This is a genomic window from Streptomyces sp. NPDC020996 (genome assembly GCF_040641355.1).
Classification (GTDB): Bacteria; Actinomycetota; Actinomycetes; order Streptomycetales; family Streptomycetaceae; genus Streptomyces.
Genome location: NZ_JBFADM010000029.1, coordinates 21,711 through 78,871, shown reverse-complemented (window position 1 = coordinate 78,871; position 57,161 = coordinate 21,711). Strand labels below are relative to the sequence as shown.

General features: G+C 71.8%; 52 protein-coding genes (1 of these 52 only partly in view). 36 read left to right on the top strand and 16 right to left on the bottom strand.

Going from position 1 to position 57,161, the window contains the following annotated elements:
- Positions 1 to 315: the 5' end (the start) of an aldo/keto reductase gene (locus AB0G63_RS20800; RefSeq protein WP_360752173.1), read on the bottom strand. 669 nt of this gene lie to the left of the window's left edge; the window shows 315 of its 984 coding nt (coding positions 1-315); it begins with the start codon at positions 313 to 315; its stop codon lies off the left edge, out of view.
- 196 nt (positions 316 to 511) lie between these two features.
- Between AB0G63_RS20800 and AB0G63_RS20795 the strand changes: the two genes are divergently transcribed.
- Both AB0G63_RS20795 and AB0G63_RS20790 read left to right on the top strand, forming a co-directional pair.
- Positions 512 to 1,567 carry an LLM class F420-dependent oxidoreductase gene (locus AB0G63_RS20795; RefSeq protein WP_360752170.1) on the top strand — a complete coding sequence of 352 codons (1,056 nt, stop codon included), beginning with the start codon at positions 512 to 514 and terminating at the stop codon, positions 1,565 to 1,567.
- Positions 1,568 to 1,902: 335 nt separating this feature from the next.
- Positions 1,903 to 2,691: a ferritin-like domain-containing protein gene (locus tag AB0G63_RS20790; protein ID WP_360752167.1), complete on the top strand. Its 789-nt coding sequence runs from the start codon at positions 1,903 to 1,905 to the stop codon at positions 2,689 to 2,691.
- Between the two features lie 43 nt (positions 2,692 to 2,734).
- Here the strand turns inward: AB0G63_RS20790 and corA are convergent, their stop codons facing one another.
- Positions 2,735 to 3,730, bottom strand: coding sequence for a magnesium/cobalt transporter CorA (corA, locus tag AB0G63_RS20785; protein WP_360752164.1), 996 nt, complete (start codon positions 3,728 to 3,730; stop codon positions 2,735 to 2,737).
- 62 nt (positions 3,731 to 3,792) lie between these two features.
- On the opposite strand from corA, the gene AB0G63_RS20780 reads away from it, so the two are divergent.
- From AB0G63_RS20780 to AB0G63_RS20760, 5 genes are all read left to right on the top strand, one after another.
- Positions 3,793 to 4,479 carry a histidine phosphatase family protein gene (locus tag AB0G63_RS20780; RefSeq protein ID WP_360752161.1) on the top strand — a complete coding sequence of 229 codons (687 nt, stop codon included), beginning with the start codon at positions 3,793 to 3,795 and terminating at the stop codon, positions 4,477 to 4,479.
- A gap of 110 nt (positions 4,480 to 4,589) precedes the next feature.
- The gene (locus AB0G63_RS20775; RefSeq protein ID WP_360752158.1) at positions 4,590 to 5,180 is read left to right on the top strand and encodes a DUF3090 domain-containing protein; all 591 of its coding nucleotides are present in this window, start codon (positions 4,590 to 4,592) and stop codon (positions 5,178 to 5,180) included.
- On the top strand, positions 5,144 to 5,962 hold the full coding sequence (locus AB0G63_RS20770; protein ID WP_360752155.1) for an SCO1664 family protein: 819 nt from the start codon (positions 5,144 to 5,146) through the stop codon (positions 5,960 to 5,962). Before AB0G63_RS20775 ends, AB0G63_RS20770 begins: the two co-directional genes overlap by 37 nt.
- Positions 5,963 to 6,056: 94 nt before the next feature.
- On the top strand, positions 6,057 to 7,286 hold the full coding sequence (gene mshC, locus AB0G63_RS20765) for a cysteine--1-D-myo-inosityl 2-amino-2-deoxy-alpha-D-glucopyranoside ligase (protein ID WP_360752152.1): 1,230 nt from the start codon (positions 6,057 to 6,059) through the stop codon (positions 7,284 to 7,286).
- Between the two features lie 218 nt (positions 7,287 to 7,504).
- On the top strand, positions 7,505 to 8,458 hold the full coding sequence (locus tag AB0G63_RS20760) for a superoxide dismutase (RefSeq protein WP_360752150.1): 954 nt from the start codon (positions 7,505 to 7,507) through the stop codon (positions 8,456 to 8,458).
- A gap of 91 nt (positions 8,459 to 8,549) precedes the next feature.
- Here the strand turns inward: AB0G63_RS20760 and AB0G63_RS20755 are convergent, their stop codons facing one another.
- From AB0G63_RS20755 to AB0G63_RS20730, 6 genes are all read right to left on the bottom strand, one after another.
- Positions 8,550 to 9,551 (bottom strand): PAC2 family protein, encoded by a 1,002-nt coding sequence (locus tag AB0G63_RS20755; protein WP_360752147.1) that lies wholly within the window; start codon positions 9,549 to 9,551, stop codon positions 8,550 to 8,552.
- Positions 9,552 to 9,693: 142 nt separating this feature from the next.
- On the bottom strand, positions 9,694 to 10,365 hold the full coding sequence (locus tag AB0G63_RS20750) for a FadR/GntR family transcriptional regulator (RefSeq protein WP_360752144.1): 672 nt from the start codon (positions 10,363 to 10,365) through the stop codon (positions 9,694 to 9,696).
- A 191-nt stretch (positions 10,366 to 10,556) separates the two neighbouring features.
- Positions 10,557 to 12,173, bottom strand: coding sequence for a glycerol-3-phosphate dehydrogenase/oxidase (locus AB0G63_RS20745; protein ID WP_360752141.1), 1,617 nt, complete (start codon positions 12,171 to 12,173; stop codon positions 10,557 to 10,559).
- Positions 12,174 to 12,182: 9 nt separating this feature from the next.
- Complete coding sequence (gene glpK, locus AB0G63_RS20740; RefSeq protein ID WP_360752139.1) at positions 12,183 to 13,742, bottom strand: glycerol kinase GlpK; 1,560 nt, start codon at positions 13,740 to 13,742, stop codon at positions 12,183 to 12,185.
- A gap of 67 nt (positions 13,743 to 13,809) precedes the next feature.
- Positions 13,810 to 14,604: an MIP/aquaporin family protein gene (locus AB0G63_RS20735; RefSeq protein WP_360752137.1), complete on the bottom strand. Its 795-nt coding sequence runs from the start codon at positions 14,602 to 14,604 to the stop codon at positions 13,810 to 13,812.
- 369 nt (positions 14,605 to 14,973) lie between these two features.
- Positions 14,974 to 15,738: an IclR family transcriptional regulator gene (locus tag AB0G63_RS20730; RefSeq protein ID WP_360752134.1), complete on the bottom strand. Its 765-nt coding sequence runs from the start codon at positions 15,736 to 15,738 to the stop codon at positions 14,974 to 14,976.
- 167 nt (positions 15,739 to 15,905) lie between these two features.
- On the opposite strand from AB0G63_RS20730, the gene AB0G63_RS20725 reads away from it, so the two are divergent.
- The 4 genes from AB0G63_RS20725 (at position 15,906) to AB0G63_RS20710 (ending at position 22,748) form a co-directional block, all read left to right on the top strand.
- Positions 15,906 to 16,220, top strand: coding sequence for a hypothetical protein (locus AB0G63_RS20725; RefSeq protein ID WP_360752132.1), 315 nt, complete (start codon positions 15,906 to 15,908; stop codon positions 16,218 to 16,220).
- 76 nt (positions 16,221 to 16,296) lie between these two features.
- Positions 16,297 to 19,809 (top strand): methionine synthase, encoded by a 3,513-nt coding sequence (gene metH, locus AB0G63_RS20720; protein ID WP_360752130.1) that lies wholly within the window; start codon positions 16,297 to 16,299, stop codon positions 19,807 to 19,809.
- Between the two features lie 196 nt (positions 19,810 to 20,005).
- Entirely contained in the window at positions 20,006 to 20,749 is a 744-nt protein-coding gene (locus AB0G63_RS20715; RefSeq protein WP_360752127.1) for an HAD family phosphatase, read from the top strand.
- Between the two features lie 394 nt (positions 20,750 to 21,143).
- Positions 21,144 to 22,748, top strand: a complete 1,605-nt coding sequence (locus AB0G63_RS20710; protein WP_360752124.1) for an ABC transporter substrate-binding protein — start codon at positions 21,144 to 21,146, stop codon at positions 22,746 to 22,748.
- 104 nt (positions 22,749 to 22,852) lie between these two features.
- Here AB0G63_RS20710 and AB0G63_RS20705 read toward each other — a convergent pair whose 3' ends face one another.
- Both AB0G63_RS20705 and AB0G63_RS20700 read right to left on the bottom strand, forming a co-directional pair.
- Positions 22,853 to 23,524, bottom strand: coding sequence for a response regulator transcription factor (locus AB0G63_RS20705; RefSeq protein ID WP_020141342.1), 672 nt, complete (start codon positions 23,522 to 23,524; stop codon positions 22,853 to 22,855).
- A 45-nt stretch (positions 23,525 to 23,569) separates the two neighbouring features.
- Complete coding sequence (locus AB0G63_RS20700) at positions 23,570 to 24,553, bottom strand: RecB family exonuclease (RefSeq protein ID WP_360752122.1); 984 nt, start codon at positions 24,551 to 24,553, stop codon at positions 23,570 to 23,572.
- A gap of 175 nt (positions 24,554 to 24,728) precedes the next feature.
- On the opposite strand from AB0G63_RS20700, the gene AB0G63_RS20695 reads away from it, so the two are divergent.
- The 3 genes from AB0G63_RS20695 to AB0G63_RS20685 all read left to right on the top strand — a co-directional run bounded on the left by AB0G63_RS20695 (position 24,729) and on the right by AB0G63_RS20685 (position 28,269).
- A complete protein-coding gene (locus tag AB0G63_RS20695; protein ID WP_360752119.1) occupies positions 24,729 to 26,462 on the top strand; it encodes a site-2 protease family protein in 1,734 nt (577 codons plus the stop codon).
- Between the two features lie 110 nt (positions 26,463 to 26,572).
- Positions 26,573 to 27,475, top strand: coding sequence for a tRNA (adenine-N1)-methyltransferase (locus AB0G63_RS20690; protein ID WP_061921269.1), 903 nt, complete (start codon positions 26,573 to 26,575; stop codon positions 27,473 to 27,475).
- Between the two features lie 218 nt (positions 27,476 to 27,693).
- Positions 27,694 to 28,269 carry a hypothetical protein gene (locus tag AB0G63_RS20685; protein ID WP_360752117.1) on the top strand — a complete coding sequence of 192 codons (576 nt, stop codon included), beginning with the start codon at positions 27,694 to 27,696 and terminating at the stop codon, positions 28,267 to 28,269.
- Between the two features lie 58 nt (positions 28,270 to 28,327).
- Here AB0G63_RS20685 and AB0G63_RS20680 read toward each other — a convergent pair whose 3' ends face one another.
- Positions 28,328 to 28,648: a ferredoxin gene (locus tag AB0G63_RS20680; RefSeq protein ID WP_360752114.1), complete on the bottom strand. Its 321-nt coding sequence runs from the start codon at positions 28,646 to 28,648 to the stop codon at positions 28,328 to 28,330.
- 244 nt (positions 28,649 to 28,892) lie between these two features.
- Here AB0G63_RS20680 and arc point away from each other — a divergent pair, with 244 nt between their 5' ends.
- The 6 genes from arc (at position 28,893) to prcA (ending at position 35,070) form a co-directional block, all read left to right on the top strand.
- Positions 28,893 to 30,659, top strand: coding sequence for a proteasome ATPase (gene arc, locus AB0G63_RS20675; protein ID WP_360752112.1), 1,767 nt, complete (start codon positions 28,893 to 28,895; stop codon positions 30,657 to 30,659).
- A gap of 241 nt (positions 30,660 to 30,900) precedes the next feature.
- Positions 30,901 to 32,412: a depupylase/deamidase Dop gene (gene dop / locus AB0G63_RS20670; RefSeq protein ID WP_360752109.1), complete on the top strand. Its 1,512-nt coding sequence runs from the start codon at positions 30,901 to 30,903 to the stop codon at positions 32,410 to 32,412.
- Positions 32,413 to 32,575: 163 nt separating this feature from the next.
- Positions 32,576 to 32,794: a ubiquitin-like protein Pup gene (locus AB0G63_RS20665; protein WP_121888496.1), complete on the top strand. Its 219-nt coding sequence runs from the start codon at positions 32,576 to 32,578 to the stop codon at positions 32,792 to 32,794.
- Positions 32,795 to 32,843: 49 nt separating this feature from the next.
- A complete protein-coding gene (locus tag AB0G63_RS20660) occupies positions 32,844 to 33,449 on the top strand; it encodes an endonuclease VII domain-containing protein (protein WP_360752106.1) in 606 nt (201 codons plus the stop codon).
- A complete protein-coding gene (gene prcB, locus AB0G63_RS20655) occupies positions 33,401 to 34,246 on the top strand; it encodes a proteasome subunit beta (protein ID WP_360752103.1) in 846 nt (281 codons plus the stop codon). The genes AB0G63_RS20660 and prcB overlap by 49 nt, the downstream gene beginning before the upstream one ends.
- Positions 34,247 to 34,308: 62 nt before the next feature.
- Positions 34,309 to 35,070: a proteasome subunit alpha gene (prcA, locus tag AB0G63_RS20650; protein ID WP_360752101.1), complete on the top strand. Its 762-nt coding sequence runs from the start codon at positions 34,309 to 34,311 to the stop codon at positions 35,068 to 35,070.
- 74 nt (positions 35,071 to 35,144) lie between these two features.
- Here prcA and AB0G63_RS20645 read toward each other — a convergent pair whose 3' ends face one another.
- Complete coding sequence (locus AB0G63_RS20645; RefSeq protein ID WP_360752098.1) at positions 35,145 to 36,173, bottom strand: LacI family DNA-binding transcriptional regulator; 1,029 nt, start codon at positions 36,171 to 36,173, stop codon at positions 35,145 to 35,147.
- 154 nt (positions 36,174 to 36,327) lie between these two features.
- Here AB0G63_RS20645 and AB0G63_RS20640 point away from each other — a divergent pair, with 154 nt between their 5' ends.
- From AB0G63_RS20640 to AB0G63_RS20585, 12 genes are all read left to right on the top strand, one after another.
- Positions 36,328 to 37,587 (top strand): MFS transporter, encoded by a 1,260-nt coding sequence (locus AB0G63_RS20640; protein WP_360752095.1) that lies wholly within the window; start codon positions 36,328 to 36,330, stop codon positions 37,585 to 37,587.
- Between the two features lie 9 nt (positions 37,588 to 37,596).
- Positions 37,597 to 38,958 (top strand): Pup--protein ligase, encoded by a 1,362-nt coding sequence (pafA, locus tag AB0G63_RS20635; protein WP_360752092.1) that lies wholly within the window; start codon positions 37,597 to 37,599, stop codon positions 38,956 to 38,958.
- Positions 38,959 to 39,084: 126 nt separating this feature from the next.
- Positions 39,085 to 40,089 carry an FKBP-type peptidyl-prolyl cis-trans isomerase gene (locus AB0G63_RS20630; protein ID WP_360752090.1) on the top strand — a complete coding sequence of 335 codons (1,005 nt, stop codon included), beginning with the start codon at positions 39,085 to 39,087 and terminating at the stop codon, positions 40,087 to 40,089.
- Positions 40,090 to 40,148: 59 nt separating this feature from the next.
- Entirely contained in the window at positions 40,149 to 40,520 is a 372-nt protein-coding gene (locus AB0G63_RS20625) for an FKBP-type peptidyl-prolyl cis-trans isomerase (RefSeq protein ID WP_324788739.1), read from the top strand.
- Positions 40,521 to 40,650: 130 nt separating this feature from the next.
- Positions 40,651 to 41,604: a WYL domain-containing protein gene (locus AB0G63_RS20620; RefSeq protein WP_360752088.1), complete on the top strand. Its 954-nt coding sequence runs from the start codon at positions 40,651 to 40,653 to the stop codon at positions 41,602 to 41,604.
- Between the two features lie 19 nt (positions 41,605 to 41,623).
- Positions 41,624 to 42,715, top strand: coding sequence for a WYL domain-containing protein (locus AB0G63_RS20615; RefSeq protein ID WP_360752086.1), 1,092 nt, complete (start codon positions 41,624 to 41,626; stop codon positions 42,713 to 42,715).
- Positions 42,712 to 43,005, top strand: a complete 294-nt coding sequence (locus tag AB0G63_RS20610) for a hypothetical protein (RefSeq protein WP_360752083.1) — start codon at positions 42,712 to 42,714, stop codon at positions 43,003 to 43,005. The genes AB0G63_RS20615 and AB0G63_RS20610 overlap by 4 nt, the downstream gene beginning before the upstream one ends.
- 18 nt (positions 43,006 to 43,023) lie before the next feature.
- Positions 43,024 to 43,218 carry a hypothetical protein gene (locus tag AB0G63_RS20605; protein WP_360752081.1) on the top strand — a complete coding sequence of 65 codons (195 nt, stop codon included), beginning with the start codon at positions 43,024 to 43,026 and terminating at the stop codon, positions 43,216 to 43,218.
- Positions 43,219 to 43,480: 262 nt separating this feature from the next.
- Positions 43,481 to 43,768, top strand: coding sequence for a Sec-independent protein translocase subunit TatA (tatA, locus tag AB0G63_RS20600; protein WP_360752079.1), 288 nt, complete (start codon positions 43,481 to 43,483; stop codon positions 43,766 to 43,768).
- Positions 43,769 to 43,818: 50 nt separating this feature from the next.
- Positions 43,819 to 44,769 carry a twin-arginine translocase subunit TatC gene (gene tatC / locus AB0G63_RS20595; protein ID WP_360752077.1) on the top strand — a complete coding sequence of 317 codons (951 nt, stop codon included), beginning with the start codon at positions 43,819 to 43,821 and terminating at the stop codon, positions 44,767 to 44,769.
- 31 nt (positions 44,770 to 44,800) lie between these two features.
- Entirely contained in the window at positions 44,801 to 45,691 is an 891-nt protein-coding gene (locus AB0G63_RS20590) for a diacylglycerol kinase (RefSeq protein WP_360752075.1), read from the top strand.
- An 85-nt stretch (positions 45,692 to 45,776) separates the two neighbouring features.
- Positions 45,777 to 48,587: a DEAD/DEAH box helicase gene (locus AB0G63_RS20585; RefSeq protein ID WP_360752072.1), complete on the top strand. Its 2,811-nt coding sequence runs from the start codon at positions 45,777 to 45,779 to the stop codon at positions 48,585 to 48,587.
- A gap of 319 nt (positions 48,588 to 48,906) precedes the next feature.
- Here AB0G63_RS20585 and AB0G63_RS20580 read toward each other — a convergent pair whose 3' ends face one another.
- A complete protein-coding gene (locus tag AB0G63_RS20580) occupies positions 48,907 to 49,857 on the bottom strand; it encodes an RluA family pseudouridine synthase (protein WP_360752070.1) in 951 nt (316 codons plus the stop codon).
- A 67-nt stretch (positions 49,858 to 49,924) separates the two neighbouring features.
- Here AB0G63_RS20580 and AB0G63_RS20575 point away from each other — a divergent pair, with 67 nt between their 5' ends.
- A complete protein-coding gene (locus AB0G63_RS20575) occupies positions 49,925 to 50,506 on the top strand; it encodes a GNAT family N-acetyltransferase (RefSeq protein ID WP_360752067.1) in 582 nt (193 codons plus the stop codon).
- A gap of 608 nt (positions 50,507 to 51,114) precedes the next feature.
- On the opposite strand, the gene AB0G63_RS20570 is transcribed toward AB0G63_RS20575, so the two are convergent.
- Complete coding sequence (locus AB0G63_RS20570; RefSeq protein ID WP_360752065.1) at positions 51,115 to 51,957, bottom strand: siderophore-interacting protein; 843 nt, start codon at positions 51,955 to 51,957, stop codon at positions 51,115 to 51,117.
- A 101-nt stretch (positions 51,958 to 52,058) separates the two neighbouring features.
- Positions 52,059 to 53,003: a 5'-3' exonuclease gene (locus AB0G63_RS20565; protein WP_360752062.1), complete on the bottom strand. Its 945-nt coding sequence runs from the start codon at positions 53,001 to 53,003 to the stop codon at positions 52,059 to 52,061.
- A gap of 527 nt (positions 53,004 to 53,530) precedes the next feature.
- Here AB0G63_RS20565 and AB0G63_RS20560 point away from each other — a divergent pair.
- Together AB0G63_RS20560 and AB0G63_RS20555 are read left to right on the top strand one after the other, a co-directional pair.
- Positions 53,531 to 54,112 (top strand): XRE family transcriptional regulator, encoded by a 582-nt coding sequence (locus tag AB0G63_RS20560; protein ID WP_324788726.1) that lies wholly within the window; start codon positions 53,531 to 53,533, stop codon positions 54,110 to 54,112.
- Positions 54,112 to 54,831, top strand: coding sequence for a helical backbone metal receptor (locus AB0G63_RS20555; protein ID WP_360752222.1), 720 nt, complete (start codon positions 54,112 to 54,114; stop codon positions 54,829 to 54,831). Before AB0G63_RS20560 ends, AB0G63_RS20555 begins: the two co-directional genes overlap by 1 nt.
- Here the strand turns inward: AB0G63_RS20555 and AB0G63_RS20550 are convergent.
- Positions 54,743 to 55,894 (bottom strand): TDT family transporter, encoded by a 1,152-nt coding sequence (locus AB0G63_RS20550; protein ID WP_360752059.1) that lies wholly within the window; start codon positions 55,892 to 55,894, stop codon positions 54,743 to 54,745. The two genes, AB0G63_RS20555 and AB0G63_RS20550, sit on opposite strands and share 89 nt — an antisense overlap.
- Positions 55,895 to 55,964: 70 nt before the next feature.
- Between AB0G63_RS20550 and AB0G63_RS20545 the strand changes: the two genes are divergently transcribed.
- Entirely contained in the window at positions 55,965 to 56,900 is a 936-nt protein-coding gene (locus AB0G63_RS20545; protein WP_360752057.1) for a LysR family transcriptional regulator, read from the top strand.
- The last annotated feature ends 261 nt before the right edge of the window (positions 56,901 to 57,161 follow it).

The following is a 57,161-nucleotide window of genomic DNA, read 5'->3' as shown; positions in this document are numbered from 1 at the left end:
CGAGGCGTCCAGCGCGGCCAGCAGGTGCCCGCGCGAGCCGTCGAAGCGGCGGTCGGGGTCCGGGACGCTGCCCGCCTTGGTCGAGATGACCAGGTCCCGCCGCGGCACGAAGCCTTCCATGAGGCGTCCGAGGAGGTACTCGGCCTCTCCGTCGCCGTACACGTCCGCGGTGTCGACGAGGTTCCCGCCCGCCTCCCAGAACGTTTTCAAGAGGTCCGCGGCGTCGTGCTCGTCGGTGTCCCTGCCCCAGGTGAGGGTGCCGAGTCCGATGCGGGACACGCGAAGGCCGGTGCGGCCGAGATGCCTCTGCTCCATGAACGCCGAGATTACTGGCCGGAACCTGTCGCGTGGGGGCCTGTGGACAACCAGTTTTCCCAGCCGTCACCCGCGCCGCCGCCAGGTCCGTAACGGCTGGTCGCGCGGCGTGTGCGCGACATGACTGCCCACTGCGGCGCCGCCCGCGCTAGGGTCTGCCGCACAGGGACGTTACTGATCGGTAAGGGGATCGGCCATGAAGCTCGGGATCAACCTCGGCTACTGGGGCGCCGGAATGGACGCGGACAACCTGGCGGTCGCCCAGGAGGCCGACCGGCTCGGGTACGCGGTGTGCTGGGCCGCGGAGGCCTACGGGTCGGACGCCGCCACCGTGCTCACCTGGGTCGCCGCCCAGACCGAGCGGATCGATGTCGGCTCGGCCATCTTCCAGATCCCGGCCCGCCAGCCGGCCATGACCGCGATGACCGCGGCCACCCTCGACTCGCTCTCCGGCGGCCGTTTCCGCCTCGGCCTCGGCGTCTCCGGGCCGCAGGTCTCCGAGGGCTGGTACGGGGTGAAGTTCGACAAGCCGCTGGCCCGCACGCGTGAGTACGTGGAGATCGTGCGCAAGGCGATGTCGCGCGAGCGGCTGACGTACGACGGCGAGCACTGGACGCTGCCGCTGCCCGGCGGCCCGGGCAAGCCCATCAAGCTGACAGTGCACCCGCAGCGCGAGCACATCCCGCTGTACATCGCCGCGATCGGCCCGAAGAACCTCGAGCAGACCGGCGAGATCGCGGACGGCGTGCTGCTGATCTTCCCCGCCGCGGAGCACCTGGAGGAGACCGCGATCCGGCACCTGCGGGCCGGCCGGGAGAAGGCGGGCAAGACGCTCGAGGGCTTCGACGTCTGCCCCACGCTCCCGCTCGCCGTCGGCGACGACAAGGACGTCACCGCGCTCGCCGACACCTTCCGCCCCTACACGGCGCTGTACGTCGGCGGCATGGGCAGCCGCAAGCAGAACTTCTACAACCAGCTCGCCTGCCGCATGGGGTACGAGAAGGAGGCCGCCGAGATCCAGGACAAGTACCTCGCCGGCGACAAGCAGGGCGCCGCGGCCGCGATCCCGCACGACCTGATCGACAAGACGACGCTGCTCGGCTCCGTGGACCGCATCGCGGACCGGATGCGGCAGTACGCGGAGGCGGGGGTCACCACCCTGACGCTCGCCCCGGCCGGCTTCACCCTCGACGAGCGGCTCGCCTCGCTCCGCGCCGGCACCGAGGCCCTGGAGCGCGCCGGACTGGCGTGACACGGGCCGCGCGAGGCGCGCGTGACGCAAGGCCATGAGGCGCGTGTGGCACGGGGCGCCGAGGGGTGCGTGGCACGGCGCGCCCAGGCGTGCGTGGCACAGGGCGCGCGCCCCGCAGGCCGGTCTTCCGCGGCCGTGGTGGGGGCTCGGGGGTCTTCCCCGCCACGGCCGTCACGGGGAACAACGCGTCACGGTCCGCGCGGTTACGGCGCCGGGACACGCCGAGCGTCAGTCTTTCGGCGCAGTCGTCCACCACAGCTGTTGCGGCACGCATCCCCCCGCACTTGACTCGGTCTGTGCGGGGGTCCTGCGGAGTCCTGCAGAGAGGTGGTCAGATGCTTTCCGCCAAGAGCCTGTTCCAGGAGATCCTCGACAACGACGAGTCCTTCGCCCTGTTCTGCTCCATCGCCGCCAGCGGCGAGGCCCAGGGCGGCTGGGAGAACGCCCGCATCGCCGCGCTCGTCCCGCGGAGCGAACGCGACCTCGCCCCCAAGATCACCCGGCACGGCGCCGACGAGGACAAGCACGGTCGTATCTTCACCGCGCTGATGAGGAAGCGCGGCCTGACCCCCGTCCCCGTCCCGCCCGAGACCGACTACACGATGCTCCTGGAGAAGCACGGCATCGGCCTCGCCCACGCCAAGCTCACCCAGGACCAGCCGCTCACCGTGCGGGACATCGTCACCTACCTCGCCCACAGCCGGGTCACCGAGCAGCGCGCCTCCGAGCAGATGGAGCTGCTGCGCAAGCACTTCGCCGACCACCCCGGCATCGGCCGCGCGGTCCGGATGATCTCGGACGACGAGGACAACCACCTCGCCTACTGCCACGAGGAACTGCTCCGCCTCGCCTACGCCGGCCACGGCCGCGACATCCAGCGGACGCTGCGGGAGTGCGCGCTCGCCGAGATCCGCATCTACCGGGACGTCAGCCTCGCGGTGATGAACCACATGGGCCGCATCCTCGGCTGGCCGAAGGCGAAGTCCGCGGTGCTCGCCGCCGGCATCCACGCCGTCTACGCGTACGAACGGCTGGTGGGCTGGCACCGGATGGTGACCCTGCGGAAGCCCGAGCGGCGCGACGCGCTCGGCGGCCCCGCGACGACCGCCCCCGAGTTCGCCTGACCGGCCGGGACCCGCGCGGCCCGACCGGCCGGGCCCGCGCCCCCTAAAGCCAGCCCCGGTGCTTGAAGAGGCGGTAGAGCCCCACCTCCAGGGCCGCCATCACCAGGATCACGGCCGGATACGACCACACCCAGCGCAGCTCCGGCATGTGGTCGAAGTTCATGCCGTAGATCCCCGCGATCATCGTCGGGACCGCGGCCATGGCCGCCCACGCGGAGATCTTGCGCATGTCGTCGTTCTGCCGCACGCTCATCTGCGCCAGGTGCGCCGAAAGGATGTCCGACACCAGCCGGTCCAGGCCCTCCACCGACTCGTTCACGCGGGTGAGGTGGTCGCTCACGTCCCGGAAGAAGGGCCGTGCCTGCTCGTCGACGTAGGGCACCGTCGTGCCGAACGGTCCGGAGCCCGCCAGCCGGTTCAGCGGCAGCGCCAGCGGGCCGGTCGCCCGCCGGAACTCCAGGATCTGCCGCTTGAAGTCGTAGATGCGGGAGGCCGTGTGGCGCGATCCGCCGCCGTCCGGGGAGAAGACCTCCGCCTCCAGCTCCTCCAGATCGGTCTGCAGCTCCGTCGCCACGTCCAGGTAGTGGTCGACGACGGCGTCCGCGATCGCGTACAGCACCGCCGTCGGGCCCCGGCCCAGCATCTCCGGCTCGCGCTCCAGCCGGCGCCGTACGGCACCCAGCGGGGAGCCCTCGCCGTGACGGACGGTCACCACGAAGTGCTCGCCGAGGAAGACCATGACCTCACCGGTGGAGACCCGGTCGCTCTCGGCCTCGTAGACGACCGGCTTGAGCACCGCGAACAGGGAGTCGTCATACATCTCCAGCTTGGGCCGCTGATGGGCCTTCAGGGCGTCCTCGACCGCCAGCGGGTGCAGCGCGAACTCCTCGGTGACCAGGGAGAACTCCCTCTCCGACGGTTCGTGCAGCCCGATCCAGACGAACCCGCCCGCGGTACGCGCCTCCTCCAGGGCGTCGGAGAAGTCCTCGGGGCCCTCCTTGCGGTGCCCGTCGCGGTAGATGGCGCAGTCGACGATCACAGAGTGTCTTCTCCCGTCTCCCCGGGCCCGCCCCGGGCGGGCCTGCGCCTACCCTGGGCCGCATGCCCACGCTGATCCTGGTCCGGCACGGACGTTCCACCGCCAACACCGAGGGACTGCTCGCCGGCTGGACGCCCGGCGTCGCCCTCGACGAACGCGGCGCCGCGCAGGCCGCCGCGCTGCCCGGACGGCTCGCCGAGCTGCCCCTGACCGAAGCGGTGAGCAGCCCGCTGCAGCGCTGCCGGGAAACCCTCCGGCCGCTGCTTCAGGCCCGTCCCGAGCTCACCGTCCACACCGACGAGCGGATCGGCGAGTGCCACTACGGCGACTGGTCCGGCCGCAAACTCGCCGAGCTCAAGGACGAGCCGCTGATGGAGGTCGTGCAGGCGCACCCGAGCGCCGCCGCGTTCCCCGGCGGCGAGTCCATGCGCGCGATGCAGACGCGCGCCGCCGAAGCGGTGCGCGAATGGAACGCGCGCGTGGAACGCGACCACGGACCCGACGCCGTCTACGTCATGTGCTCGCACGGCGACATCATCAAGTCGCTCGTCGCGGACGCGCTCGGACTTCATCTCGACCTCTTCCAGAGGATTTCCGTTGAACCGTGTTCCATCACCGCGATCCGTTACACCCGTCTGAGGCCGTTCCTCGTCCGCCTCGGCGACACCGGCGACTTCACGTCCCTGGTGCCGCGCGAGGAGCCGCCGGCCGACGACGCTCCGGTCGGGGGCGGTGCGGGCGCACCGTGATCGTCGGGCGCAGTAGGGTGAAGCGGTCGTGACAGCGCCGCACCCGCCCGCAGCCGTGCGGCTCGTGCCGCGACCGGTCCCCAAGCCGATCCAGATCCAGGAGACAGGACGTGTCCCGTCAGGTGTTCCTCTACGACCCGCCGGACCGTTTCGTGGCCGGTACGGTCGGACTGCCCGGGCGCCGTACGTTCTTCCTCCAGGCCACCGCCGGCCCCCGGACGACCAGCGTGGCCCTGGAGAAGACCCAGGTGGCCGCCCTCGCGGAGCGGATGGACGAACTGCTCGACGAAGTCGTGCGCCGCAGCGGCGGCAGCGCCGCGGTCCCGGCCGTGGCGCCCGCCGAGGTGGCCGACACCGGCCCCCTCGACACGCCGATCGAGGAGGAGTTCCGGGTCGGCACCATGGCCCTCGCCTGGGACGGCGAGGAACAGCGCATGATCGTCGAGGCGCAGGCCCTCGTGGAACTCGACGCGGAGTCCGAGGAGGACCTCGCCGAGGCCGAGGAGCGGCTGCTGCAGGACGAGGAGAACGGGCCCCCGATGCTGCGGGTCCGGCTGACCGGCGCGCAGGCCAGGGCCTTCGCCAAACGCGCCCTCGACGTCGTCAACGCCGGGCGGCCGCCGTGCCCGCTGTGCAGCCTCCCGCTCGACCCGGAAGGACACGTATGTCCGCGCCAGAACGGATACCGCCGCGGAGCGTGACCGCGGCCGAGCTGCTCAGCCGCGGTGAGCTGACGGTGCGCGGGCAGATCCGGGACGCATCCAACGCCGTGCTGTACTGCTCCGTCACCCACGAGGGCCAGGAGGCCTTCTGCGTGTACAAGCCGGTCCGCGGGGAGCGCCCGCTGTGGGACTTCCCCGACGGCACCCTGGCCCAGCGCGAGGTGGCCGCGTACGAGGTGTCCGAGGCCACCGGATGGGGCCTGGTGCCGACCACCGTGCTGCGCGACGGCCCCTTCGGCGAGGGCATGTGCCAGTTGTGGATCGAGGGCGAGCCCGGGGACGGGCTGCTGGCCCTGGTGGACGGCGAGGAGCCGGAGGACGGCTGGAAGGCCATCGGCTTCGCGGAGGCCGAGGACGGCAGGACCGCCCTGCTCGTGCACGCCGACGACGAGCGCCTGCGGCGGCTGGCCGTCCTCGACGCGGTCATCAACAACGCCGACCGCAAGGGCGGCCACCTGCTGCCCGCCGCCGGGGGCCGCCTCTACGGCATCGACCACGGGGTGACCTTCAACACCGAGAACAAGCTGCGCACGCTGCTGTGGGGCTGGGCGGGCGAGCCGCTGACCCCCGAGGCGCTCGACGTCCTGGCGAACCTGCGAAAGGCCCTGGACGGCGCCGGGACGCTGGCGCGGAAGCTGGCCGGGCTGATCACCCCCGCCGAGCTGGACGCCACACGCGCGCGAGTGGACGCCCTCCTGGAGTCGGGCCGGCACCCGGAGCCGAGCGGGGAGTGGCCGGCCATTCCGTGGCCGCCCGTCTGACAGCACACCGGCCGGTACCGCGCAAGAGCGCCTTTTCGGTCATCCGGTCGGGTCCGGTTCGTATGCGGAACATCCGTCCGGTTACGCTCATGTCATGCATGCCTGGCCCGCTTCCGAGGTCCCCGCCCTGCCTGGTCAGGGCCGCGACCTGAGGATCCACGACACCGCGACCGGCGGCCTCGTCACCCTCGACCCCGGTCCCGTCGCCCGTATCTACGTCTGCGGCATCACCCCGTACGACGCGACCCACATGGGTCACGCGGCGACCTACAACGCGTTCGACCTCGTGCAGCGCGTGTGGCTCGACACCAAGCGGCAGGTGCACTACGTCCAGAACGTCACCGACGTCGACGACCCGCTGCTGGAGCGGGCGCAGCGCGACGGACTCGACTGGGTCGCCCTCGCCGAGCGGGAGACGGCCCTCTTCCGCGAGGACATGGCCGCCCTGCGGATGCTCCCGCCGCGGCACTACATAGGCGCCGTCGAGGCCATACCGGGCATCGTGCCCCTGGTGGAGCGGCTGCGCGAGCTCGGCGCGGCCTACGACCTCGAGGGCGACATCTACTTCTCCGTCGAGTCCGACCCCCACTTCGGCGAGGTCTCCCGGCTCGACGCGGCCGCCATGCGGCTGCTGTCCGCCGAGCGCGGCGGCGACCCCGACCGGCCGGGCAAGAAGAACCCGCTCGACCCGATCCTGTGGATGGCCGCCCGTGACGGCGAGCCGAGCTGGGACGGCGGCTCCCTCGGACCCGGCCGGCCCGGCTGGCACATCGAGTGCGTCGCCATCGCCCTCGACCACCTCGGCATGGGCTTCGACGTCCAGGGCGGCGGCTCCGACCTCGCCTTCCCGCACCACGAGATGGGCGCCTCCCACGCCCAGGTGCTGACCGGCGAGTTCCCGATGGCCAAGGCCTACGTCCACGCCGGCATGGTCGCCCTCGACGGCGAGAAGATGTCCAAGTCCAAGGGCAACCTGGTCTTCGTCTCACAGCTGCGCCGGGACGGGGTCGACCCCGCCGCCGTCCGGCTCGCGCTGCTCGCCCACCACTACCGGTCCGACTGGGAGTGGACCGACCGGGTGCTCCAGGACGCCGTGGCCCGGCTCGGGCGCTGGCGGGCCGCCGTGTCCCGGCCCGACGGCCCGCCCGCCGACGCCCTCGTCGAGGAGATCCGCGAGGCCCTCGCCGACGACCTCGACGCCCCGTCCGCGCTCGCCGCGGTGGACCGCTGGGTGGCCCGGCAGGAGCGTGAGGGCGGCACCGACACCGGCGCCCCCGGCATCGTGTCGCGTGCCGTGGACGCCCTGATGGGCGTGGCGCTGTAACGACGACGGGGCGCGACGCCCACACCCCGGCGGCCGGGTCCTGCGAGGACCCGGCCGCCGAGCCCGTGCGGCGTCCGCCGCCGGTCCCCGTCGACCGCGATCCCGGCAAATCGCTGCGCGCCGGGGGCCATGTGATGGGGTGAGGGCGTCTGTTGACCGTTCGGCCGGCCCAGGGCCTGTTGCGAAGGTCCCGCCGGCCCCTGGCAGAAGGACGCACCGTGGCACCCACCGAACGTTCCTTCGCACGTCGAAGACTCCTCACCGGCGCGGCCGCCCTCACGGGAGCGACACTCCTCGGCCCCACCGCGCACGCGGCCGACAAGGGCCGCAGCGCCTGGCCGGACCGCTTCTCCCTGCCGCAGGGCTTCCAGCCCGAAGGCATCACCATCGGCTCCCGCCCGTACGCCTGGTTCGGCTCGCTCGCGAACGGCGACGTCTACCGCGCGAGCCTCGCCACCGGCCGCGGCGCGGTGATCGCCAAGGGCCTCGGCGCGGACCACCCCACCGTCGGCCTCAAGATCGGCCCCCGCGGCAGGCTCTTCCTGAGCGGCGGCGTCAGCGGCGAACTGCGCACCGTCGACGCCCGCTCGGGCGAGACCGAGAAGGTGTACGACGTCGACGGCCTGTTCGTGAACGACGTGATCCTCACGCCGGACGCCGCCTGGTTCACCGACTCCTACCGGGCCGTGCTGTACAAGCTGCTCCTCGACCGGCACGGTGCGCCGGGAGCCGTCGAGACCGTGCCGCTCACCGGCGACTGGGTCCAGGGCGCCGACTTCACCGCCAACGGCATCGAACGCACCCCGGACGGCAGCGCGCTGCTCGTGGTCAACACCGTCGCGGACGGCGGCGGCCTGATGCGCGTCGACCCCCGCACCGGCGTGGCCCGTGCCGTCGACCTCGGCGCGGCGAGACTCCCGAACGGCGACGGCCTGCTGCTCCTGGGCAGCACCCTCTACGCAGTCCAGCAGCAGCAGAACGCGATCGACGTCTTCCGGCTGGACGCGGCCGGCACCCGGGGCACGGCCATCGCCCGCATCACCGACCCGCGCTTCCGCATCCCCACCACGGTCGCGGCGTGGGGCGACCGCCTGTACCTGCCCAACGCGCGCTTCGACGTGGAGCCGGCACCGGACACCGAGTACGACGTGGTGGCGGTGCGGCAGGTGTAGGACACCCTGCCGGGCACGACGAGGGCGGTGCGCGTCACGCGCACCGCCCTCACCGTTCGGTCCTGTCGGCCCTGCCGTCCGGTTCTCCCGGTCAGTCCTCCGAGGAGTCCCCGTCGTCCCGGTCCGCCTCCGCGTCGGTGTCGGCGTCCGTCCCGGCCTCCGGCTTCGGCGGCTTCGGCGACGTCGTGCGGCCGCCGGGCCGCTCCCGCCGGTAGGAGGCGCCGTCGCCGCCGTCCGCCCCGGCGGGGCCGGCTCCGTCCCTGCGCCGCAGGTAGCGCTCGAACTCGCGGGCGATCGCCTCGCCCGACGCCTCCGGCAGCTCCGCGGTGTCCCGGGCCTCCTCCAGCGTCTGGACGTACTCGGCGACCTCGCTGTCCTCGGCGGCCAGCTGGTCCACCCCGACCTGCCAGGCGCGCGAGTCCTCGGGCAGCTCGCCCAGCGGGATGCGCACGTCGATCAGGTCCTCGAGACGGTTGAGCAGGGCCAGCGTCGCCTTCGGGTTCGGCGGCTGCGAGACGTAGTGCGGCACCGCGGCCCACAGGCTCACGGCGGGCACGCCCGCGTGCGTGCACGCCTCCTGCAGGACACCGACGATGCCCGTCGGGCCCTCGTACTTGGTCTCCTCCAGGTCCATGCGGCGGGCGAGGTCCGGATCGGACGTGGTCCCGCTGATCGGGACCGGACGCGTGTGCGGGGTGTCGCCGAGCAGGGCGCCCAGGATGACCACGAGCTCCACGCCCAGCTCGTGCGCGAAGCCCAGCAGTTCGTTGCAGAACGAGCGCCAGCGCATCGACGGCTCGATGCCCCGGACGAGCACGAGATCGCGCGGCTTGTCACCGCCGACGCGGACGACGGACAGTCTCGTCGTCGGCCACGTGATCTTGCGCACTCCGGCGTCCATCCACACCGTGGGCCGGTTCACCTGGAAGTCGTAGTAGTCCTCGGCGTCCAGCGCCGCGAACACCTCGCCCTTCCACTCCCTGTCCAGGTGCGCGACCGCGGTGGAAGCGGCGTCGCCGGCATCGTTCCAGCCCTCGAACGCGGCCACCATGACCGGGTCGATCAGCTCGGGAACCCCCTCGAGCTCGATCACCCAGTGCCTCCTTCCGACGTGCCCTCGCCTGACCACCCAACCTTACGGCGTCCGGCGGGGGCGTCCGCAGCCCCCGTGCACGGGGGAGTGAACGGATCACTGCCCCGATCACCACCCCGGAACACCCGTCGCCACCCGCCCCTCACAGGGTCGACCGCAGCCACTGCTCCACGCTCGCGATGTGCACGGTCGCCCAGGAGCGGGCCGTCTCCGCGTCGCGGTCGCGCAGGGCCGTCAGGATCGCCCGGTGCTCGTGCAGGGTGCGGCTGACCGCGTCCTGCTGGGTCAGCCCGCGCCAGATCCGGGCCCGGGTGGTCGGCCCGGACAGGCCGTCGAGCAGGGAGCAGAGCACCGAGTTGCCGGCGCCCTGCACGATGCTCCGGTGGAACTCGAGGTCGCTCGCGACCAGGTCCTCCACCGACGGGTTGTCACCGAGTTCGTCCAACTGGGCGGACAGCGCGTCCAGTTGCTGCTCGCTGATGCGGGAGGCGGCCATCGCCGTGGCGGCGGGTTCCAGGATGCGGCGCACGGCCAGGAACTCCAGGACCGTGTCGTCCCGGTGGAAGTCGACGACGAAGCTCATCGCCTCCAGCAGCAGCTGCGGGTCGAGGCTGGTGACGTACGTGCCGTCGCCCTGCCGCACGTCCAGGATCCGGATGAGCGACAGCGCCCGCACGGCCTCCCGGAGAGAGTTGCGGGACAGCCCGAGTTCGGCGGCGAGTTCGCTCTCCTTGGGCAGCCGGTCCCCGGGGCGCAGCGCGCCGGAGACGATCATGTCCTTGATCTTCTCGATCGCCTCGTCGGTGACTGCCATGCCCGGCCTCCCTGTGGTTCCGCTCGCCCTCGAGACATCGGATGTCTCAGGGTCAAGTATGCGGTCCCGCAGACCCGGCCGGACGCCGAACGATCAAGCCGGCGAAGGGACGGGGCGAAGGGCCGGCGAAGAGGCGAAGAAGGGGACCCCGCCCGCGAGGCCCCCTTCGCCGTCCGCCGTCGGTCCGCCGCCTACTTCTCGTCGAGCAGCGCCCGCACCTTCGCGCGCACGTCGTCCGTTGCCAGGCCGCGGATCGTCAGCGTGGTGCGGCGCCGCAGCACGTCGTCCGCCGTCTCGGCCCACTCGTGGTCCCGGGCGTAGACGACCTGCGCCCAGATCTCCGGGGCGTCCGGGTGGACGCGCTCGCCCAGCTCCGGCCGCTCGTTGGCGAGGCGGGCGATGTCGAAGGCCAGCGAGCCGTAGTGGGTGGCCAGGTGCCGGGCGGTGTCGGCGGCCATGCGCGGACCCGGCGCCGGACGGTCCACCAGCAGCCGGTGCGCGACCGCGCGCGGGTTCGCCACCCCCGGCAGCGGCAGCCGCCTCGGCAGGGACGCGACCGGCTCGAAGCCGTCGCCCAGCGGGTGACCGGGCAGCTCCTGGAGCTTCTTCATCACCGTGCGGCCGATGTGCCGGAACGTCGTCCACTTGCCGCCCGCGACGGACAGCATGCCGCCCCGGCCCTCGGTGACGACCGTCTCCCGCTTGGCCTTCGCCGTGTCGCCGGGCCCGCCCGGCAGCACGCGCAGACCCGCGAAGGCGTACGTGATCAGGTCACGGTCGAGCTGCTGGTCCCGGACGGAGAACGCGGCCTCGTCCAGGATCTGGGCCATGTCCTTGTCGGTCACCGCGACGTCCGCCGGATCGCCCTCGAACTCCTCGTCGGTGGTGCCGAGCAGCAGCATGTCCTCCCACGGGAGGGCGAAGGTGATGCGGTACTTGTCGATCGGGGTGGCCAGCGCGGCCTTCCACGGGGAGGTGCGCTTGAGGACCAGGTGCGCGCCCTTCGACAGCCGGATCGACGGGGCGGCCTTCGGGTCCTCCATGCGGCGCAGGTGGTCCACCCACGGGCCGGTGGCGTTGAGCACGAGGCGGGCGTCCACCCCGAACTCGTCCCCGGACAGTCGGTCGCGCAGCTCCGCGCCCGTCACCCGGCCCCGGGTGAAGCGCAGGCCGGTGACCTCGGCGTGGTTGAGCACCACCGCGCCCGACTCGACGGCCGCGCGGACCGTCATCAGCGCCATGCGCGCGTCGTTCATCTGGTCGTCGCCGTACACGGCCACGGCCTTGAGGTTCTCGGTGCGCAGCTCGGGCACGTCCTGCGCCGCCCGCGCGGGGCTGAGCAGGTGGCCGACGCCGTCCCCGAACGCCGACAGCATCGAGTACGCGAACACGCCGGCCCCGAGCTTCGCGGCGCCGTGCGGCCCGCCCTTGTACACGGGGAGGTAGAAGGTGAGCGGGTTCGCCAGATGGGGGGCCACCTGGCGGGAGACCGCACGGCGCTCGAAGTGGTTCTCCGCCACCAGCTTCACCGCGCCGGTCTGCAGGTAGCGCAGCCCGCCGTGGAGCAGCTTGGAGGAGGCGGACGACGTGGCGCCGGCGAAGTCGCCGGCGTCGACCAGGGCCACCCTGAGGCCGGACTGCGCGGCGTGCCAGGCGGTGGAGATGCCCAGGATGCCGCCGCCGATCACGAGAAGGTCGTACGACGCCCTGGCGAGCTGCTCCCGGGTCTCGGCTCGGCTCGGGTTCGCGCCGGACGCCGGGCGCGTCCCCAGGGCAGGCACGGACTGCAGGGTGGACTGAGTGGTCATGTCGGGTTCTTACTCCTCGTCCTCGAGCCAGCCCATGGTCCGCTCGACGGCCTTGAGCCAGCTCTTGTACTCACGGTCGCGGGTCTCCGCGTCCATGCGGGGGGTCCACTCGGCGGCCCGGCGCCAGTTGGCGCGCAGGTCGTCGGTGCTGGTCCAGAAGCCGACGGCGAGGCCGGCGGCGTAGGCGGCGCCGAGGCAGGTGGTCTCGGCGACCATCGGGCGCACCACTGGCGCGTCCAGGACATCCGCGAGGGTCTGCATCAGCAGGTTGTTGGAGGTCATGCCGCCGTCGACCTTGAGGGCCGTCAGCTCGACGCCGGAGTCCTTCGTCATCGCGTCGCTGATCTCGCGGGTCTGCCAGGCGGTGGCCTCCAGGACGGCGCGCGCCAGGTGCGCCTTGGTGACGTACCGGGTCAGGCCGGCGATCACACCGCGGGCGTCGGGGCGCCAGTACGGGGCGAACAGGCCGGAGAAGGCCGGCACGAAGTAGGCGCCGCCGTTGTCCTCGACCGACAGCGCGAGCGTCTCGATCTCGGCCGCGGTGGAGATCAGGCCCATCTGGTCGCGCATCCACTGCACCAGCGAACCGGTGACGGCGATCGAGCCCTCCAGGGCGTAGACCGGGCTCTGGTCGCCGATCCGGTAGCCGACCGTGGTCAGCAGGCCGGAGTAGGAGTTGATGATCTTCTCGCCGGTGTTCATCAGCATGAAGGTGCCGGTGCCGTACGTCGACTTCGCCTCGCCCTCGGAGAAGCAGGTCTGGCCGAACAGGGCCGCCTGCTGGTCGCCGAGCGCGGAGGCGACCGGGATGCCGCCGAGCAGCTCGCCCAGCTTGCCGCCGGTGATCTCGCCGTACACCTCGGCCGAGGAGCGGATCTCCGGGAGCATGGCCATCGGGACGCCGATGGACTCGCAGATCTTGGGGTCCCACTCCAGGGTGTGGAGGTTCATCAGCAGGGTGCGGGAGGCGTTGGTGACGTCGGTGACGTGCCGGCCGCCGTCCACGCCGCCGGTCAGGTTCCAGATGACCCAGCTGTCCATGGTGCCGAAGAGGATGTCGCCCGCCTCGGCGCGCTCGCGCAGGCCGTCGACGTGGTCGAGCAGCCAGCGGGCCTTCGGGCCGGCGAAGTAGGAGGCCAGCGGCAGGCCGGTCTCGCGGCGGAAGCGGTCCTGGCCGACGTTGCGGCCGAGTTCCTTGCACAGGGCGTCGGTGCGGGTGTCCTGCCAGACGAGGGCGTTGTGGACGGGCTCACCGGTGTTCTTGTCCCACAGCAGCGTGGTCTCGCGCTGGTTGGTGATGCCGATGGCCTTGATGTCGTCGCGGGTGATGCCGGCCTTCCCGATGGCTCCGGCGACGACCTCCTGGACGTTGGTCCAGATCTCGGTGGCGTCGTGCTCCACCCAGCCCGGCTTCGGGAAGATCTGCTCGTGCTCCTTCTGGTCGACGGAGACGATGCGGCCGTCGCGGTCGAAGACGATGCAGCGGGAGGAGGTCGTGCCCTGGTCGATGGCGGCGATGAAGGGGCCGTGGCCGTGGGACGAGATGCCGGCGGTGTGGGCGTCGGTCACTGTGTGCTCCTGGAAGGTCCGTGGTCGGGGGGCTGCGCGTACGGCACGCGCTGGAGGTCCGGTGTGTCTAGGCGAAGGCGGCGTTGTAGATGCCGGCGGCTGTCGCGCCGCCGATCAGCGGGCCGACCACCGGGACCCAGGCGTAGCTCCAGTCGGAACCGCCCTTGTTGGGAAGGGGCAGCAGCGCGTGCACGATACGCGGGCCGAGGTCGCGGGCGGGGTTGATGGCGTAGCCGGTCGGGCCGCCGAGGGACAGGCCGATCGAGACCACGACGAGCGCGGTGATCAGCGCGCCCAGGGTGCCGAGGCCCTTCCCGCTGTCGTTGAGGCCCTGCGTCAGGACGGCGAGGACCAGCACGATCGTGCCGATGATCTCCGTCGCGAGGTTCTGCACCGCGTTGCGGATCTCCGGACCGGTGGAGAAGACGCCGAGCACCGGGCCGGCGCCCTTCTCCTGCGCCTCCACGGCCTTGGCCGCGGTGGCCTGCGCCCCGGGACCGCCGACGATCTCCCGGTCGGTGAGATGGGCGTGGAACTGCCCGTAGTAGGCGATCCAGACCAGCGTCGCGCCGATCATGGCGCCCAGCAGCTGTCCGGCCCAGTAGGCCGGGACGTCGCTCCAGTCGCCGTCCTTGATGGCGAGCGCGAGCGTGACGGCCGGGTTCAGGTGGGCGCCGGACAGGGGCGCCGAGGTGTAGACCGCGGTGAGCACGGCGAAGCCCCACCCTAAGGCGATGGCGAGCCAGCCGGCGTTGCGGGCTTTGGAGGCCTTCAGCGTGACGGCGGCGCAGACGCCGCCGCCGAGCAGGATGAGTACGGCGGTACCGATGGTCTCGCCGATGAAGATGTCGGAGCTGGACACCCGCGACTCCTTTGTCCTTCGTCCAGGGAAGCCGGAACCCCGGGGTCCCTCCGGGGGTTCGGCGCCCTCGGGGGTGAGAGCGATGCCGGCCCTTGGCGTTGTCACACTCTAGCGTGAATTGCCGGTAGGTGTTCGACAATGCCGACCGCTGGACGGGAGTCTCGCTGTGGGGTCGCGTGTGCGTCAATAGTTCGTTTACCGAAAATGTGATCGTTACTCATTGTCGTGAGCTGTCGATCTTCCTGGTCAGTGCCCACGACGGGGCATACGGGCGCGCGTGACGGTCAGGAAGTTTGCCGCTTTTGTCGGCACATGTCGATGGCCGGAACGCCCCCCGGCATTCCGGCCGCCGTTCGCATCCCGCGCCGGTCAGAACCGCCCGGCGCCCAGATCCCGCGACACCGCACGCGCGCAGTCCCGCACCGCCGCGATCAGCTCCGGCCGCAGCTCGCCGTCCCGGCACAGCCGCTCCACCGCGCCCGTGATGCCGACCGCGCCCACCGGCATGCGCCGCCGGTCGTGGATGGGCGCGGCGATGGCCGCCACGCCCTCCCAGGTCTCCTCGACGTCCGCCGCGTAGCCACGCGCGCGCGTGATGTCGAGGATGTGCTCGAAGCCCTCCAGGTCGCACACGGTGCGCTCGGTGAAGGCCTTGCGGTCGGCCTCCAGCGCCTCGCTGTGCGCGACCGGGTCGTACGCCGACAGCACCTTGCCCAGCGCCGTGGAGTGCAGCGGCTGCATCGCCCCGATCTCCAGCACCTGCCGGCTGTCGTCGGGCCGGAAGACGTGGTGCACGACCAGCACGCCGTGCTGGTGCAGGACTCCCAGGTAGACGCTCTCGCCGCTGGAGCGGGCCAGGTCGTCCGTCCACACCAGGGCCCGCGCCCGCAGCTCGTGCACATCCAGATAGGTGGTGCCCAGGCGCAGCAGCTCCGCCCCCAGCTGATAGCGCCCCGACGCCTCGTCCTGCTCGACGAAGCCCTCCTGCTGCAGGGTGCGCAGAATGCCGTGCGCGGTGCCCTTGGCGAGGCCCAGCGAGGAGGCGATGTCCGACAGGCCGAGGCGTCGCTCACCGCCCGCGAGGAGCCGCAGCATCGCGGCCGCCCGTTCGAGCGACTGGATGTTCCGTGCCATCGCCGTGCTGCCTCCGTCCCCTTCGACCGTCGCCGTGCGAGGTCGCCGCCACTGTTCGGCAATGTCGAACACTACCGGTCGATGCCGACCTCCCGCTAATGGTCGGTCAACACCTGTTGCGTCACTCGTATCCCGCCGGTGCCCCGCCCGTCATCCTCGTCCGTCTCGTGGACGCCCCGACCGCCGGGGCGGACGGACCGCCCGTGCACGGCCAGGTCACCCGGGCGGTCGTCCGCCCGTGCGCCGCCCCGGTCACCCGGGCGGTCGTCCTCGCGGTCGCCCCGGCCTCCCGGGCGGTCGTCCTCGCGGTCGCCCCGGCCTCCCGGGCGGTCGTCCTCGCGGTCGCCCCGGCCTCCCGGGCGGTCGTCCTCGCGGTCGCCCCGGCCTCCCGGGCGGTCTCCTCGCGGCCGCCCCCGGTCACCCGGGCGGTCGTCCGTCTCGTGGACGCCCCGACCGCCGGACGGCCGACCCGGTTACTCTGACGTGGTGCGCCCGCCGCGGAGAGTTCCGCGGGCGGACGCAAAGCCGACAGCCGTCGCACCTCAAGGGAGCCCCTTCATGGCCTCGTCGCCACCGACCCCTTCCGCCGACAGCCGGACCCGTGTGTCCGAACTCCGTGAGGCCCTGGCCACCCGTGTGGTGGTCGCCGACGGAGCGATGGGCACCATGCTCCAGGCCCAGGAGCCGACCCTGGAGGACTTCGAGAACCTCGAGGGGTGCAACGAGGTCCTCAACGTCACCCGGCCCGACATCGTCCGTTCGGTCCATGAGGCGTACTTCGCCGTGGGCGTCGACTGCGTCGAGACCAACACCTTCGGCGCCAACCACGCCGCCATGGCCGAGTACGAGATCGAAGGCCGCGTCTTCGAGCTGTCCGAAGCCGGCGCCCGCATCGCCCGCGAGGTGGCCGACGAGTTCACCGCCGGTGACGGCCGCCGCCGCTGGGTCCTGGGCTCGATCGGCCCCGGCACCAAGCTGCCGACCCTGGGACACGTCCCCTACACCACGCTCCGCGACGGCTTCCAGGCCAACGCCGAGGGACTTCTCGCCGGCGGCGCCGACGCCCTGATCGTCGAGACCACCCAGGACCTGCTCCAGACCAAGGCCTCCGTCCTGGGCGCCCGCCGCGCCATGCGGGCCGCCGGCGTCGAAGTGCCCCTGCTGTGCTCGATGGCCTTCGAGACGACCGGCACCATGCTCCTGGGCTCCGAGATCGGCGCCGCGCTCACCGCCCTGGAGCCGCTCGGCATCGACATGATCGGCCTGAACTGCTCCACCGGCCCCGCCGAGATGAGCGAGCACCTGCGCTACCTCGCCCGGCACTCCCGCATCCCGCTGCTGTGCATGCCGAACGCCGGCCTGCCCGTCCTCACCAAGGACGGCGCCCACTTCCCGCTCGACGCCGAGGGCCTCGCCGACGCGCAGCAGACCTTCGTCCGGGACTACGGCCTCTCCCTCGTCGGCGGCTGCTGCGGCACCACCCCCGAACACCTGCGCCAGGTCGTCGAGCGGGTCCGCGACCTCGCCCCCGCCGAACGCGCCCCGCAGCCCGAGCCCGGCGCCGCCTCCCTCTACCAGACGGTCCCCTTCCGCCAGGACACCTCCTACCTGGCGATCGGCGAGCGCACCAACGCCAACGGCTCCAAGAAGTTCCGCGAGGCCATGCTGGAGGGCCGCTGGGACGACTGCGTGGAGATGGCACGCGAGCAGATCCGCGAGGGCGCGCACATGCTCGACCTGTGCGTGGACTACGTCGGCCGCGACGGCGTCGCCGACATGGAGGAACTCGCCGGCCGCCTGGCCACCGCCTCCACCCTGCCGATCGTCCTGGACTCCACCGAGGTCGACGTCATCCGGGCCGGCCTGGAGAAGCTCGGCGGCCGCGCGGTCATCAACTCCGTCAACTACGAGGACGGCGACGGCCCCGAGTCCCGCTTCGCCCAGGTCACGCAGCTCGCCAAGGAGCACGGCGCCGCGCTGATCGCGCTGACCATCGACGAGGAGGGCCAGGCCCGCACAGCCCGGAAGAAGGTCGAGATCGCCGAACGGCTCATCGCCGACCTGACCGGCACCTGGGGCATCCACGAGTCGGACATCCTCATCGACTGTCTGACCTTCACCATCTGTACCGGCCAGGAGGAGTCCCGGGGGGACGGCGTCGCCACCATCGAGGCGATCCGCGAGCTCAAGCGCCGCCACCCGGACGTGCAGACCACCCTCGGCCTGTCGAACATCTCCTTCGGCCTCAACCCGGCCGCCCGCATCCTGCTCAACTCCGTCTTCCTGGACGAGTGCGTCAAGGCGGGCCTGGACTCGGCCATCGTGCACGCCTCCAAGATCCTGCCGATCGCCCGCTTCAGCGAGGAGGAGGTCACCACCGCCCTCGACCTCATCCACGACCGCCGCAGTGAGGGATACGACCCGCTGCAGAAGCTGATGGCCCTGTTCGAGGGCGCCACCGCCAAGTCCCTGAAGGCCGGAAAGGCCGAGGAACTGGCCGCGCTGCCGCTGGAGGAGCGCCTCAAGCGCCGCATCATCGACGGGGAGCGCAACGGCCTGGAGGCCGACCTCGACGCCGCGCTCCAGGACCGGCCCGCCCTCGACATCGTCAACGAGACACTGCTGGACGGCATGAAGACCGTCGGCGAGCTGTTCGGCTCCGGCCAGATGCAACTGCCGTTCGTCCTGCAGTCCGCCGAGGTCATGAAGGCGGCCGTCGCCCACCTCGAACCGCACATGGAGAAGACCGACGAGGCCGGCAAGGGCACCATCGTGCTGGCCACCGTGCGCGGCGACGTGCACGACATCGGCAAGAACCTGGTCGACATCATCCTGTCCAACAACGGCTACAACGTCGTCAACCTCGGCATCAAGCAGCCGGTCTCCGCGATCCTGGAGGCGGCCGAGGAGCACAAGGCCGACGTCATCGGCATGTCCGGGCTCCTGGTCAAGTCCACCGTGATCATGAAGGAGAACCTGGAGGAGCTCAACCAGCGCGGCCTGGCCGCCACTTACCCGGTCATCCTCGGCGGCGCCGCCCTCACCCGGGCGTACGTCGAGCAGGACCTGCACGAGCTGTACGAGGGCGAAGTCCGCTACGCCCGCGACGCATTCGAGGGACTGCGCCTGATGGACGCCCTCATCGGCGTCAAGCGGGGCGTACCCGGCGCGAAACTGCCCGAGCTGAAGCAGCGCCGGGTACGCGCGGCCACCGTCGAGGTGGAGGAACGGCCGGAGGAGGGCCACGTCCGCTCGGACGTCGCCACCGACAACCCCGTCCCCACCCCGCCCTTCTGGGGCACCCGCGTCATCAAGGGCATCCAGCTCAAGGAATACGCGAGCTGGCTGGACGAGGGCGCGCTGTTCAAGGGCCAGTGGGGTCTGAAGCAGGCCCGCTCCGGCGAGGGACCCACGTACGGGGAACTCGTCGAGAGCGAGGGCAGGCCGCGGCTGCGCGGCCTGCTGGACCGGCTCCAGACGGAGAACCTGCTGGAAGCGGCCGTCGTCTACGGCTACTTCCCCTGCGTCTCCAAGGACGACGACCTCATCGTCCTGGACGAACAGGGCAACGAGCGCACCCGCTTCACCTTCCCCCGCCAGCGCCGCGGCCGCCGGCTGTGCCTGGCCGACTTCTTCCGCCCGGAGGAATCGGGCGAGACGGACGTCGTCGGATTCCAGGTCGTCACCGTCGGCTCCCGCATCGGCACGGAGACAGCCCGCATGTTCGAGGCGAACGCCTACCGCGACTACCTCGAACTGCACGGCCTGTCCGTGCAGTTGGCCGAAGCGCTCGCCGAGTACTGGCACGCGCGCGTCCGCGGCGAACTCGGCTTCGCGGGCGAGGACCCGAGCGACATCGAGGACATGTTCGCCCTCAAGTACCGGGGCGCCCGTTTCTCCCTCGGCTACGGCGCCTGCCCGAACCTGGAGGACCGCGCCAAGATCGCCGACCTGCTCCAGCCGGAGCGCATCGGCGTCCACCTGTCCGAGGAGTTCCAGCTGCACCCCGAGCAGTCCACGGACGCGATCGTGATCCACCACCCGGAGGCGAAGTACTTCAACGCCCGCTGACCGGCCCCGCCGGGGCCGCACCGGCACACACCGGGACCACCCCCGGCCGCACTGCCGGTGTGCCCCGGCACACCCGTTTCAAACGAGGCGCTTCGCCCGCCACAGTCGTACACTGGTCGGTCCACCGCAGGCCGGTTGCTCACCTTTGCGAAAAAGGGGCAGCCGGCCTGATCGTCCCTCAAGGAGGTGCGCCCGGATGACCAGTACGGTCCCCGCGCCCGGAACCCTTCCCCAAGCCCTCGGCTCCGCTCGAGCAAGACAGACCCCGACGGCCCAGAACCCGGGCTCAGCCCTGCAGGCCGTGCTCCTGGACATGGACGGAACCCTGGTGGACACCGAGGGGTTCTGGTGGGACGTCGAGCTGGAGGTCTTCGCCCGCCTCGGTCACACCCTGGACGACTCCTGGCGCCACGTCGTGGTCGGCGGCCCCATGACACGCAGCGCGGGCTTCCTCATCGAAGCCACCGGCGCCGACATCGACCTCGCCGAACTCACGGTCCTGCTCAACCAGGGGTTCGAGGAGCGCATCGCCGACGCCCTGCCGCTGATGCCGGGCGCCGCCCGGCTGCTCGCCGAACTCACCGAGTACGCGGTCCCCACCGCCCTGGTCTCCGCGTCCCACCGGCGCATCATCGACCGCGTCCTCGGCTCGCTCGGCTCCCACCACTTCGGGCTGTCCGTCGCCGGCGACGAGGTGCGGCGCACCAAGCCCCACCCCGATCCGTACCTGGTCGCGGCAGCCGGACTGGGCGTGGACCCGACCAGATGCGCGGTCGTGGAGGACACCGCGACCGGCGTCGCCGCAGCCGAGGCCGCGGGCTGCCACGTGGTGGCCGTGCCGTCGGTCGCCCCCATCGCGCCCGCCGAGCGGCGCACGGTCGTCTCCTCCCTGGAAGCGGTCGACCTGGCCTTCCTGCGCGGCCTGATGCCCACCCGCTGACGCGGGCGCGCAAGAGCGTTCACCCTGAGTCCTCAGACGTTGGCGGATGACCGAATTCCGCTCCCTCGTACAATGTTTGACCATGTGAGGTTCCCCACTCGCCAGGCGGTCGACAAGGCGGCCGAGGTGTGCTGTTCACCCCCATTCGGGGGTGTCCGGCGTGCCCTTGTGTCCTGATTGGTGGAACGCTGCACGAATCCTTCCGCTGTCGGGTTTTCGGTGTGTCCACACCCGGTTTCGCTGCGTGATGGCAGATCGCCCCCGGTGACCGCGAACCCCCGTGCGGGCGCGCACTAATCTCGTCGCGAGAACATCAACCCCTACCCCCGTGCATCCGCGTCGACACCCCTGCATGCCGGATACGCGGACCTCACAGCTCTGGAGAAACTCGAGCATGAACCGCAAGACTTTGGTGCTGCCGGCCGTGGTCGGCCTGCTCGCGCCGGTTCTCGCCGCCTGTGGCGGGTCCGACAGCGGCAGCGACGGCGGGGATGCGATCGTCGTCGGCACCACGGACCGGTTCACCGCCACGAAGGACGCCCCGGCGCCGCTCGACCCCGCGTACGCCTACGACGTCGGCACCTGGAACATCCTGCGCCAGACCGTGCAGACCCTGATGATCCAGCCGAAGGGCGAAGGCGACCCGGTGCCCGAGGCCGCCCAGAGCTGCTCGTTCACCGACTCGGGCAACGAGCGCTACGCCTGCAAGCTGCGCGACGGCCTGAAGTTCTCCAACGGCGACAAGATCACCGCGGCCGACGTGAAGTACTCCATCGACCGCGCCCGCGCCATCAAGGCCGACTCCGGCGTCTTCGCCCTGCTGTCCACCATCGACACCGTCGAGACGCAGGGTGACAACGAGGTCATCTTCCACCTCAAGACCGCCGACGCCACCTTCCCCTTCAAGCTGTCGACTCCGGTCGCGGGCATCGTCAACCCCGACGACTACGAGAAGGACAAGCTGCGCGACGGCTTCGGTGTCGACGGCTCCGGCCCGTACACCCTGCACGCCGAGGTCAAGAACGACGAGATCGTCAAGGCCACCTTCACCAAGAACCCCAACTACAAGGGCGTCCTGAAGGTCAACAACTCCAAGGTCGACATGGTCTCCTTCGCGGACGCCGCGGAGATGGGCAACGCCCTGGACAAGGGTGACATCGACGTCATGACCCGCACCATGTCGCCGCAGCAGATCCAGGCGCTGTCCACCAAGTCGGGCGGCAGCGTGGACCTGGTGGAGATGGCCGGCCTGGAGATCCGCTACCTCGCCTTCAACACCAGCGCCCCGACGGTGAAGTCCAAGGCCGTCCGCCAGGCGATCGCCCAGCTCATCAACCGCGGCGAACTCGTCTCCAAGGTCTACGGCACCCAGGCCGAGCCGCTCTACTCGATGGTCCCGGCGAGCATCACCGGCCACTCCAACTCGTTCTTCAACAAGTACGGCGACCCGAGCGTCGCCAAGGCCAAGGCCCTGCTGACCGCGGCCGGCATCACCTCCCCGGTCAAGCTGACCCTGCACTACACCACCGACCACTACGGCCCCGCCACCAAGAAGGAGTTCGAGGTCCTGCGGCAGCAGCTCAACGACAGCGGGCTGTTCGACGCCGCCATCAAGGGCACGCCCTGGGAAACCTTCGTCCCGGCCGAACGCAAGGGCGAGTACGACGTCTTCGGCATGGGCTGGTTCCCGGACTTCCCGGACGCCGACAACTACCTCGCGCCCTTCCTCGACAAGGACAACTTCCTCAAGTCGCCGTACCGCAACAGCACCGTCATCAACAGCCTGATCCCGGAGTCCCGCCGCGAGGCGGACCGGGTCGGGGCGGCCAAGAGCCTCACCGAGATCCAGGACGCCATCGCCGAGGACGTCCCGCTGCTGCCGCTGTGGCAGGGCAAGCAGTACGTCGCCTCCGGCGACAAGGTCACCGGCACCGCGTACGCGCTCAACTCCTCCTCCACGCTCCAGCTGTGGGAGCTGGGCCGCGGCGTGGGCGGCTGAGACCCACCCCCGCCCTCCGGCAGCCCGGCAAGGGCCTGAGCGACGGCGGCGAGAACACTGAGGGCGCCCCTTCCTCGGAAGGGGCGCCCTCTTCGCCGTCCGGCCTACTGCGCGCCGGGGCGCACCAGCCCGCTCTCGTACGCGTACACCGCGGCCTGCACCCGGTCGCGCAGCCCCAGCTTGGTCAGCACATGGCCGACGTGCGTCTTGACCGTCGTCTCGCTGACGAACAGGTCGGCGGCGATCTCCGCGTTGGACAGACCGCGGGCCACCAGCTTCAGCACCTCCACCTCGCGGTCGGTGAGCGTGTGCAGCGTGTCCGGCACCGGCTCGTCGCCCGAGGGCAGATGCGTGGCGTACTTGTCGAGCAGCCGCCGCGTGATGCTCGGCGCGAGCATCGCCTCGCCCGCGGCCACCACCCGGATCGCCTGCACCAGCTCATTGGCGGGCGCGTCCTTCAGCAGGAACCCGCTGGCGCCCGCCCGCAGCGCCTCCACCACGTACTCGTCGAGGTCGAAGGTGGTCAGCACCAGCACCTTCGCCGGGCCGTCCCGCCCGGGACCGGTGATCTGCCGGGTCGCCTCCACGCCGTCCATACGCGGCATACGGATGTCCATCAGGACCACGTCGGGCTGCAGGGCCCGTACCTGGTCGAGGGCCTGGAGGCCGTCTCCGGCCTCGCCGACGACCGCGATGTCCTGCTCGGCCTCCAGAATCATCCGGAACCCAGTACGCAGCAGCGGCTGGTCGTCGACCAGTAGGACGCGGATGGCCACGTAAGTCTCCTTCGCTAGTCCGGCCCCATTCTGCCCTGCGTCCGCTCAGCCACCGGACCCGGACGCCCGGACCGGCAGCGGATACGGCGGGGGAGTGCCGCCGAACTCCGGGCAGTGCGCCCGGTGGTCGCACCAGCCGCAGAGCTTCGTCGGCCGCGGCCGCCAGTCACCCGTCTCCGTCGCCAGCCGGATCGCCTCCCACAGCGCCAGCAGCTTGCGCTCCACACGCTCCAGGTCGGCGAGCACCGGGTCGTACGTCAGCACGTCCCCACTGCCCAGGTACACCAGCTGGAGCCGACGCGGGACCACCTTCTTCAGCCGCCACACCACCAGCGCGTAGAACTTCATCTGGAACAGGGCGCTCTCCGCGTACTCGGGCCGGGGAGCCTTGCCCGTCTTGTAGTCGACGATCCGCACCTCGCCCGTCGCCGCCACGTCCACCCGGTCGATGATCCCGCGCAGCCTCAGCCCGGAGGCCAGCTCCGCCTCGACGAACAGCTCCCGCTCGGCGGGCTCGAGCCGGGTCGGGTCCTCCAGCGTGAACCAGCGCTCGACGAGCTGCTCGGCCTCCGCCAGCCACCGGGCGAGCCGCTCGCCGTCGGCATCGTCCCGGAACAGCTCCGCGACCTCCGGCCGGGCCTCCCGCAGCCGGTCCCACTGCCCGGGGACGAGCGATCTGGCGCGGGGCGCGGTCCGCTCGGCCGCCGGCGCGTCGAAGAGCCGCTCCAGCACGGCGTGCACCAGGGTCCCCCTGGTGGCCGCCTCGCTGGGCTTCTCCGGCAGCCGGTCGATCACCCGGAACCGGTACAGCAGAGGGCACTGCATGAAGTCGCCGGCCCGGGACGGCGACAGGCTGGTGGGCGCACCGGCCGCCGGCTCCCGCGCACCCACCGTGCCCACCGCACTCACCGCTTCGGCCGTCACCACCGCCGCCGTTGCCCCCGCGGCCGGCTCCGCCGGGACCGGCGCACCGGCCCGTGCGGCGCTGCCGCCGGGGACCTGCGCCGCGTCCTCCGTGCTCGTCTCCATGCCCCCAGACCTTACGGCCCGCCACTGACAGTGACCCAGCCGCGGCCGTGACAGGTGCGACGGAGGGTGAAACACAGGGGGTGCCGGGGCGGAACGCGCCGCGCCGGACGCATACCATCGACCCGAGACCCTTCCGCCCGGCAGGCGCGGGAGACGCTGCGAACGAGGGGACACCGTGGACGAGAGCGGCGGGAGCGGGCAGCCGCGCACCGGCACCGACGAGTCGGCCGACCACCTCGCGGGAACCGCGACCCCGGCCGACACCGAGGGCGCCACCACGGCGGCCGACGACACGCAGACGCCGGCGACGCGCCCCGCCCCCGCCCCGACGCCGTCCGGCGAACCCGCGGAAGCGGCACCGCCGTCCGGCGGCAACGGTGTCACCGCGCAGACCGAGGACGGGGCGCCGGCACCCGCGCCCCGGCCGACGGACACCCCGGAGCCGGACCCCGGAACCGGCCGACCCGCCCCCTCGACCGGCACGCCCGCCCACCCGGAATCCCCGGCCGAGCACCGCCCGGCCGGCGCCGAGGACGACGCCGCGCAGGACCGCCCCTCCGGACACCGGCCGGACACCCCGCCCACCACCGGTCACCCGACCCGAGGCGACCACCCGGCCCCCGCCGAGCACCCTGCCCCCGCCGAGCACCCGGCCCGCCCCGGTCACGCGGCCGCCGATCACCCCACCAGGGCCGGGAGCCGCACGCCGGCGCACTCCGCAGGCGGAGGCGCCAAGACCCCGCCGCCGCAGCGGCCCGAGCCGCGGGGCGGACTGCTGATGGGACGCCCCTTCGGCGTGCCGGTCTACGTCGCGCCCAGCTGGTTCCTCGTCGCCGCCCTGATCACCTGGGTGTTCGGCGGACAACTCGAGCGCGTGCTGCCCGAACTCGGCGCCGCCCGCTACCTCGTCTCCCTCTTCTTCGCGGTCGCCTTCTACGCCTCCGTCCTCGTCCACGAACTCGCCCACACGGTCGCCGCACTGCGCTTCAAACTCCCGGTCCGCCGCATCCAGCTCCAGTTCTTCGGCGGCGTCTCCGAGATCGAGAAGGAGGCCGAGACCCCCGGACGGGAATTCGTGCTCGCCTTCGTCGGCCCGCTGCTCTCCCTCGTCCTGGCGGGCGTCTTCTACCTGGCCATGCAGCCCGTCGAGCCCGGCACCGTCCCCGGCGTCCTGCTCGCCGGCCTGATGGTCTCCAACCTGATCGTGGCCGTCTTCAACCTGCTGCCCGGCCTCCCCCTCGACGGCGGCCGCATGCTCCGCGCCGTCGTCTGGAAGATCACCGGCAAGCCCATGAGCGGCACCGTCGCCGCCGCCTGGGTCGGCCGCGCCCTCGCCGTCTCCGTCCTCATCGGCCTCCCGCTGCTCACCCAGTCCGGAGCCCTCGGCAGCAACGCCGAGGACAACGTCGGCATGGACACCGTCACCGACGCCCTGCTCGCCGCCATCCTCGCCGCGATCATCTGGACCGGCGCCGGCAACAGCCTGCGGATGGCCCGGCTGCGCGAGCACCTGCCGGAACTGCGCGCCCGCAACCTCACCCGGCGCGCGGTCCCCGTCGAGACCGACACCCCCCTGTCCGAGGCCCTGCGCCGCGCCAACGCCGCCGGCGCCCGAGCCCTGGTCGTCGTCGACCCCGACGGCACCCCCCTCTCCCTCGTCCGCGAGGCCGCCATCGTCGGCGTACCGGAGCACCGCCGCCCCTGGGTCGCCGTCAGCGGCCTCGCCCAGGAACTGACCGACGGCATGCGCGTCTCGGCCGAACTGGCCGGAGAGGACCTCCTGGACGCCCTGCGCGCCACCCCGGCCACCGAGTACCTGGTGGTGGAGGAGACCGGCGAGATCTACGGCGTCCTGTCCGCCGCCGACGTCGAGCGCGCCTTCGTCAAGGCCATGGCCCGGCCCTCGTAGCGCCCCCCCGCCCCGGCCCGGCCGGTGGCCCCCGCCCCGGCCCGCCCAGCGGCTGTCGGCCCGCCCCGGCCGTGGTCGGCGGGGCCCGCAAAGGCCGGTAGGCTGTTCACATGTCCGAACCGACCGGTGCCGCCCGCAGGCGCGGGCCCTTCAAGGTCGGGGACCAGGTTCAGCTGACCGACCCCAAGGGCCGCCACTACACGTTCACGCTCGAAGCCGGGAAGAACTTCCACACCCACAAGGGTTCCTTCCCGCACGACGAACTGATCGGCGCTCCCGAGGGCAGCGTTGTCCGCACCACCGGGAACGTCGCCTACCTCGCGCTGCGCCCCCTGCTCCCCGACTACGTCCTGTCCATGCCCCGAGGGGCAGCCGTCGTCTACCCGAAGGACGCGGGGCAGATCCTCGCCTTCGCCGACATCTTCCCCGGCGCCCGCGTGGTCGAGGCCGGCGTCGGCTCCGGCTCGCTCAGCAGCTTCCTGCTGCGCGCCATCGGCGACCAGGGCATGCTGCACAGCTACGAGCGCCGCGAGGACTTCGCGGACATCGCCCGGCAGAACGTGGAACGCTACTTCGGCGGCCCGCACCCCGCCTGGCAGCTCACGGTCGGTGACCTCCAGGACAACCTGAGCGACACCGACGTCGACCGCGTCATCCTCGACATGCTCGCCCCCTGGGAATGCCTGGAGGCCGTCTCCAAGGCGCTCGTGCCCGGCGGCATCCTGTGCTGCTACGTCGCGACCACCACCCAGCTCGCCCGGACCGTCGAGTCCATCCGCGAGATCGGCTGCTTCAACGAGCCGACCGCCTGGGAGACGATGATCCGCAACTGGCACATCGAGGGCCTGGCCGTCCGCCCCGACCACCGGATGATCGGCCACACCGGCTTCCTCCTCACCGCCCGCCGCCTCGCCGACGGCGTCGAGCCGCCCATGCGCCGCCGCCGCCCCGCCAAGGGCGCCTACGGCGAGGACTACGCCGGCCCCAACGCCGACGGAGGCACCGGCCGCTGAGGCCACCCGGCCGCGGTCAACGTACGAGCGCCGCCGCGGAGTTCCCCGGCACCCTCCGGAACTCCGCCGCGGCGCTCACGTGTTGACACAACAGCACAAAGCGAACGAACCCGGGCGGGGGCCGCCCAGGCCGTGCCCCCCGCCGTTCCTTCACACTGTGACGTGTGGCACGATGCAGGCCACCCCCACCGGCACAGCCCTCACAGGAGACACTCCTAGTGCAGCACTCCGCCGTCCCGGAACTGGCCCACACCCAAACCCGTCCGATCCACTGGCTCGCCACCGCCGCGGCCGTGGCCGGCGTGATGGCCGTGTCCTCGCTCCTGCAGCCCGGATCGGCGACGGCGGCACAGCCGGCCGGCCACGACACCAAGGCCGTCCACGCGGCCACCCCGCCCGGCACCGCGGGCGTCCACTTCCCGATCACCTGCGGCCCCGTGAAGGCCGTGGTGCAGAAGAAGGCCACCGGGGACCTCGACGGCGACGGCAGGCCGGAGACCGTGGCCGTGGTGCACTGCGACGCCCCCATGGGCACCCCGCCCGACGGCGTGTACGTCCTCACCCGCGCCGCCCACGGCGACACCGCGCGCGTGGTGGCCACCCTCGTCGACCCCAAGGACGGCGACACCGTCGGCGATCTCGCGGTGCGCGACGGCGCCGTCCTCGCCACCCTCCTCGGCTACTCGTCCGACGACGTGCCCCGCTGCTGCCCCGACCAGACCGACAAGGCGAAGTGGGCCTGGAAGGACGGCGCCTTCGTCCGTTCGACACCCGCCGGCACCCGGAGCGTCTGACCGGCGCCACCGGCGGCTGTGAGAAATCAGACAACCGTCACGCGAGGTGACAGCTATCTCACTCCGCGTCCGGGCCGTACACCTCCACCTTGTCCAAAACGCGCCGTACATGGATGCACTCGCCCGGACACTCCTTCGCGGAGTCCACCACGTCCGTCAGCAGCGGCAACGGCACCGGCGTCGTGGCCCCCTTGTCCTGAAGCAGCTCGTCGTCGCCGCCCTTGACGTAGGCCAGACCGTCGATGTCCAGCTCGAACACCTCCGGCGCGTACTGGGCGCAGATGCCGTCACCGGTACACAGGTCCTGGTCGATCCAGACCTCCAGTGCCGCACCGTCGGCCCCGGCGACCTGCTGCACGGCCTCCTGCTGCACGCTCATGTCTCCTGCCGTTTCAGCTGACGAGCCGACGGGAATCAGGCCAGCTCTGAAGGGTGTTGAACACTTCGACCCTACCTTCGCCCGCTTTCCAATCATGTTCGGTGGGTATTCCCCTGGCGTGAGGGAGAGCGCAAGGGTGAAGATCGGACACACCCCGACCGTCTTTGTGATCTAGGGGTTTCAATCGACACCCACCCAGGTAGGGTCTGGAAGCGTCCAGCTCCCCTTGGAGGAGGTGAGGACCGTGGCAGCCCACGACGACGACATGAACCGCGGCATCCGCCCGGGACGAGGGTCCGACGACCCCGACGGGCAGATTGCCTACCTTGAGCAGGAGATCGCCGTCCTGCGACGCAAGCTCGCCGACTCTCCGCGACACACGAGGATTCTCGAAGAGCGGATCGTCGAGCTGCAGACCAACCTGGCCGGCGTGTCCGCGCAGAACGAGCGGCTCGCCAACACGCTCCGTGAGGCCCGCGACCAGATCGTGGCCCTCAAGGAAGAAGTCGACCGGCTCGCACAGCCACCGGCCGGCTTCGGTGTCTTCCTGCAGGCCAACGAGGACGGCACCGCCGACATCTTCACCGGCGGCCGCAAGCTCCGGGTGAACGTCAGCCCCAGCGTCGAGCTCGACGAGCTTCGGCGCGGCCAGGAAGTGATGCTCAACGAAGCGCTCAACGTGGTCGACGCCATGGAGTTCGAGCGCGTCGGGGACATCGTCACCCTCAAGGAGATCCTCGAGGACGGCGAACGCGCCCTGGTGCTCGGGCACACCGACGAGGAACGGGTGGTACGGCTCGCCGAGCCGCTGCTGGACGTCACCATCCGCCCCGGCGACGCCCTGCTGCTCGAACCCCGTTCCGGATACGTCTACGAGGTCGTCCCCAAGAGCGAGGTCGAGGAACTCGTCCTCGAGGAAGTCCCCGACATCGGCTACGAGCAGATCGGCGGCCTGGGCAACCAGATCGAGGCCATCCGCGACGCGGTCGAGCTCCCGTACCTCTACCCCGACCTGTTCAAGGAGCACGAACTGCGGCCGCCCAAGGGCGTCCTGCTGTACGGGCCCCCCGGATGCGGCAAGACGCTCATCGCCAAGGCCGTCGCCAACTCGCTGGCCAAGAAGGTCGCCGAGGTCACCGGCCAGGCCGCCGGCAAGAGCTTCTTCCTCAACATCAAGGGCCCCGAGCTGCTGAACAAGTACGTCGGCGAGACCGAGCGGCAGATCCGCCTCGTCTTCCAGCGTGCCCGGGAGAAGGCCAGCGAGGGCACACCCGTCATCGTCTTCTTCGACGAGATGGAATCCCTCTTCCGCACCCGCGGCTCCGGCGTCAGCTCGGACGTGGAGAACACCATCGTCCCGCAGCTGCTCGCCGAGATCGACGGCGTCGAGGGCCTGCAGAACGTGGTCGTCATCGGCGCCTCCAACCGCGAGGACATGATCGACCCGGCCATCCTGCGCCCCGGCCGGCTCGACGTGAAGATCAAGATCGAGCGTCCGGACGCCGAGGCGGCGAAGGACATCTTCGGTAAGTACCTCACCGAGCGCCTTCCGCTCCACGCGGACGACCTCGGCGAACACGGCAGCGACAAGGCGGCCACGGTCGAGAGCATGATCCAGACCGCCGTCGAACACATGTATGCCGAGTCCGAGGAGAACCGCTTCCTGGAGGTCACCTACGCCAACGGCGACAAGGAAGTCCTCTACTTCAAGGACTTCAACTCGGGCGCCATGATCGAGAACATCGTCGGCCGCGCCAAGAAGATGGCGATCAAGGACTTCCTCGACCACAACCAGAAGGGCCTCCGGGTCTCCCACCTCCTCCAGGCATGCGTGGACGAGTTCAAGGAGAACGAGGACCTGCCCAACACCACCAACCCGGACGACTGGGCCCGGATCTCCGGCAAGAAGGGCGAACGGATCGTCTACATCCGCACCCTCATCACCGGAAAGCAGGGCGCGGACACCGGACGCTCCATCGACACGGTGGCGAATACCGGTCAGTACCTCTAAAAGTCAGGGCGGCTGCGGGTGCCCTCAGCGGGTACCCGCAGCCGAGTGCTTTCCGGGCCACTGCCGGAGCAAGACCAATGACGCAAATGATCTCCCCACCAGCGCAGAGCCGTTCTAGGCTCTTCGGTACCGGTACCGCCGAGGCGCGCAGTGCGGGGACGGGCACCGCACACGCACCGGAGCGCCAGCGGTATCTGAGCGCCGCCCCCGACCGAGGGCGCCGCCGGGCAAGGAGGGCCGCATGACCGTACGGCGAGTAATGGGCATCGAGACCGAGTACGGAATCTCCGTCCCCGGCCACCCCAACGCCAATGCCATGCTCACCTCGTCCCAGATCGTCAACGCCTACGCGGCGGCGATGCACCGGGCCCGGCGGGCCCGATGGGACTTCGAGGAGGAGAATCCGCTGCGGGACGCGCGAGGCTTCGACCTCACCCGCGAGGCCGCCGACGCCAGCCAGCTCACCGACGAGGACATCGGCCTCGCCAACGTGATCCTCACCAACGGCGCGCGACTGTACGTCGACCACGCACACCCCGAATACAGCGCACCCGAGGTCACCAACCCGCGCGACGCGGTCCTCTGGGACAAGGCCGGCGAACGGATCATGGCGGAGGCCGCCGAACGCGCGGCCCAGCTGCCCGGCGCCCAGCCCATCCACCTCTACAAGAACAACACCGACAACAAGGGCGCCTCCTACGGCACGCACGAGAACTACCTGATGAAGCGGGAGACCGCCTTCTCGGACATCGTGCGCCACCTCACGCCGTTCTTCGTCTCCCGCCAGGTGGTGACCGGCGCCGGCCGCGTCGGCATCGGCCAGGACGGACACGAGCACGGCTTCCAGCTCAGCCAGCGCGCCGACTACTTCGAGGTCGAGGTCGGCCTCGAGACGACGCTCAAGCGCCCGATCATCAACACCCGCGACGAACCGCACGCGGACGCCGAGAAGTACCGCCGCCTGCACGTCATCATCGGTGACGCGAACCTCTCGGAGATCTCCACCTACCTGAAAGTGGGCACGACCGCCCTGGTCCTGTCCATGATCGAGGACGGCTTCATCGCCGTCGACCTGGCCGTCGACCAGCCCGTCCGCACCCTCCACCAGGTCTCCCACGACCCCTCGCTCAAGCGACTCGTCACGCTCCGCAGCGGTCGGACGCTCACCGCGGTCCAGCTGCAGATGGAGTACTACGAACTGGCCCGCAAGTACGTCGAGGAACGCTACGGCGCCGACGCGGACGACCAGACCAAGGACGTCCTGGCCCGCTGGGAGGACACCCTCAACCGCCTGGAACACGACCCGATGAGCCTGGCCGGCGAGCTGGACTGGGTCGCCAAGCGGGAGCTCATGGAGGGCTACCGGCGGCGAGACAGCCTCGACTGGGACGCCGCCCGGCTCCACCTGGTCGACCTCCAGTACGCCGATGTACGGGCCGAGAAGGGCCTCTACAACCGCCTGGTCGCCCGCGGCCGCATGAAGCGCATCCTGACCGAGGACGAGGTCGACAGGGCCCGCACCAAGCCGCCGGAGGACACCCGCGCCTACTTCCGCGGACGCTGCCTGGAGCAGTACGCGGAAGACGTCGCGGCGGCCTCCTGGGACTCGGTGATCTTCGACCTCCCGGGCCGGGACTCGCTCCAGCGCGTCCCAACCCTCGAACCGCTTCGCGGAACGCGAAATCACGTCAAGGCGCTCCTGGACCGCTGCCGCACGGCGGAAGACCTGGTCAGGGTCCTGTCCGGCGGCTGAGCGGGTACCCGGGGCGGACCCTGCCGGCAGGGAGGCAGGGTGGAAACCCCGGCGCGAGGGAATCATGAAGGTGGTCCCCGGACGTTGAGGGAACAGCGGGGCCGATGTCGGACCCTGCTTGTAGGGTCTGATCAAGAACGTCGAACCGAGCGGGGTGAGGGTTATGGCGACCAAGGACACCGGCGGCGGACAGCAGAAGGCGACGCGCTCCACCGAGGAGGTCGAGGAGCAGGCGCAGGACGCGCAGGCGACGGACGACCTCAAGGAGCGCCACGAGAAACTGAGCGACGACGTGGACTCCGTCCTGGACGAAATCGACGACGTACTCGAAGAGAACGCCGAGGATTTCGTGAGGTCATTCGTGCAAAAGGGCGGAGAGTGAAGGTGAATTGACCACCTTGCCTTCGAAGTGAAAGCGGCGGGGGTGGAGGGTGGCCGAGGAGCCGAACGCGAAACAATGCGGGAAATGTGGACGGGAACTGCCTTCCGCGGCGTTCGCGCGGGACAGGAATCGGCGGGACGGTCTCCAGGTGTACTGCCGGGAGTGCGTGGCGCAGTACAGTGCCGCGCACTACCGGCGGCGCCGGGAGGCCATGGGCAGAACCGTGCGGGAGAAGGTGGAGGTCCCGGTCGGGCACAAGCTCTGCCGGACGTGTGGTGAGGTCAAGCCGCACAGTGAATGGCATCGCAACGCGACCGCTTCCGACGGGCTGGCCACTCGCTGCAAGACATGCCGGGCCCGGCTCGGGCGGCAGGACCATCTCAAGCGTCAGTACGGCATCACCGAAGCCGAGCGTGAAGCGTTGATCGCCTCGCAGGGAGGCGTCTGCTGTATATGTCTGGCGGCTGTGCCCGAGCATGTGGATCACTGCCACAAGACGGGTAGGGTCCGTGGCGTACTGTGCTTCAGCTGCAATGCCGCACTGGGGCAGTTCAAGGATCGGCCCGATGCCATAAGGCGGGCTGCTGCTTACGTGGAAGGAATCGCGTGGAAGCCAACACTCGTAGCACCGGGCGTCTACCAGCTGCCTTCCTGACGCCGGGATCCTCGTCGTTCATGGACTTCCTCTCCGAGCACCAGCCGGAGCTGCTGCCCGGCAGGCGGCAGCTGCCGCCGACCCAGGGGGTGATCGAGGCGCCGCACGGCACGACCATCGTCGCCGTGACCTTCCCCGGGGGTGTGGTGCTGGCCGGTGACCGCCGGGCCACCATGGGCAATGTGATCGCCCAGCGCGACATAGAGAAGGTCTTCCCGGCCGACGAGTACTCGGCGGTCGGCATCGCCGGCACCGCCGGTCTGGCCGTGGAGATGGTCAAGCTGTTCCAGCTGGAGCTGGAGCACTTCGAGAAGGTCGAGGGGGCCCAGCTCTCCCTGGAGGGCAAGGCCAACCGCCTGTCGACCATGATCCGTTCCAACCTCGGCATGGCCATGCAGGGGTTGGCCGTGGTGCCCCTCTTCGCCGGTTACGACGTGGACCGGGAGAAGGGCCGCATCTTCTCCTACGACGTCACGGGCGGCCGCTCCGAGGAGCACGGCTACGCGGCCACGGGTTCCGGCTCGATCTTCGCGCGCGGAGCGATGAAGAAGCTCTTCCGCGAGGACCTGACCGAGGAGCAGGCCACCACGCTGGTGGTCCAGGCTCTCTACGACGCGGCTGACGACGACTCGGCGACCGGTGGTCCCGATGTCGCCCGCCGGATCTACCCGATCGTCACCGTGATCACCGAGGACGGTTTCCGCCGCCTCACCGAGGACGAGTCCTCCGCCATCGCCCGCTCGATCCTGGAGCGGCGGCTGGAGCAGCCCGACGGCCCGCGGGCCGCGCTGCTGTAGCCGGCGGCCGGGCTTCTTATCAAGGTGATCCTGTGACTTCGACAGAAAGGGACGGATAACCGGTGTCGACGCCGTTCTATGTCTCACCCCAGCAGGCGATGGCCGACCGGGCGGAGTACGCCCGCAAGGGCATCGCCCGTGGCCGCAGCCTGGTCGTGCTGCAGTACGCCGACGGCATCGTCTTCGTCGGCGAGAACCCGTCCCGCGCGCTGCACAAGTTCAGCGAGATCTACGACCGGATCGGCTTCGCGGCCGCCGGCAAGTACAACGAGTACGAGAACCTGCGCATCGGTGGTGTGCGCTACGCCGACCTGCGCGGTTACACCTATGACCGGGACGACGTGACCGCGCGCGGTCTCGCCAACGTCTATGCCCAGACGCTGGGCACGATCTTCTCCTCGGCGGGCGAGAAGCCGTACGAGGTGGAGCTGGTGGTGGCCGAGGTCGGCGAGACGCCGGACGGCGACCAGATCTACCGGCTGCCGCATGACGGTTCGATCGTGGACGAGCACGGCTCGGTCGCGGTCGGCGGCAATGCCGAGCAGATCAGCAGTTACCTCGACCAGCGGCACCAGGACGGCATGAGTCTCGCCGAGGCTCTGAAGCTCGCCGTGCAGGCCCTGTCCCGTGACACGAACGGCACGCAGCGGGAGATTCCCGCCGAGCGGCTGGAGGTCGCGGTGCTGGACCGGACGCGTCCGCAGGCGCGCAAGTTCAAGCGCATCGTGGGCCGTCAGCTCTCCCGGCTGCTGGAGGGCGGTGGCGCGGCCACCGAGGCGGGGAGCTCGGAGAGCTCCGAGGCGGAGAGTTCCGAGGAGGAGTAGATCCGCCGGAGCAGACCCGCCCCGTCCCGTTCCTCGTGTGCCCCGGCCGCTCCTGCGGCCGGGGCACAGGGCGTTCAGGAGGTGCTCGGCGGCGCCGTGGAGCCCCGGACGACGAGTTCGACGGGGATGTCTCCTGCTTCCGGTGCGCGGCCCTCCAGTACGGCCAGGAGCGCTCGCATGCCGTGTTCCCCGAACAGTTCGGCGTCCAGGCGGACGGTGGTCAGTTCCGGGTCGAGGGCGGTGGCCAGGGCGAGGTCGTCCATGCCGGTGACGGAGACGTCGTCGGGGACGCGCAGGCCGAGTCGTCGCAGGGCCTTGTAGGCGCCGGCCGCCATTTTGTCGTCGTCGCAGACGAGTGCCGTGGGCCGGGGGCCGGGCCGGGACAGGGCGGCCTCGGCGGCGGTCCGGGCGGCGTCGATGGAGATGGGCGCGCGGGCGGTGTGCAGGGTGGTGCCGGGGACGGCGCGGACGCGGGCGGCGAGTTCGCGCGCGCGGACCTCGAAGGTCCAGGAGGGTACGTCGGCGGCCAGGTGCAGGAAGCGGCGGTGGCCGAGGCCGAGGAGGTGTTCGGCGATCCGGCGGACGCCGTCGGCGATGTCCAGGTTGACGGTGGCCGCGCCGAGGTTGCCGGCGGGGTCGCTGTCGAGCATCACGAGGGGCAGTTGGTCGCCGCGGATGGCGGTGAGGGCGTCGGCGGTCATGGAGGAGGCGATGACGCCGTCCACGGCGGCCTGGGCGGAGGCGAAGGGGTCGGGGATGGGGGCCGCCCGCAGGGTCCTTCCTTCGGGGGACGGGTAGAGGACGACGCCGAAGCCGTGGCCGGCGGCGACGCGGGCGGCGCCGGTGTAGACGCCGGCGAAGAACTCGGTGGTCAGGACGGGTACGACGAGGAGGACCGTGCGGGTTCGGCCCAGGCGCAGGTTGCGGGCGGCGAGGTTGGGGCGGTAGCCGAGGTCGCGTGCGGCCTGTCGTACCCGCTCGGCGGTGGGTTCGGAGACGCGGCCGCGCCATTTGTCGCCGAGGACGAGGGAGACGGCCGCCTGGGAGACCCCGGCTCGCTGTGCGACGTCACGGCTGGTCGGGCGGGTGCTGCTGGGTGCCACCGTGGGTCCGCTCCTCTTCGTCCGGTCTGTCCGGTTGTCCGTTCGTCTCCGGCGGGCCGGCCGGCTCGCTCCGGCCGGCTGCCGTCTGGACGGGTGAACAGCGGACATGGTACGTATGGGCACCGTAGTTATACGTAACACTTGGAGGCTGCGCATGGCCGCGGGATACCTGGAGATCCTCAGGGCGAAGCACGCGGCCCGCCTGCTGACGGGCACGCTGGTGGGCCGTCTGCCCAACGCGACCGCCGCGATCGCCCTGGTGCTGTTCGTGCGCGCCGAGGGCGGTACGTACAGCCTGGCGGGCGTCCTGGCGGCGGTGTACGGCGTCGCCAACGCCGTCGGGCAGCCGGTGCTGGGCCGGCTGGTGGATCTGTACGGCCAGCCGCGGGTGCAGCTGCCGGCGGCCGTCGTGTCGGCCCTGGCGATGGGCGCGTTCGCCTTCTCGGGCACCGATCCGCTGCCGTTCGCCTGCGCGGCCGTCGCGGCGGCGGGCCTGTTCACCCCGCCGCTGGAGGGCGGTCTGCGGGCCCTGTGGCCGTCCGTGCTGCGGCGCGAGGAGCAGGTGCACACGGCCTACGCGCTGGACGCCGTGGCGCAGGAGGTCCTGTTCACCGTCGGTCCGCTGCTGGTGACCCTGTGCGTGTCGCTCTGGTCGGAGCGGGCAGCCCTGCTGGCGCTGAACGCGGTGGGCGTCCTCGGCGCCCTGTCCGTGGTCTGCTCGCCGCCCTCGCGTGCGTGGCGCTCGGCGCCGCGGGAGGCCCACTGGCTGGGTGCCCTGCGCTCGCCCGGTCTGCTGGTGCTGCTGGGCGCGTTCCTGTTCGTCGGCATCGCGCTGGGTTCCATCACGGTGGCCTGCGTGCCGTACGCGGACGGTCACGGCGGTGACGCGGTGTACGGCTGGCTGATGGCGGCCCTGGGGCTCGGCGCGCTGCTGGGCGGCACGGTGTACGGCGCGCGGCGGTGGACGGGGGAGCCGGCGCGCCGGCTGCAGGGGATCGTGGCCCTGCTGGCGGTGTGCTACCTGCCGCTGATGCTGATGCCGGGCGCGGTCGCCATGGTGCTGCTCACCGTTCTGGCGGGGGTGTTCCTGGCGCCCGCGATCGCCTGCGCGTTCGTCCTGGTCGACCGGCACGCGCCGGGCGGGACGCTCACCGAGGCGTTCTCCTGGCTGGTGACGACGTTCACGGTGGGAGCGTCGGTCGGGACGGGGGTCGCGGGTCCGGTCGTCGAGGCGGGCGGGGCCCTGTGGGGGTTCGCCGTACCGGGTGCCGCCGGGGGAGTGTCGTTGCTGGTTCTGCTGGTCACGAGGGGGCTTCTGACGGGGCCCGTGGGGCGGGCGGTCGTTGCGGCTTCAGCTGAAAATGATCCAAACCGTGCTGTCGAACCCCGTTTCAGCTCAGGGGATCGGGCGTAATGTTCAGTCATGGACCGCCGCATTTTCGGGCTGGAGAACGAGTACGGCGTCACGTGCACGTTCAGGGGACAGCGCCGCCTGTCGCCTGACGAGGTGGCGCGGTACCTCTTCCGCCGTGTCGTGTCATGGGGCCGCAGCAGCAATGTCTTTCTGCGAAACGGCGCCCGCCTTTATCTCGACGTGGGCTCACATCCGGAATACGCGACACCCGAATGTGACAATGTGATCGAACTGGTCACCCACGACAAGGCCGGCGAACGCATTCTCGAGGGACTCCTGGTGGACGCCGAACGACGCCTGCACGAGGAAGGAATCGCGGGCGACGTCTACCTCTTCAAGAACAACACCGATTCGGCGGGCAACTCCTACGGCTGCCACGAGAACTATCTGGTCGCCCGGCACGGGGAGTTCTCCCGGCTCGCGGACATCCTCATCCCGTTCCTGGTCACCCGCCAGCTCCTGTGCGGTGCCGGCAAGGTGCTGCAGACGCCGCGCGGTGCGGTGTACTGCGTCAGCCAGCGGGCCGAGCACATCTGGGAGGGCGTCTCCTCGGCCACGACGCGTTCGAGGCCGATCATCAACACGCGGGACGAGCCGCACGCGGACGCCGAGCGCTACCGCCGTCTGCACGTCATCGTGGGCGACTCGAACATGTCCGAGACGACCATGCTGCTGAAGGTCGGGGCCACCGACCTGGTGCTGCGCATGATCGAGGCGGGCACGGTGATGCGTGACCTGACCCTGGAGAACCCCATCCGGGCGATCCGCGAGGTCAGCCACGACATCACGGGCCGGCGCAAGGTGCGCCTGGCCAGCGGCCGGGAGGCCTCCGCGCTGGAGGTGCAGCGCGAGTACTACGAGAAGGCCGTGGACTTCTGCGAGCGGCGCGGCATCCGTACCGGCACCGTGGAGCGGGTGCTGGAGCTGTGGGGCCGCACGCTGGACGCCATCGAGTCGGAGGACCTGGACCGCATCGGCACCGAGATCGACTGGGTCATCAAGTACAAGCTGATCGAGCGGTACCGGGCCAAGCACAACATGACCATGTCGCATCCGCGGGTCGCGCAGATAGACCTCGCCTACCACGACATCCATCGCCGTCGTGGCCTGTACTACCTGCTCGAGAAGAAGGGGCAGGCAACCCGTGTCTGCAATGACCTGAAGATCTTCGAGGGCAAGTCCGTTCCGCCGCAGACCACTCGGGCCCGGCTGCGCGGCGACTTCATCCGCAGGGCCCAGGAACAGCGCCGGGACTTCACCGTCGACTGGGTTCACCTCAAGCTCAACGACCAGGCGCAGCGCACGGTGCTGTGCAAGGACCCGTTCCGTTCCGTGGACGACCGGGTGGAGAAACTGATCGCCGGAATGTGAGCAATGCGTCGCGGACGAAGACCGCGACGCCACACGGGCGCCGTACGTTTTCCGTGCGGCGCCCTTGGCACGCCGTAGAGTTGCGCGCACGCCATCAACAAGATCGACCGATACGAGGCCTTCACCGTGCGCCGACGCTCCCTACTGATCGCCGTACCCGCAGGACTGGTCACGCTCGCCGGGTGCGGCGACGACTCGTCCAACTCGAGCAAGGCCGGCGCGTCGCCCTCCGCCTCGGCCGCCTCCGCGGCGCCGCCGCCGAAGATCGTCGACGGTCCGCTGCCGGCGATCACGGCGGGCACGAAGTTCGGCACCAAGCCGACCGTCGCCAAGGGCAGCGGCGACCCGTCGAAGAACCTCGCGGTCCGCGCGGTCATCACCGGCAGCGGCCAGACGGTGGCGGAGAACGACTTCATCCAGGCGGACTACCTCGGTCAGATCTGGAGCACGGCGAAGGTCTTCGACAACTCCTACGACCGGGGCACCCCGCTGCTGCTGCAGCTCGCCCAGGGCAGCATCATCGACGGCTGGCGCTACGGCCTGGCCGGCAAGAAGGTCGGCAGCCGGGTCCTCATGGCCGTCCCGCCGACCTGGGGTTACGGCACGCAGGGCAACGCGCAGGCGGGCATCAAGGGCACCGACACCCTGGTCTTCGTCGTCGACCTGCTGGCCACCTTCAACGCCAAGAGCTCCGCCAAGGGCAAGCCGGTCGCGCAGAACGACGCGGCCCTGCCCAAGGTCGGCACCAACACCGACGGCAAGGCCCCCGCCATCGACATCCCCAAGACGGCCGCGCCGAAGAAGCTGGTGTCCGCCTATGTCCTGGAGGGCGACGGCGAGGCGGTCAAGGAGAGCGAGGCCGTCCTGTGCCAGTTCCGGGGGATGGTCTGGGAGTCCGGCAAGGAGTTCGAGTCGACGTACGCGCAGGGGCGGCTCAGTCAGTTCTCGATCCAGCAGATGCAGCAGGTCGTCAAGGGGCTCGCGCAGGGTGTGACGGGCAAGAAGGTGGGCAGTCGGGTCCTCGTCGTCGTGCCGCCTTCGCTGGGGTACGGGGACAAGCCGCCGAGCGGCGGAGCCATCAAGAAGGGCTCCACGCTGGTCTTCTCCGTCGACATCCTGGCGAAGATGTGACCCTCCGGGGATGTAAGACTGTGCGTGTTGCCTTTCCGCAGACCAGCAGGAGCTAAGACGTGAGCATCGAGAAGCCCGAGATCGACTTCCCGGGCGGCGAGCCCCCGGCGGACCTCGAGATCAAGGACATCTGGGAGGGCGACGGCGCGGTCGCGCAGGCGGGCCAGACCGTCACCGTCCACTACGTGGGCGTGGCGTTCAGCACCGGTGAGGAGTTCGACGCCAGCTGGAACCGCGGTACCCCGTTCCGCTTCCCGCTGGGCGGCGGCCGTGTCATCAAGGGCTGGGACCTGGGCGTGCAGGGCATGAAGGTCGGCGGCCGGCGCCAGCTGACCATCCCGGCCCACCTGGCCTACGGCAACCAGAGCCCGACCCCGGCGATCAAGCCCGGTGAGACGCTGATCTTCGTGGTGGACCTGATCGCGGTCTGACCGCCGCCGGACCGGACACGACGGGCCGAGGGTCGCTGCCCGCGCGGGCGGGGACCCTCGGCTTTTGCCACGCTACTTCGGGGCGGTACGGTCGTCGTCGTCAAGCACCATAGGGAGGCGAAGGGCGTCGATGGCCATTGCCAAGGCCGAGCGGCTGATGAACCTGGCGCTGTGTCTGCTCGGGACGCGGCGGCCGCTCAGCAAGCGCGAGCTGCGTGAGTCCATCGAGGCCTATCTGGAAGCCGGTTCGGAGGACGCCTTCAGCCGGATGTTCGAGCGGGACAAGGACGACCTGCGCGAACTCGGACTCGTCATCGAGACGGTGGAGAACCTCGACGGCGAGATCGGCTACGTCGCGCGCCGTGACAGCAACCGCCTGCCCCCCATCACCCTCGACGCCGAGGAGGCCGCGGCCCTGGGGCTCGCCGCGAAGGTGTGGCAGCAGGCCCGGCTCGCCGGCGCGGCCAGCGGGGCGCTGCAGAAGCTGCGCGCGGCGGGACTGCCCGAGGAGGTGGACCCGTACGAGGCGCACGGGGCCCTGGAGCCGCGCATCCCGGTGCACGAGGCCGCGTTCGAGCCTCTGATGCTGGCCTGCCGTGACCGTCGCCCGGTCGTCTTCGACTACCGCAAGGCCACCGCCGCCCGTCCCGAGCCGCGGCAGGTGGAGCCGTGGGCGCTGGAGTGCTGGCGCGGTCACTGGTACCTGGCGGGCTGGGACCGGGACCGGGGCGCCGAGCGGGTCTTCCGGCTGTCCCGGATCACCGGGAAGGTGCGCAGCCGCAGCGGCCGGTTCACCGCGCCGGTGCCCGATGTCGTCACCGTCCGGGAGACCGTCGCGAGCTGGGCGGGGGAGACCGCCGACCGCAGTGCGCGGATCCGGCTGCGCTCGGGCGCCGGGTACCCCCTTCGGGCGAAAGCCACGTCCGTCCGGGAACTCGGCGACGGGTGGGACGAGTTGGAGATTCCGTACGGGCACGGGCTGGATGCCTGGCTGGTGGAGTTCGGTCCGGACGTGGTGGTTGTGGAGCCCGCCGAGCTGCGGGCGGACGTGGTGGACCGGCTGCGTGCCGTGGCCAGGGGCTGAGGGGGAGCGGACGAGGACAGTGGCAGGCAAACCGGTCAGGCCCGTCAACGCCATCGACCAGACCAGGCGGATGCTGTCCCTGGTGACGTATCTCAAGGAGCGTCCCGGGGCGCGGATCGAGGACGTCGCGCGCGCCTTCGGCATCACCGAGGACGAGCTGGTCTCGGACCTGGACGTGCTGCCCATGTGCGGCACCAGCTTCCGCGGCGGCGATCTGCTCGACATCGACACCGACGGCGAGCGCATCTGGTGGCACAACCCGGCCGCCCTCGCGGCGGAGGCGGCCGAGCCGCTGCGGCTGGCCGCCGACGAGGCCACCGCCCTGCTGGTGGCCGCGCGGGCCGTGGCCACCCTGCCGGGCCTGCGGGAGAGCGACCGGCAGGCGCTGCTGCGGGCGACGGCGAAGGTGGAGACCGCGGCCGGTGAGGCGGCCGGCGCCAGCTCCCGGCTGTCGGTGACGTTCGAGTCGGAGGGCGGCGTCTTCGCGGACGTCGACCGGGCGATCTCCGAGCGCCGCCGGCTGTGGATCCGCTACTACTCTCCGGCCCGTGACGAGGTCACCGAGCGCGAGATCGACCCGATCCGCCTGGTCAGCGTGGGGCACACGTACGTGGAGGCCTGGTGCCGGCGCTCCGAGGCGCGCCGTACCTTCCGGCTCGACCGGGTTGCCGAGATCAGGATCCTGGACGAGCCGTCCGCGCCGCCGGAGGTGGAGCTGCGGGACCTGTCGGAGGGGCTGGTGCAGCCGGCCGCCGAGGATCCTGAGGTCGTCGTCGAGGTCGGCCCGGGCGGCCGGTGGGTCGCCGAGTACTACCCGCACGACAGTGCCGATGAGCTTCCGGACGGCGGGCTGCGTATCACCCTGCGGACCCCTGATCCCGCGTCGCTGCGGCGTCTGGCGCTGCGGCTCGGGCGGGACGGCCGGATCGTGTCGCCGCGCGACCTCGCCGACAGCGCCCGGCAGGCGGCGCGCGAGGCGTTGGCGGCGTACGACGGGGCGGCGGACCGGGTTCCGGCCGGCCGGGCGGCTCACTGGCCGGGCGGCGCCGGGGACCTGGCGGGTCGCGTGGTTCACGACGGTCAGTACGACAGGCAGGAGCAGGGGCTGTGAGCGAGTCATCCACGTTCGAGGTGCGCAGCGTGTCGGTGGCGTCCGCCTTCGCCGGGATGCGCAGCGTGTCCCCGGTGGTGTTCCGAGCCTGCTGCCCGGACTGCCGGGGCAGCTTCGAACTCACCGCGGGAGCCCTGCGCCTGGCCATAGGCGCCACCAGCCGCACCACCTTCTACTCCTTCACCTGCCCGGACTGCGGCGCCGCGGTCCGCAAGCCGGCCGGGGAGCGCATCGTCGAGCTGCTGACCGGCGGCGGCGTGAAGACCCTGCGCCTCCACTCCGCCCTGTAGACCCTTGGGATCGACGTCATGTTCTGGCCGATGTTCGCGGTAGCCGTGGGTTTTGCGGGTCTCGCCGTTCTGGGTGTGCTCGCCGTGCGGGTGTTTATGGAGGCACAGCGGCTGGGGCGGCAGGTGGCGGACTCCGCGCACCGCATCAACCGTGCCGCCGAGGATCTGGAGCGGGCGTCGCTGAGCGCGGCGCGGGCTGTGGACTCGCTGTGAGTCCTGGGGTGAGAAGTCTGTAAGTCCGGCGCGCCGAGGCGTTTTGGGCGATTTCGGCCTGTCGCCGCGACGGGGGCGGCGGGTACGCTGCTGATCGCGGCCCGGAGAACGAGGCCCGGACCGCGGACGGGAGTACGCACGGGGATTGCCTCACGTTCACCCCCGAGCGTTACGATCGCTGGCAGCACGGCTGCTCGGACACCTGTCCGACCGGTCGGACAGCACCCCACCCCCAGCCGCCTCGGTGAGAAGGTAAAGACTTATGTTCGGAAGGCTCGGCGCCCCCGAGATCATTCTCATCCTCGTCGTCATCATCCTGCTGTTCGGCGCGAAGAAGCTTCCCGACATGGCGCGCTCGCTCGGCAAGTCCGCCCGCATCCTCAAGAGCGAGGCGAAGGCGATGAAGGAAGAGGGCAGCTCCACGGCCACCCCGGCCGGTCCGCCGAACACCGGCGAGCAGCCCCCCGCGCAGCGCACCATCCAGGCCGCCCCCGGCGATGTGACCAGCGCCCGCCCGGTCACCGAGCCGACGGACTCCACCAAGGCCTGATGATGCAGGGCCGGAGACCCCCGGCCCGCCGCACGAGATGAGGACGTGGGTTGCTCAAGTCTGCCCGCAAGAAGGAGAAGGACCCCGAGGGGCGGATGCCCCTCGCGGATCACCTGCGTGAGCTCCGCAACCGGCTCGCGAAGGCCATGCTGGCCATCGTCGTCGTCACCGCCGTGGCCGCCTTCTTCTACAACGACATAGTCAACGTCATCACCAAGCCGGTGCTGGACTCGGTCGGCTGCGGCAAGACCTTCGAGCAGCTGGCCAGCTCCTCGGACAAGTCCCAGCAGTGCGCGCAGATCACCATCAACGGTCTGCTCACGCCGTTCACGCTGGCGCTGAAGGTGTCCCTGATGGCCGGCGTGGTGCTGGCCTCCCCGGTGTGGCTGTACCAGCTGTGGGCCTTCGTCGCCCCCGGCCTGCACCGGCACGAGCGGAAGTACGCCTACGCGTTCGTCGGCACGGGCGTGCCGCTCTTCCTCGGCGGCGCCTACTTCGCCTACAAGGTGCTGCCGACCACGGCGAAGGTCCTGATCGGCTTCACGCCCAACGGCGTCAACAACCTGCTGCCGCTCGACGACCTGCTCGACCTCGTCACGCGCATGGTGCTCGTGTTCGGCCTCTCCTTCGAGCTGCCGCTGCTGCTGATCATGCTCAACCTCACCGGGGTGCTGACGGGCAAGCGCATGCTCGGCTGGTGGCGCGGCATGATCATGGGCATCACCGTGTTCGCCGCGATCGCGACGCCGAGCACGGACCCGCTCACGATGCTGGCCCTGGCCGGGCCGATCTGGGTGCTGTACTTCGGCGCGGTCGTCTTCTCGCTGCTCAACGACGGACGCAGGCGCCGCCGCGAGGCCGAGGGCCCCGCCGACGACGAGGCGTCGGAGCTGGACCTCACCCCAGAGGACATCGGTGAGATCGAGCCCGTCTCCGCCGGCCGCACCCTGCCCGAGCAGGCGAGCACCGAGCGCGTGAACGGTTATGACGACGTGACCTGACGAACCCCGGGACACCTCGTAGGGTCAGTCCGTGACCAGCGAGATCACCCTCTTCGTCAACCCCACCGCGGGCCGCGGCCGGGGCGCCCGCGCGGCGCAGCCGGCCGCTTCCGCGTTGCGGGCGGCCGGCTTCTCGGTGCGTACCGTCGTCGGTGAGAGCGCCGCGGACGCCCTCACGCGCGCACGTGCCGCCGTCGCGGACGGCACCGGCGCGCTCGTCGCCGTCGGCGGTGACGGTATGGCGAACCGGGCCCTCCAGGCCGTCGCCGGCACCCGCACTCCGCTCGGCCTCGTCGCCGTCGGCACCGGCAACGACCTGGCCCGCGCCCTCGGCCTGCCGGTCCGGGACCCGGCCGCCGCGGGCCGCCTGATCGCCGGCGCCCTCAAGGGCGCCGAGCTGCGCGACATCGACCTCGGGCAGGTGGGCGGCCACTGGTTCGGCACCGTCCTCGCCTCCGGCTTCGACTCCCGCGTCAACGACCGCGGAAACCGCATGAACTGGCCGGCCGGCCGCCTCAAGTACGACCTCGCCATGCTCGCCGAGCTGGCCGCCTTCCGCCCCTTCCCGTACCGGATCACCCTGGACGACGGCGCGGTCCGGGAGGTCGAGGCGACGCTGGTGGCGGTCGGCAACGGATCGTCGTACGGCGGCGGCATGAGGATCTGCCCCGGCGCCGACCTCACCGACGGGCTGTTCGACGTCACGGTGGTCGGGGACTGCGGCCGGGCGACCCTGCTGAAGGTGTTCCCGACGGTCTACCGGGGCACCCACGTCGACCACCCCAAGGTCACCGTGCACCGCGCGGCGAAGATCGAGCTGGCCGCGGAGGGGATCACCGGGTACGCGGACGGGGAACCCCTCGGGCCGCTGCCGCTGACCGCCCGCTGCGTGCCCGGCGCCGTGCGGGTCGCAGCGCCGTGAGCTGCGCGGATCACAGGTTTACCGGCGCTCGATCCGGATATTGATCGTCCTGTTGTCGGTGGGGCCCGGTACGCTCGAAAGCACGATGACAGAGGACCTCTCCCCGGCCGAGCGGTACGCGGCTGCCCGCAGGCGCGCTGCCGAACAGGCCACCGCGCTCGCCTCCTTCCGCGAGATGTACGACTTCGGCCTCGACCCCTTCCAGATCGAGGCCTGCCAGGCACTCGAGGCGGGCAAGGGTGTGCTGGTGGCCGCGCCCACCGGCTCCGGCAAGACGATCGTGGGCGAGTTCGCCGTCCACCTCGCCCTGGGACAGGGCAAGAAGTGCTTCTACACGACACCCATCAAGGCACTGTCGAACCAGAAGTACGCCGACCTGTGCCGCCGCTACGGCGCGGACAAGGTCGGCCTGCTCACCGGCGACAACAGCGTCAACTCCGACGCCCCGGTGGTCGTGATGACCACCGAGGTGCTCAGGAACATGCTGTACGCCGGCTCCCAGACCCTGCTCGGCCTGGGCTACGTGGTCATGGACGAGGTGCACTACCTCTCCGACCGCTTCCGCGGCGCGGTGTGGGAAGAGGTGATCATCCATCTCCCCGAGTCGGTGACGCTGGTGTCGCTGTCGGCGACCGTGTCGAACGCCGAGGAGTTCGGCGACTGGCTCGACACCGTCCGCGGCGACACCGAGGTGATCGTCTCCGAGCACCGGCCCGTGCCGCTGTTCCAGCACGTGCTCGCCGGACGCCGGATGTACGACCTGTTCGAGGAGGGCGAGGGCCACAAGAAGGCCGTCAACCCCGACCTGACGCGGCTGGCGCGCATGGAGGCGACCCGGCCGTCGTACCAGGACCGCCGGCGCGGCCGGGCGATGCGGGAGGCCGACCGGGAGCGGGAGCGCCGGCAGCGCTCGCGCGTGTGGACGCCGGGCCGGCCGGAGGTCATCGAGCGGCTCGACGCCGAGGGCCTGCTGCCCGCGATCACCTTCATCTTCAGCCGCGCCGCCTGCGAGGCCGCCGTGCAGCAGTGCCTGTACGCGGGCCTCAGGCTGAACGACGAGGAGGCGCGCGAGCAGGTCCGTGCCCTGGTCGAGGAGCGCACCGCGTCGATCCCGCCGGAGGACCTGCACGTCCTCGGCTACTACGAGTGGCTGGAGGGCCTGGAGCGCGGCATCGCGGCCCACCACGCGGGCATGCTGCCGACGTTCAAGGAGGTCGTCGAGGAGCTGTTCGTCCGCGGGCTGGTGAAGGCCGTGTTCGCGACGGAGACCCTGGCGCTCGGCATCAACATGCCCGCCCGCTCGGTGGTGCTGGAGAAGCTCGTCAAGTGGAACGGCGAGCAGCACGCCGACATCACCCCGGGCGAGTACACCCAGCTGACCGGCCGCGCGGGCCGCCGCGGCATCGATGTCGAGGGCCATGCCGTGGTGCTGTGGCAGCGCGGGATGAGCCCGGAGCACCTGGCCGGGCTCGCCGGCACGCGCACGTACCCGCTGCGCTCCAGCTTCAAGCCGTCGTACAACATGGCGGTCAACCTGGTCGAGCAGTTCGGCCGGCACCGCTCGCGCGAACTGCTGGAGACGTCGTTCGCGCAGTTCCAGGCCGACAAGTCGGTCGTCGGGATCTCCCGGCAGGTGCAGCGCAACGAGGAGGGCCTGGAAGGCTACAAGGCCTCCATGACCTGCCACCTCGGCGACTTCGAGGAGTACGCGCGGCTGCGGCGCGAGCTGAAGGACCGCGAGACCGAACTCGTCCGGCAGGGCGCGGCGCAGCGCCGCGCGGAGGCCGCCGTCGCGCTGGAGAAGCTCAAGCCGGGCGACGTCATCCACGTGCCGACGGGCAAGTACGCGGGGCTCGCGCTGGTGCTGGACCCGGGGCTGCCCGCCGGCCGGTCCAACGGCCACCGCGGCTTCGACCACCACGACGGCCCGCGCCCGCTGGTGCTGACCGCCGAGCGGCAGGTCAAGCGGCTGGCGTCGATCGACTTCCCGGTGCCGGTCGAGGCGCTGGAGCGGATGCGCATCCCGAAGTCCTTCAACCCGCGCTCGCCGCAGTCCCGCCGCGACCTCGCCTCCGCGCTGCGCACCAAGGCCGGGCACATCCCGCCGGAGCGGGCGCGCAAGAAGCGGTCCCAGGCCGCCGACGACCGCGAGATCGCCCGGCTGCGCACGGCGATCCGGGCGCATCCGTGCCACGGCTGCAACGACCGTGAGGACCATGCGCGCTGGGCCGAGCGGTACCACCGGCTGCTGCGGGACACCTCGCAGCTGGAGCGCCGCATACAGGGGCGCACGAACACGATCGCGCGGACCTTCGACCGGATCGTGGCGCTGCTGACCGAGCTGGACTACCTGCGCGCCGACGAGGTCACCGAGCACGGCAAGCGGCTCGCCCGCCTCTACGGCGAGCTGGACCTGCTGGCGAGCGAGTGCCTGCGGGAGGGCGTCTGGGAGGGGCTCGCGCCCGCCGAACTGGCCGCGTGCGTCTCGGCGCTGGTGTACGAGTCCCGGGTGGGCGACGACGCCATGGCGCCCAAGATGCCCTCGGGCAAGGCGAAGGCCGCGCTCGGCGAGATGGTCCGCATCTGGGGCCGGCTCGACGCCCTGGAGGAGGAGTTCCGGATCACGCAGACCGAGGGCGTCGGACAGCGTGAGCCGGATCTCGGGTTCGCCTGGGCCGCCTACATGTGGGCCTCGGGCAAGGGCCTGGACGAGGTGCTGCGCGAGGCGGAGATGCCGGCCGGCGACTTCGTGCGGTGGTGCAAGCAGGTGATCGATGTGCTGGGTCAGATCTCCGCGGCGGCGCCCGCGAGGGAGGGCTCGACCGTGGCGAAGGCCGCGCGCAAGGCGGTGGATCAGCTGCTGCGGGGTGTGGTGGCCTACTCGTCGGTGGGGTAGCCGCCGGCGGGCGTGGCGGGGGCGGGTCGTGCGGGTCGTACGGGTCGGCATTCTCCGGCCGGCGTATGCGCGCACTCCTCGCCGCCGACGCCGTCCCGGCCGGGTGGTTGCCGGGTGGTTGCCGTGGGAGCCGTGCCGGGCGGGCGTCCGCGGTGCGCGCCGAACTCGACGGTGCCTGCTCGGGGTTGCTCACCGTGACGGCTGCGGGTGGCGTGGTCGCCCAGGGGGCCGACCATGCTGCCCCTGCCGCGCTGCCCCGGTCGTCCGGCCCCGGTCGTCCGGCGCGGGGCCTGCGGTGGTTCCGGTGGCGGCGGCGCGGTCACCCGCCGGCCCACTCGCCCGGGCGGGACCAGGCGGTGAGCGTCCGCGCGCTGCGGAAGCGGTGTTCCGCCCCCGTGACCGGGTCGGTGAACTCCAGCGTCCGGGCCAGCAGTTGCAGTGGTCGCCGGAAGTCACCGGCCGGCACCGGGCCGGTCACCTCGGGATACAGCGGATCGCCGAGGATGGGCACGCCGAGCGCGTTCATGTGGACGCGCAGCTGGTGGGTCTGCCCGGTGGCCGGCACCAGGCGGTAGCGGGCGAGCCCGTCGGCCGCGCGGTGCTCGACCAGCTCGACGCGGCTGACGGCATTCGGTTCGCCCGGCACCTCACGGGCCGCGAGCACCCCCCGCTCCTTCACGATCCGGCTGCGCACGGTCCTGGGCAGGTCCAGGCCGGGATCGTACGGGGCTACCGCCTCGTACTCCTTGCCCACCCGGCGGTCGCGGAACAGCGACTGGTACGCGCCGCGTTCGGCGGGCCGTACCGTGAACAGCACCAGCCCGGCGGTGAGCCGGTCCAGGCGGTGCGCGGCGCCCAGCGTGGGCAGCCCCAGCTCCCGGCGCAGCCTCGCGAGCGCCGTCTCGGTGACGTGACTGCCGCGCGGGGTGGTGGCGAGGAAGTGCGGTTTGTCGACGACGACGATGTGCTCGTCGCGGTGCACCACCTCCAGCGGGAACGGCACCGGCACCTCGGCGGGCAGCTCCCGGTGGAACCACACGAACATCCCCGGCACGTACGCCGCGTCCGGCGCCACCGCCCGCCCGTCCGCCCCCACGACCAGCCCCGCGTCGAACATCCCGTCCACGACCCCGGCGTCCGCCGCGAGTCGTTCCGCCAGGTGCTCGCGCACCGTGGCCCACGGGCCCCCGGCGGGCAGCCGCACCCGCACGGCGTCCACGCCCTCGCGCTGGGGGAGGGGGGAGGGCGGGGGCGGCGTACGACGTCTCATCGTGGCCAAGCGTACGGCGGGGGAAAACCGGTTGGAGCCGCCCGGCCCGGTTGGCACGAGGCGGGCCATGCCCTTCCTGACCAGCCCCGTCCTCCCGGCCGGAACCCTCTCCGGAGCCCCGCAACCCGTCCTCGCCACCGGCGACGGTCTGCTGCTGCGCCCTTGGACGGCCGCCGATGCGCCCGCCGTCCACGCGGTCTTCCAGGATCCCCTGATGCACCCGTGGCATGTCCGGGCCGCCGACTCCGAGGAGGAGACAGGCGGTTGGATCGAGGAGTGGCTGACGGGCTGGCGCGAGGAGCGGGACGCCCAGTGGGCCGTCGTCGACGCGGACACCGACCGGCTGCTCGGGCGGGTGGCGCTGCGCGAGTTGCGGCTGGCGGACGGAACCGCCGAGGTGGCGTACTGGACGGCGGCCCCGGCCCGGGGACGGGGCGTCGCCGCGCGGGCCACCACCGCCCTCGCCCACTGGGCGCTCGACGAGATCGGCTTCCACCGCCTGGAACTGCTGCACGCGGTCCGCAACGAGGCGTCCTGCCGGGTGGCCGCGAAGGCCGGCTTCGCCGCGGAGGGAACCAAGCGCAGTGCCGCCCTGCACGCGGACGGCTGGCACGACATGCACCTGCACGCCCGCGTGCGGGGCGACTGAGCCGGGCGGCGACTGATCCTCGGGTCGCCCGCATCCCGCCCGCCGACATCGGCGGCTCTCGACGCCGGCGAGATCCCGGCAGCCTGGGGGCACGGGCGGGCGCGGGCAACCGGGCGCGAGCAGCCGGGCGCGAGCAGCCTGGCCGGGCGACTGGCGTGATGAGCGGCGGCGCTCCACCCCTCGGCTGGTCGCCGGCGGCGGGGGAGCGCTGCGGGCGTGGTGCCCTCGCGGGGCGCTCACGGCCTCGGCCCGCATGCGGCACGAAGCGGCGCCGGCGGCGGGGCCGCATGCGGCACGCAGCGTGCGCGTCGGCAGGGCCGGCAAGCGGCGCGAAGTGGCCCGCGCCGACGGCATGGGCCGCACCCGGTATCGGGTGGCCCATGCCGGCAGGGGCCTCCCGCGGCACGAAGTGGCCCGCGCCGGCGGCGGGGCCCGTATGCGGTGCGTGACGTCCCGCGCGGCACGGCCCGCGTACGGCACGGAGCGTCACGCTTCCCGCAGCAGGTGCCGTTCACGCGGTATGGAGTTGCCCGCGTCGGCAGCAGGCGTCGTATGCCGTACGGAGTGGACCGCGCCGCGCCGGGGGCACGGGCCGCTGCGGGTACGGATCACGCGGCGGGCGCGCCCTCCTGCTCCGCCTCGATGCGCGCGTTCCAGTCCCGCTTGGAGGCCTGCCAGCCGTCCTCGTTGTGGCCGAGGCGCCAGTAGCCGGAGATCGACAGATCCTCCCGCGCGATCTCCCGCTCGACCCGCAGCAGACGCCGCAGCTCCTTCACGAAGTGCGCCTCGCCGTGCACGAAGGCGTGCACCCGGCCCTCGGGGAACCGGAGCGCCCGTACGGCCTCCACCAGCGCCTCGCCGACCGGCCGGTCCCCGCGGTGCAGCCAGACGACCTCCACGCCGGAGTCGATCTTCTGCTCCTCCTCGGGGCCGGAGACCTCGATGAAGGCGTGCGCCGTCGCGTCGGCGGGCAGCGCCTCCAGGGACCGGGCGATCGCGGGCAGCGCGCTCTCGTCCCCGGCGAACAGGTGCCAGTCGGCGTCCGGGTCGGGGGTGTAGGCGCCGCCGGGGCCGAGGAAGCGCACGGTCTCGCCCGGGCGCACGTTCGCCGCCCACGGGCCGGCCAGGCCCTCGTCGCCGTGGATCACGAAGTCCAGCGTCAGCTCGCGGTGGACCGGGTCCCAGGCCCGCACGGTGTAGGTGCGGGTGACCGGCCACTGCTCCCGCGGCAACTCCGCCCGGATCCGCTCCACGTCGAAGGGCTCCGGATAGCTCACGCCCTCCGGCGCGAACAGCAGTTTCACGTAGTGGTCGGTGCAGGTGTCGGCCGAGAAACCGTCCAGACCCTCGCCGCCGAGCACCACCCGCTGCATGTGCGGGGTCAGCCGCTGGGTACGGACGACCTGAGCGGTGCGGGGCTTCCGCGGCCTGCGGTCCGGTCGATCTGCCATGGAGGCCTCCCTGTTCCGAGCTTAGGTTTGCCTAAGTTAGCACCTTTGTCCAGTGAACACCCTTTCCGTGAGGACCCGATGAACGGCCGCCGCCGCCCGTCTCACGACCCGAGCGTCGTCAGCAGCCGCCGCAGCGATCCGCCCAGTCCCCAGCGTGCGTCCAGCGCCTCCAGCGCGGCCGGGTCCCGCGGTGCGCGCGGCAGCGTCGTGTCGACGTCGGGCAGCGGTACGTCGGCGGCGACCCGGACGACTTTCGGCGCCACCGCGAGGTACGGCCGGGCCTCGTCGAGCCGCCCCCGCTGCGACGGCGTGAGCTTCGCCTTCGGGTCGTCCACCGCGGCCATGATCCCGGCCAGGTCGCCGAACTGGGCGAGCAGTTTCGCGGCCGTCTTCTCGCCGATGCCGGGCACGCCCGGCAGGCCGTCGCTCGGGTCGCCGCGCAGCAGCGCCAGGTCCGCGTACCCGCTGCCGCTCACCCCGTACTTGTCGCGCAGCAGCGCCTCGTCGGTCAGCTGCAGCGAGCCGACGCCCTTGAGCGGATACAGCACCCGCACCCCGCGCGCGTCGTCGACCAGCTGGTAGAGGTCGCGGTCGCCGGTGACGATGTCGACCGGGCCCTCGGCCCGGGCGGTGAACGTGCCGATCACGTCGTCCGCCTCGTACCCGGCGACCCCCACGCGCGCGACGCCCAGCGCGTCCAGGACCGCCTCGATGACCGGCACCTGCGGCGAGAGCGTGTCCGGCACCTCCTCCTCGTCCGGCCCCGCCTCGTGCTCCTCGGCGACGCGGTGTGCCTTGTAGGAGGGGATGAGGTCGACCCGCCATCGCGGGCGCCAGTCGGCGTCCATGCAGGCCACCAGGTGCTCGGGGCGGTGGTCCTGCACCAGGCGGTCGATGAATTCGAGCAGCCCGCGCACGGCGTTCACCGGCGTGCCGTCCGGGGCCTTCACCGACTCCGGGACGCCGAAGAAGGCACGGAAATAGAGGGAGGCGGTGTCGAGAAGCATCAGTCGTCCGGTCACGCCTCGCATCATGCCGTACGGCACCGACAGTCACCCGATGGCGAGCCAGCCCCCGCCCGCGGCCCCCGCCCGCGGCCACCACCTGCGGCCACGGTTCGCGGCCACCACCTGCGGCCACCACCTGCGGCCCCGACTGCGGGCGCCGTCATAAGGGAGGACCCTGTAAGGAGGAGTCGTGATGAGATGAGTCGTATCCCGGTGCCCCGGCCACCGTCCGCGCGTACGGTTGAGATCCGGCCAACCACGGAGCGCCACGCGGTCGCCCCGGTCCGGAGATCCGCGGGGAGCGCGGACGACCGCACGTGGCGCGGCCCGCGGGCCGTCCGGCCCCGCTGGTCAGCCTCTTCGGCCCCGGGCGGTCCCGCGGTGGGGCGGTCCGCCGGGAGCACGCGCGGAACTCATCCGCCGGGGAGCGGTGGCGCGTTGCACGCCCGCCGTCCTCACAGGTATGTGACGAGCAGGTGAAACAGTTTGCCGAACATGCGTAAGGTGCAGAGAACTCATCAGGACCATGGCCGTCACGGACCGACGAGGCGAAGGAGGGAGCTGAGATGGGCGACCACAAGGACGACCACAAGGACCAGCCCCTGCGAGTGGGCGCGGCCGTGCGGCGCCGGCGCCGGGCGCTCGAGCTCACCCTCGCCGTCGTGGCCCAGCGCAGCGGTCTGTCCGTGCCGTTCCTGAGCCAGATCGAGAACGACCGGGCGCGGCCGAGTCCGACCTCCCTGGAGAAGGTCGCCGACGCCCTGCGCACCACCGCCGTCGAGCTCCTCGCCGCCGCGGACCCGGCCTGCAGTGTCGACGTCGTGCGCGCCGAGGGCGTCGAGACCGGGCCCGAACCGCGCATGCGCTCCCTGGTGCGCGGCCACCACCAGATGCACGCGCAGGAGTTCACCGGGGACCATGACGCGGGCCGCGAGTTCCAGTACCGCAACGACCAGTTGATGTACGTCGCCGACGGCGCCGTGGAGATCGAGGCGGAGGGCCGTGCCTACCGGCTCGGCCGGGGCGACACGCTCTACCTGACGGGCGGGGTGCGCCACCGGTGGCGGGCCACGGTGGCGGACACCCGCCTGATCGTCGTCGCGGTGGCCGAGCACATCGAGGCGGTCCGGGGCCGGTCGCGTCGGTGATCCGGGTCGTCTCCCTCGTCCCGTCGCTCACGGAGGCCGTGGCGGTCTCGGCGCCGGGGGCCCTGGCCGGCGTCACGGACTGGTGTACGCACCCGCCGGACCTGGCCGTCGCCCGCGTCGGCGGCACCAAGAACCCCGACGTCGAGCGGATCGTCGCCCTCGCCCCCGACCTGGTGATCGCCAACGAGGAGGAGAACCGCGCACCCGACCTGGCCGAGCTGCGCACGGCGGGCGTCGAGGTTCTGGTCACCGAGGTACGCGACGTCCCGCAGGCCTTCGCAGAGCTGGCCCGGGTGCTGGCGGCGTGCGGTGTCCGGGCCCGGCCGCGCTGGCTGGACGAGGCCGAGCGGACGTGGGCGGCGCTGCCGTCGCCGGAGCGCCGCACGACCGCGGTCGTCCCCGTCTGGCGCCGGCCCTGGATGGTGCTGGGCCGCGACACCTTCGCCGGTGACGTCCTCTCCCGCCTCGGGGTGGACCACCTGTACGCGGCCCACCCCGACCGCTACCCCCGCGTGCCCGTCGAGGAACTGCGGGCGGCCGCCCCGGACGTCGTCGTCCTGCCGGACGAGCCGTACCGCTTCACGGCCGACGACGGCCCCGAGGCCTTCCCGGAGCTGGTCTGCGCCCTGGTCAGCGGACGGCACCTGACGTGGTACGGGCCGTCGCTGGCCGAGGCGCCGACGGTGCTGGGCGGGGCCCTGCGAGCAGCTCACCGCTGACCACGCCGCGCGCCGTGAGCACGGCGGCGGTGGCCCAGGCGGCGACGAGGAGGCCGTACAGGGCCACCGCGAGCCCGTCGTACACGGCCAGCCCGGTGTGCCGGTCCAGCGCCTCGGCCCCGGTGACGCAGGTGCCGACGGGGAAGGTGAAGGACCACCACGTCATCGTGAACCCCATCCCGTGCCGCCGCGCCCGCACCACGTGGGCGGCGGCGAAGGCGCACCACAGCAGCGCGAAGCCCATGACGGGCACCCCGTACAGGACGGCGAGGACGGTGAACCCCGCACGGTACGGGTCCGCCACGGTGCCGGGCGCCACGTCCGCGAACGCGCCGACGGCGGTGGTCGACTGCCCGAGCGGCCCGAGCACCAGGAACAGCGTGGGCGTGAGGGCGAGGGGCAGCGGCCCGCCGCTGATCAGCCGGGCGAACAGGGCGGGCAGCACGGCCAGGGTGGCCAGCAGGCTCAGCCCGAACATCGCGAAGCAGGCCAGGAGCAGGGTCTCGCGGGGCTGGCCGGCGGGCAGGTACGGCACGAGGCGCGGCCCGAGTGCGGCGGACACAATGGGCGCGACGAGGGGCAGCAGCCACACGGGCGAGACCTGTCCCGGCCCGGTCTCGTGGCGTACGGCCATCAGATAGGGAACGGCGACGGCGGCCGTGAGCCCCACGGCCGTCCCGGCGGTGAACAACGCCGCGTCCAGGGCGACCGCGTTCCGCTCGCCGATCCAGTCCCGGCCGACGGCGACCGCGCCGCCGCCGACCGCCAGCAGGGCCATGGCCAGGCATCCGTAGAAGGGCACCGTCGCCGGGTCGAGGAGGTGGGCGCGGGCCTGGTCGCGGTGGTGGGCCCAGTGCAGGGCGCGGGCGGCGAGCAGCGTCACCAGGAGCACGAGGGACAGCGCCCAGACGGCGGCGCAGGCGGTGCGCAGGCCGGGGACGCGGCCGGGCAGCCCGGCTCCCGCCGTGGCGACCACGGCGGTGCCCATGACGGCGGCGTACCAGTTGGGCCCGAGGTGGCGGACGGCACGGGCGCGCGGGGGAAGCGGAACTGCGGTGACCATGTCCTCATCGTCCTGTGGCCGGACGCCCGCCACCAGGGACCACCTCTCTATCAGGACATAAGCTGGGGTTATGAGCGATATGGCTGAGCCGTCCGGCACCCGTTCCGTGCCGGGCGGGTCACTCGCGCACCGGGTGCCGGACCTCGGGGCGCTGGAACTGCTGCTGGCGGTGGCACGGCTCGGCAGCCTCGGCGGGGCGGCCCGCGAGGTCGGCATCAGCCAGCCGGCGGCCAGCAGCCGGATCCGGTCGATGGAACGCCAGCTGGGCGTGGCCCTCGTCGACCGTTCGCCGCGCGGCTCCCGGCTCACGGACGCCGGGGCGCTGGTGACGGACTGGGCGCGGCGGATCGTCGAGGCGGCCGAGGCCTTCGACGCGGGGGCGCAGGCGCTGCGCGACCGGCGCGACTCGCGCCTGACGGTGGCGGCCAGCATGACGATCGCCGAGTACCTGCTGCCGGGCTGGCTGCTCGCGCTGCGGGCCCAGTGGCCGGACACGGCGGTGTCCCTGCTGGCGGGCAACTCGGCGACGGTCGCCGAGCGGCTGCTGTCCGGCGAGGCGGACCTGGGGTTCGTGGAGGGCGTGAGCGTGCCGCCCGGCCTGGACTCCGCGGTCATCGCCCGCGACCGGCTCATCGTGGTGACGGCGCCCGGCCACCCGTGGGCCCGCCGCCGACGGCCGCTGGAGGCCCCGGAGCTGGCGGCCACCGCCCTGATCCTGCGGGAGAAGGGCTCGGGGACGCGGCAGGTGCTGGACGCCGCGCTGGGCGAACCGGCCCGGCCGCTGATCGAGCTGTCGTCCACGACGGCGGTGAAGGCGGCCGTGGTGAGCGGCGCCGGACCGGCGGTCCTCAGCGAACTCGCCGTGGGCGAGGAACTGGCGATGCGGCGACTGGTGCGCGTCCCGGTCCAGGGCGTCGCCCTGGCCCGGGACCTGCGCGCGGTGTGGCCGACGGGCCACCGCCCGACGGGCCCGGCGAGAGAACTGCTGTCCCTGACACGGGGCTGAACGGCGGCTCCGGGGCCGACGACGAGTGCGGGGTGAGCGGCAGGCGCCGCCGGCCTCGGCGGGCGCGCCAGGAGCGACCCGGCCCATGGGGCCCGCCCGCTGGTGACCGCAACGGCTGGGTCCGGCCTTGCGGCCTTGCGGCCTTGCGGCCTGCGGCTTTCCGGCCTGCGGCCTTGCGGCCTGCGGCTTTCCGGCCTGCGGCCTTGCGGCCTGCGGCTTTCCGGCCTGCGGCCTTGCGGCCTGCGGCTTTCCGGCCTGCGG

Excerpts from the sequence above, each read along its gene's own strand:
- AB0G63_RS20750 (WP_360752144.1), bottom strand. The coding sequence starts at position 10,365 with ATGGCAGTCACCGACGAGGCGATCGAGAAGATCAAGGACATGATCGTC.
- AB0G63_RS20545 (WP_360752057.1), top strand. The coding sequence starts at position 55,965 with ATGAGCGATATGGCTGAGCCGTCCGGCACCCGTTCCGTGCCGGGCGGG.
- AB0G63_RS20700 (WP_360752122.1), bottom strand. The coding sequence starts at position 24,553 with ATGGAGACGAGCACGGAGGACGCGGCGCAGGTCCCCGGCGGCAGCGCC.
- AB0G63_RS20570 (WP_360752065.1), bottom strand. The coding sequence starts at position 51,957 with ATGGCAGATCGACCGGACCGCAGGCCGCGGAAGCCCCGCACCGCTCAG.
- AB0G63_RS20710 (WP_360752124.1), top strand. The coding sequence starts at position 21,144 with ATGAACCGCAAGACTTTGGTGCTGCCGGCCGTGGTCGGCCTGCTCGCG.
- AB0G63_RS20730 (WP_360752134.1), bottom strand. The coding sequence starts at position 15,738 with ATGGCACGGAACATCCAGTCGCTCGAACGGGCGGCCGCGATGCTGCGG.
- AB0G63_RS20790 (WP_360752167.1), top strand. The coding sequence starts at position 1,903 with ATGCTTTCCGCCAAGAGCCTGTTCCAGGAGATCCTCGACAACGACGAG.
- AB0G63_RS20550 (WP_360752059.1), bottom strand. The coding sequence starts at position 55,894 with ATGGTCACCGCAGTTCCGCTTCCCCCGCGCGCCCGTGCCGTCCGCCAC.
- AB0G63_RS20745 (WP_360752141.1), bottom strand. The coding sequence starts at position 12,173 with ATGACCACTCAGTCCACCCTGCAGTCCGTGCCTGCCCTGGGGACGCGC.
- AB0G63_RS20585 (WP_360752072.1), top strand. The coding sequence starts at position 45,777 with ATGACAGAGGACCTCTCCCCGGCCGAGCGGTACGCGGCTGCCCGCAGG.
- AB0G63_RS20605 (WP_360752081.1), top strand. The coding sequence starts at position 43,024 with ATGTTCTGGCCGATGTTCGCGGTAGCCGTGGGTTTTGCGGGTCTCGCC.
- AB0G63_RS20770 (WP_360752155.1), top strand. The coding sequence starts at position 5,144 with ATGTCCGCGCCAGAACGGATACCGCCGCGGAGCGTGACCGCGGCCGAG.
- pafA (WP_360752092.1), top strand. The coding sequence starts at position 37,597 with ATGGACCGCCGCATTTTCGGGCTGGAGAACGAGTACGGCGTCACGTGC.
- AB0G63_RS20780 (WP_360752161.1), top strand. The coding sequence starts at position 3,793 with ATGCCCACGCTGATCCTGGTCCGGCACGGACGTTCCACCGCCAACACC.
- AB0G63_RS20640 (WP_360752095.1), top strand. The coding sequence starts at position 36,328 with ATGGCCGCGGGATACCTGGAGATCCTCAGGGCGAAGCACGCGGCCCGC.
- AB0G63_RS20680 (WP_360752114.1), bottom strand. The coding sequence starts at position 28,648 with ATGAGCGTGCAGCAGGAGGCCGTGCAGCAGGTCGCCGGGGCCGACGGT.
- AB0G63_RS20580 (WP_360752070.1), bottom strand. The coding sequence starts at position 49,857 with ATGAGACGTCGTACGCCGCCCCCGCCCTCCCCCCTCCCCCAGCGCGAG.
- AB0G63_RS20795 (WP_360752170.1), top strand. The coding sequence starts at position 512 with ATGAAGCTCGGGATCAACCTCGGCTACTGGGGCGCCGGAATGGACGCG.
- metH (WP_360752130.1), top strand. The coding sequence starts at position 16,297 with ATGGCCTCGTCGCCACCGACCCCTTCCGCCGACAGCCGGACCCGTGTG.
- dop (WP_360752109.1), top strand. The coding sequence starts at position 30,901 with ATGACCGTACGGCGAGTAATGGGCATCGAGACCGAGTACGGAATCTCC.
- AB0G63_RS20620 (WP_360752088.1), top strand. The coding sequence starts at position 40,651 with ATGGCCATTGCCAAGGCCGAGCGGCTGATGAACCTGGCGCTGTGTCTG.
- AB0G63_RS20690 (WP_061921269.1), top strand. The coding sequence starts at position 26,573 with ATGTCCGAACCGACCGGTGCCGCCCGCAGGCGCGGGCCCTTCAAGGTC.
- AB0G63_RS20560 (WP_324788726.1), top strand. The coding sequence starts at position 53,531 with ATGGGCGACCACAAGGACGACCACAAGGACCAGCCCCTGCGAGTGGGC.
- AB0G63_RS20665 (WP_121888496.1), top strand. The coding sequence starts at position 32,576 with ATGGCGACCAAGGACACCGGCGGCGGACAGCAGAAGGCGACGCGCTCC.
- AB0G63_RS20575 (WP_360752067.1), top strand. The coding sequence starts at position 49,925 with ATGCCCTTCCTGACCAGCCCCGTCCTCCCGGCCGGAACCCTCTCCGGA.
- tatA (WP_360752079.1), top strand. The coding sequence starts at position 43,481 with ATGTTCGGAAGGCTCGGCGCCCCCGAGATCATTCTCATCCTCGTCGTC.
- mshC (WP_360752152.1), top strand. The coding sequence starts at position 6,057 with ATGCATGCCTGGCCCGCTTCCGAGGTCCCCGCCCTGCCTGGTCAGGGC.
- AB0G63_RS20715 (WP_360752127.1), top strand. The coding sequence starts at position 20,006 with ATGACCAGTACGGTCCCCGCGCCCGGAACCCTTCCCCAAGCCCTCGGC.